Origin of the sequence: uncultured Kordia sp., from assembly GCF_947489565.1 — a bacterium.
GTDB lineage: Bacteria > Bacteroidota > Bacteroidia > Flavobacteriales > Flavobacteriaceae > Kordia.
The window spans coordinates 1-57,671 of record NZ_CANLEA010000009.1 but is presented as its reverse complement, the minus strand read 5'-3'; the positions used below and the strand labels follow the sequence as shown (position 1 = coordinate 57,671).

47 protein-coding genes and 1 other RNA gene (1 of these 48 running past the window's edge) are annotated in these 57,671 nt (G+C 33.1%); 26 read left to right on the top strand and 22 right to left on the bottom strand.

Going from position 1 to position 57,671, the window contains the following annotated elements; genetic code table 11:
* The 9 genes from Q0845_RS13525 to ssrA form a co-directional block, all read right to left on the bottom strand.
* Positions 1-288 carry the beginning of a thioredoxin domain-containing protein gene (locus Q0845_RS13525; RefSeq protein ID WP_298514065.1) on the bottom strand. 1,803 nt of this gene lie to the left of the window's left edge, so 288 of the gene's 2,091 nt are visible here — the first part of the coding sequence; it begins with the start codon at positions 286-288; the stop codon falls past the left edge of the window.
* Between the two features lie 13 nt (positions 289-301).
* Positions 302-3,907, bottom strand: coding sequence for a BspA family leucine-rich repeat surface protein (locus Q0845_RS13520; RefSeq protein WP_298514062.1), 3,606 nt, complete (start codon positions 3,905-3,907; stop codon positions 302-304).
* A 473-nt stretch (positions 3,908-4,380) separates the two neighbouring features.
* The gene (locus Q0845_RS13515; RefSeq protein ID WP_298514060.1) at positions 4,381-4,698 is read right to left on the bottom strand and encodes a hypothetical protein; all 318 of its coding nucleotides are present in this window, start codon (positions 4,696-4,698) and stop codon (positions 4,381-4,383) included.
* Positions 4,699-4,797: 99 nt separating this feature from the next.
* Positions 4,798-5,442: a response regulator transcription factor gene (locus tag Q0845_RS13510; protein WP_298514058.1), complete on the bottom strand. Its 645-nt coding sequence runs from the start codon at positions 5,440-5,442 to the stop codon at positions 4,798-4,800.
* 2 nt (positions 5,443-5,444) lie between these two features.
* On the bottom strand, positions 5,445-7,301 hold the full coding sequence (locus Q0845_RS13505) for a sensor histidine kinase (RefSeq protein WP_298514055.1): 1,857 nt from the start codon (positions 7,299-7,301) through the stop codon (positions 5,445-5,447).
* 3 nt (positions 7,302-7,304) lie between these two features.
* Complete coding sequence (locus tag Q0845_RS13500) at positions 7,305-9,329, bottom strand: sensor histidine kinase (RefSeq protein WP_298514053.1); 2,025 nt, start codon at positions 9,327-9,329, stop codon at positions 7,305-7,307.
* A gap of 4 nt (positions 9,330-9,333) precedes the next feature.
* The gene (locus Q0845_RS13495) at positions 9,334-11,352 is read right to left on the bottom strand and encodes a sensor histidine kinase (protein ID WP_298514051.1); all 2,019 of its coding nucleotides are present in this window, start codon (positions 11,350-11,352) and stop codon (positions 9,334-9,336) included.
* A gap of 68 nt (positions 11,353-11,420) precedes the next feature.
* The gene (locus Q0845_RS13490; RefSeq protein ID WP_298514049.1) at positions 11,421-13,229 is read right to left on the bottom strand and encodes a histidine kinase; all 1,809 of its coding nucleotides are present in this window, start codon (positions 13,227-13,229) and stop codon (positions 11,421-11,423) included.
* A gap of 201 nt (positions 13,230-13,430) precedes the next feature.
* Positions 13,431-13,827, bottom strand: a transfer-messenger RNA (tmRNA) gene (gene ssrA / locus Q0845_RS13485).
* Positions 13,828-13,998: 171 nt separating this feature from the next.
* Here ssrA and Q0845_RS13480 point away from each other — a divergent pair.
* The 3 genes from Q0845_RS13480 to Q0845_RS13470 all read left to right on the top strand — a co-directional run bounded on the left by Q0845_RS13480 (position 13,999) and on the right by Q0845_RS13470 (position 21,666).
* Positions 13,999-15,204: an NAD(P)-dependent oxidoreductase gene (locus Q0845_RS13480; protein ID WP_298514046.1), complete on the top strand. Its 1,206-nt coding sequence runs from the start codon at positions 13,999-14,001 to the stop codon at positions 15,202-15,204.
* A gap of 78 nt (positions 15,205-15,282) precedes the next feature.
* Positions 15,283-18,222: a Calx-beta domain-containing protein gene (locus Q0845_RS13475; RefSeq protein WP_298514044.1), complete on the top strand. Its 2,940-nt coding sequence runs from the start codon at positions 15,283-15,285 to the stop codon at positions 18,220-18,222.
* A gap of 195 nt (positions 18,223-18,417) precedes the next feature.
* A complete protein-coding gene (locus Q0845_RS13470) occupies positions 18,418-21,666 on the top strand; it encodes a Calx-beta domain-containing protein (RefSeq protein ID WP_298514041.1) in 3,249 nt (1,082 codons plus the stop codon).
* Between the two features lie 34 nt (positions 21,667-21,700).
* Here the strand turns inward: Q0845_RS13470 and Q0845_RS13465 are convergent, their stop codons facing one another.
* The 7 genes from Q0845_RS13465 to Q0845_RS13435 form a co-directional block, all read right to left on the bottom strand.
* A complete protein-coding gene (locus Q0845_RS13465) occupies positions 21,701-22,252 on the bottom strand; it encodes a DUF1361 domain-containing protein (protein WP_298514038.1) in 552 nt (183 codons plus the stop codon).
* Positions 22,253-22,359: 107 nt separating this feature from the next.
* On the bottom strand, positions 22,360-25,035 hold the full coding sequence (locus Q0845_RS13460; RefSeq protein ID WP_298514036.1) for an MSEP-CTERM sorting domain-containing protein: 2,676 nt from the start codon (positions 25,033-25,035) through the stop codon (positions 22,360-22,362).
* The gene (gene xrtK, locus Q0845_RS13455; protein WP_298514034.1) at positions 25,013-25,522 is read right to left on the bottom strand and encodes an exosortase K; all 510 of its coding nucleotides are present in this window, start codon (positions 25,520-25,522) and stop codon (positions 25,013-25,015) included. The genes Q0845_RS13460 and xrtK overlap by 23 nt, the downstream gene beginning before the upstream one ends.
* A gap of 9 nt (positions 25,523-25,531) precedes the next feature.
* Positions 25,532-25,843 carry a hypothetical protein gene (locus Q0845_RS13450; protein ID WP_298514031.1) on the bottom strand — a complete coding sequence of 104 codons (312 nt, stop codon included), beginning with the start codon at positions 25,841-25,843 and terminating at the stop codon, positions 25,532-25,534.
* A gap of 170 nt (positions 25,844-26,013) precedes the next feature.
* Entirely contained in the window at positions 26,014-27,396 is a 1,383-nt protein-coding gene (creD, locus tag Q0845_RS13445; protein WP_298514029.1) for a cell envelope integrity protein CreD, read from the bottom strand.
* 133 nt (positions 27,397-27,529) lie between these two features.
* Positions 27,530-27,826: a transcriptional regulator gene (locus Q0845_RS13440; RefSeq protein WP_298514027.1), complete on the bottom strand. Its 297-nt coding sequence runs from the start codon at positions 27,824-27,826 to the stop codon at positions 27,530-27,532.
* 2 nt (positions 27,827-27,828) lie between these two features.
* Positions 27,829-28,467: a hypothetical protein gene (locus Q0845_RS13435; RefSeq protein ID WP_298514024.1), complete on the bottom strand. Its 639-nt coding sequence runs from the start codon at positions 28,465-28,467 to the stop codon at positions 27,829-27,831.
* A gap of 352 nt (positions 28,468-28,819) precedes the next feature.
* Here Q0845_RS13435 and Q0845_RS13430 point away from each other — a divergent pair, with 352 nt between their 5' ends.
* The gene (locus Q0845_RS13430) at positions 28,820-30,115 is read left to right on the top strand and encodes an ATP-binding protein (RefSeq protein ID WP_298514022.1); all 1,296 of its coding nucleotides are present in this window, start codon (positions 28,820-28,822) and stop codon (positions 30,113-30,115) included.
* A 29-nt stretch (positions 30,116-30,144) separates the two neighbouring features.
* Positions 30,145-31,425, top strand: a complete 1,281-nt coding sequence (locus Q0845_RS13425) for an ATP-binding protein (protein ID WP_298514019.1) — start codon at positions 30,145-30,147, stop codon at positions 31,423-31,425.
* Here the strand turns inward: Q0845_RS13425 and Q0845_RS13420 are convergent, their stop codons facing one another.
* Positions 31,426-32,400 carry a transglutaminase domain-containing protein gene (locus Q0845_RS13420; protein ID WP_298514017.1) on the bottom strand — a complete coding sequence of 325 codons (975 nt, stop codon included), beginning with the start codon at positions 32,398-32,400 and terminating at the stop codon, positions 31,426-31,428.
* A gap of 232 nt (positions 32,401-32,632) precedes the next feature.
* On the opposite strand from Q0845_RS13420, the gene Q0845_RS13415 reads away from it, so the two are divergent.
* From Q0845_RS13415 to Q0845_RS13375, 9 genes are all read left to right on the top strand, one after another.
* On the top strand, positions 32,633-34,306 hold the full coding sequence (locus Q0845_RS13415) for an AraC family transcriptional regulator (protein ID WP_298514015.1): 1,674 nt from the start codon (positions 32,633-32,635) through the stop codon (positions 34,304-34,306).
* A gap of 108 nt (positions 34,307-34,414) precedes the next feature.
* The gene (locus Q0845_RS13410) at positions 34,415-34,600 is read left to right on the top strand and encodes a hypothetical protein (RefSeq protein WP_298514013.1); all 186 of its coding nucleotides are present in this window, start codon (positions 34,415-34,417) and stop codon (positions 34,598-34,600) included.
* 142 nt (positions 34,601-34,742) lie between these two features.
* A complete protein-coding gene (locus Q0845_RS13405) occupies positions 34,743-34,928 on the top strand; it encodes a hypothetical protein (protein ID WP_298514011.1) in 186 nt (61 codons plus the stop codon).
* A 34-nt stretch (positions 34,929-34,962) separates the two neighbouring features.
* A complete protein-coding gene (locus tag Q0845_RS13400; RefSeq protein ID WP_298514010.1) occupies positions 34,963-35,151 on the top strand; it encodes a hypothetical protein in 189 nt (62 codons plus the stop codon).
* A 273-nt stretch (positions 35,152-35,424) separates the two neighbouring features.
* Positions 35,425-37,161 carry an AraC family transcriptional regulator gene (locus tag Q0845_RS13395; protein WP_298514007.1) on the top strand — a complete coding sequence of 579 codons (1,737 nt, stop codon included), beginning with the start codon at positions 35,425-35,427 and terminating at the stop codon, positions 37,159-37,161.
* A 112-nt stretch (positions 37,162-37,273) separates the two neighbouring features.
* Positions 37,274-39,082, top strand: a complete 1,809-nt coding sequence (locus Q0845_RS13390; protein ID WP_298514004.1) for a helix-turn-helix domain-containing protein — start codon at positions 37,274-37,276, stop codon at positions 39,080-39,082.
* 100 nt (positions 39,083-39,182) lie between these two features.
* On the top strand, positions 39,183-39,479 hold the full coding sequence (locus tag Q0845_RS13385) for a hypothetical protein (protein ID WP_298514002.1): 297 nt from the start codon (positions 39,183-39,185) through the stop codon (positions 39,477-39,479).
* A gap of 149 nt (positions 39,480-39,628) precedes the next feature.
* Positions 39,629-40,615 carry a hypothetical protein gene (locus tag Q0845_RS13380; RefSeq protein ID WP_298513999.1) on the top strand — a complete coding sequence of 329 codons (987 nt, stop codon included), beginning with the start codon at positions 39,629-39,631 and terminating at the stop codon, positions 40,613-40,615.
* A gap of 27 nt (positions 40,616-40,642) precedes the next feature.
* On the top strand, positions 40,643-40,990 hold the full coding sequence (locus tag Q0845_RS13375; protein ID WP_298513997.1) for a DUF1801 domain-containing protein: 348 nt from the start codon (positions 40,643-40,645) through the stop codon (positions 40,988-40,990).
* A gap of 67 nt (positions 40,991-41,057) precedes the next feature.
* Here the strand turns inward: Q0845_RS13375 and kdsA are convergent, their stop codons facing one another.
* Genes kdsA through Q0845_RS13355 form a run of 4 tightly spaced genes read right to left on the bottom strand, consistent with a single transcriptional unit; the run spans position 41,058 to position 45,410 of the window.
* Positions 41,058-41,876, bottom strand: a complete 819-nt coding sequence (gene kdsA / locus Q0845_RS13370) for a 3-deoxy-8-phosphooctulonate synthase (protein ID WP_298513995.1) — start codon at positions 41,874-41,876, stop codon at positions 41,058-41,060.
* Positions 41,877-41,903: 27 nt separating this feature from the next.
* Positions 41,904-43,097, bottom strand: coding sequence for a hypothetical protein (locus Q0845_RS13365; protein WP_298513992.1), 1,194 nt, complete (start codon positions 43,095-43,097; stop codon positions 41,904-41,906).
* Positions 43,094-43,726 (bottom strand): ATP-binding cassette domain-containing protein, encoded by a 633-nt coding sequence (locus Q0845_RS13360; protein ID WP_298513989.1) that lies wholly within the window; start codon positions 43,724-43,726, stop codon positions 43,094-43,096. Before Q0845_RS13360 ends, Q0845_RS13365 begins: the two co-directional genes overlap by 4 nt.
* A 28-nt stretch (positions 43,727-43,754) precedes the next feature.
* Complete coding sequence (locus tag Q0845_RS13355; RefSeq protein ID WP_298513987.1) at positions 43,755-45,410, bottom strand: hypothetical protein; 1,656 nt, start codon at positions 45,408-45,410, stop codon at positions 43,755-43,757.
* A gap of 331 nt (positions 45,411-45,741) precedes the next feature.
* Between Q0845_RS13355 and typA the strand changes: the two genes are divergently transcribed.
* From typA to Q0845_RS13325, 6 genes are all read left to right on the top strand, one after another.
* Entirely contained in the window at positions 45,742-47,541 is a 1,800-nt protein-coding gene (typA, locus tag Q0845_RS13350; RefSeq protein ID WP_298513985.1) for a translational GTPase TypA, read from the top strand.
* Positions 47,542-47,691: 150 nt separating this feature from the next.
* Positions 47,692-47,931 (top strand): uroporphyrinogen decarboxylase, encoded by a 240-nt coding sequence (locus Q0845_RS13345; RefSeq protein ID WP_298513983.1) that lies wholly within the window; start codon positions 47,692-47,694, stop codon positions 47,929-47,931.
* A gap of 102 nt (positions 47,932-48,033) precedes the next feature.
* Positions 48,034-48,462 (top strand): hypothetical protein, encoded by a 429-nt coding sequence (locus Q0845_RS13340; RefSeq protein WP_298513981.1) that lies wholly within the window; start codon positions 48,034-48,036, stop codon positions 48,460-48,462.
* 102 nt (positions 48,463-48,564) lie between these two features.
* Entirely contained in the window at positions 48,565-48,777 is a 213-nt protein-coding gene (locus Q0845_RS13335) for a hypothetical protein (protein WP_298513978.1), read from the top strand.
* The gene (locus Q0845_RS13330) at positions 48,767-50,155 is read left to right on the top strand and encodes a class I SAM-dependent methyltransferase (RefSeq protein WP_298513975.1); all 1,389 of its coding nucleotides are present in this window, start codon (positions 48,767-48,769) and stop codon (positions 50,153-50,155) included. Before Q0845_RS13335 ends, Q0845_RS13330 begins: the two co-directional genes overlap by 11 nt.
* The gene (locus Q0845_RS13325) at positions 50,148-51,626 is read left to right on the top strand and encodes a hypothetical protein (RefSeq protein ID WP_298513972.1); all 1,479 of its coding nucleotides are present in this window, start codon (positions 50,148-50,150) and stop codon (positions 51,624-51,626) included. Before Q0845_RS13330 ends, Q0845_RS13325 begins: the two co-directional genes overlap by 8 nt.
* Positions 51,627-51,645: 19 nt before the next feature.
* Here Q0845_RS13325 and Q0845_RS13320 read toward each other — a convergent pair whose 3' ends face one another.
* Entirely contained in the window at positions 51,646-52,299 is a 654-nt protein-coding gene (locus Q0845_RS13320) for a hypothetical protein (RefSeq protein WP_298513970.1), read from the bottom strand.
* A gap of 96 nt (positions 52,300-52,395) precedes the next feature.
* Here Q0845_RS13320 and Q0845_RS13315 point away from each other — a divergent pair, with 96 nt between their 5' ends.
* The 6 genes from Q0845_RS13315 (at position 52,396) to Q0845_RS13290 (ending at position 57,349) form a co-directional block, all read left to right on the top strand.
* Positions 52,396-52,638 (top strand): type II toxin-antitoxin system ParD family antitoxin, encoded by a 243-nt coding sequence (locus tag Q0845_RS13315; RefSeq protein ID WP_298513968.1) that lies wholly within the window; start codon positions 52,396-52,398, stop codon positions 52,636-52,638.
* Positions 52,639-52,938 carry a type II toxin-antitoxin system RelE/ParE family toxin gene (locus Q0845_RS13310; protein WP_298513965.1) on the top strand — a complete coding sequence of 100 codons (300 nt, stop codon included), beginning with the start codon at positions 52,639-52,641 and terminating at the stop codon, positions 52,936-52,938.
* 191 nt (positions 52,939-53,129) lie between these two features.
* Positions 53,130-54,002, top strand: a complete 873-nt coding sequence (locus tag Q0845_RS13305) for a GNAT family N-acetyltransferase (protein ID WP_298513963.1) — start codon at positions 53,130-53,132, stop codon at positions 54,000-54,002.
* Positions 53,999-55,108 (top strand): DegT/DnrJ/EryC1/StrS aminotransferase family protein, encoded by a 1,110-nt coding sequence (locus Q0845_RS13300; protein WP_298513961.1) that lies wholly within the window; start codon positions 53,999-54,001, stop codon positions 55,106-55,108. Before Q0845_RS13305 ends, Q0845_RS13300 begins: the two co-directional genes overlap by 4 nt.
* Before the next feature lie 16 nt (positions 55,109-55,124).
* A complete protein-coding gene (locus Q0845_RS13295) occupies positions 55,125-56,612 on the top strand; it encodes an oligosaccharide flippase family protein (protein ID WP_298513959.1) in 1,488 nt (495 codons plus the stop codon).
* On the top strand, positions 56,609-57,349 hold the full coding sequence (locus tag Q0845_RS13290) for a transferase (protein ID WP_298513956.1): 741 nt from the start codon (positions 56,609-56,611) through the stop codon (positions 57,347-57,349). The genes Q0845_RS13295 and Q0845_RS13290 overlap by 4 nt, the downstream gene beginning before the upstream one ends.
* Positions 57,350-57,671: the final 322 nt, after the last annotated feature.

The window sequence follows — 57,671 nt, the reverse complement described above, 5'->3', positions numbered from 1 at the left end:
GAATTTTGCGACTGCTTCATCTTCAAAAGTTTCTTTTTCCATGACATGACACCAATGACAAGAAGCGTAGCCAATGGAAAATAAGATGAGTTTATTTTCTTTTTTCGCTTTTGCTAGAATTTTGGAGTTCCAAGGTTGCCAATTTACAGGATTGTGCGCATGTTGTAACAAATACGGACTTGACTCATTGACCAGAGCATTGGTGTATTTGTGTGTTTCTTTTGTGGTTTCTGAACAAGAAATCAGCAATAAAAAAATAGACAGAAAAAATAGTTGAAAAACGCGCATGCAAAGCTTTTTCTCAAATATAGATATAGTAGTTTATAGAAGCAAGTATTGTACTTTGAAAGTGATATTGCAGCGTATGATTAAATCTGAGGTCATAATTTTTATATCCGTTTACAGTATATGTTGTGAAATTCAAGAAGTTTCCAGCGTCATTTAATACTTCGGATAGAATTGTTGGTGAATCCGGCGTTGTCCCTGAATATTGTATTACAGTATCATTATTTACATTTCCTGCCCACATTCCCATAATACCTGCTGGCATTCCAAAAGTTGTTTGCGCGTTGGTTCCATAGGTTGGAGTAGAGCCATCCGTGAAATCAACAGTTGTAATGTTTGTAGCACTTAAGCTCATAGGAGTTGCACTCATAATGCCTAAATGATTGCGATGCTTTACAACTACATAATAATCACCATCAGGTACGCTTAGTTCAATTGTATCTAAAGTATTGTCATATATATTTCCTAATCGATCCAATAAGAAAGAGCGACTAAATACAATGTTTGTGTTGTCTGTGGCATCTCTTAATTCCATCCAAACCCAATCTACAGCAGCTTCTTCGTCATCAAAATCAGTAAATATATTAGGATCACAGGTTAACGCATCTGGATAAGGACTTGTAGTCGGAAGTATACCTGCGACTCTTAAATCGTCTCGCATTTGGTTTAAACTTCCTCCTCCATTATTTAAAGTAGCGCCCTGTAAATATACTTTAACTCTGAATGTTAAACATGCTTTCCCTTGATCATTAATAGACCAGCTATGTGTATCTATTAAATTTTGCCTTTGTGCTTCGCTATCACAATAATTACTTTTTCCTCCTCCAAATATAATATTAGAAGGAATATCGTCAATTCCGTCATTAGGAATGCCACTACTGTCTGTGTTCCAGCCGATTAATGTACTGTCATAATTCGGTCGAGAAATACTAATTCCGCTAGGACCTGAGCCAAACATGTTTCTCAATCCTGAAGATGAACTTCCAGTGTCTACAATATTGCTTAAATCCCAATTTCCAAGGTTTTGATCAAATGCGTCTGCACCTCTAAACATATCTGACATGTTTGTAACATTGCTTACGTTCCAATTCCCAATGTCTTGATTAAAAGCATTTGCACCATTGAACATAGATTCCATATCTGTTACAACGCTTACATTCCAGTTGCTGATATCTTGGTTGAATACATCAGCACCATCAAACATATTTTCCATAGTTGTTACGCTACTTACATTCCATCCAGAAATATCTTGATTGAATGCAAAAGCTCCGTCAAACAGATCTCTCATATCTTCCACATTGCTTACATTCCAAGAAGATATATTTCCATTAAATGCTTCAGCGGTATCAAACATTTCGTACATAGAAGTTACATTTGAAACATTCCAATTATTTAAATCTTGATTGAATGATTCTGTTTCAGAGAATACACCTTCCATAAGCAATACATTGTTTGTATTCCAATTGTTTAATGGTTGGTTGAACGCCAATGCTTCATAAAACATATACGATAAGTCTGTAGCACTGCTCATGTTCCAGTTTCCAATAGGTTGATTGAATGCTTCACAATAGCCAAACATTTCATTAAAATCTTGCACATTGCTTACATCCCAATTGGTGACATCACCATTAAAAGAAGTACAATCGTAGAACATGTCTTGCATATTCGTAACGTTTGATAAATCGGGAGTATCAATTGCTGGATTGGTAATGTTTAAATTGGAACAACCTTCAAAAGCACTGTCCATAGAAGACCATTCAATATCTCCCCATTGTTCAATAGTAAGTAGCTTTTCAGCATCTCCACCTCCATTAAAATACATTCTTGGGAAATCACCTGTGATTCTTACTGTGTAGGTTCCAGGTGTTGTATACGAATGGACAACGTTAGAACTTCCGACTCCATAATCGAAGTTTCCGTCACCCCAATCGACATCAAAGTTGTAACTGCCTCCAGGTACCGTAGGTAATAAGATTTGATTGTCATTAGAATCTCCTGGATTGTCTGTTTTCCAAGTGGTGATAAAAGGATCAGCATTTACAACAGTAACTGTTGCTGCGCAAGAGGCTATGCGACCTAAATCGTCTGTAAAATAGGCGTATAAGGTGTTATCGCCTAAATCAGCAGTAGTATAGGTATATTCGTCTAAATTTTGAGATGTACCTCCAAAACCGCCAGTATAGGTTGCCGTAGATAGTAATGAACTGTCATCTTGATTTATGACTGCAACTTGCATGTAATACGTAGTTCCAGCAGTTAATGCTACCTCATCGTTGTTGCTAAAAGAACCTAGATACGTTGAAGGTGCTTGATATACAAATCCATCTAAAAATCCAGGTCTGCTTGGAGCTGGAGCTGTATTAGGAGCTATGGGTTGGTCGCTTATAAAAGCAAATAATAAATCGTCTGTGGTGGAAGAATTAAAATTAAAACTTGGTAGATAGTTTCCATCTTCTGGTACAGTAAAAGTGAATGTCTCATAATATTGTGCATTGCCATCACCAAGTACATCATCAGTTGGACTATTCGTGGTCGTTGCTCCGTCAAATAAATTACTAGTTCCACCACTATTTGGATCTGTAGTAGATATATAGAATAGAGTTCCTTCGCCAATACATGCGCCGCTCATTCCATTCGTAATGTCATAAAATGTTACAGAAGCTTGTCCATTAAAACCTAAATCAACTGTGATATTCTGGCAAATAAGTTGAGGTGCTGCTGGTACGATGTTAATAGTAGCGGTACAGGTATCTTTATTTCCAGCAGCATCATACACTGTTAAAGTTACTAGATTATCTCCTGTGTCAGAGCAGAAATACGAACTGTCGTCTAATTTCATAAATGTAATTCCAACATCATCAGAAGAACCATTATTTATAAGATTCGCATCTACTGTAAAATTACCTTGATCGATTTCAAAAGTAATGTCTTGACAAACTGCTACAGGAGGAATTTCATCATACGGTTGTCCATAGGTTCCGGTTGGAAAAGGTACAGGAGCATTGCTATTCGTAATACTTACACTGGAAATAATTTCTGGACCAGGAATTCTCCAATCATTTAGTACAAAGCTTCCATTGGCTACTGTTCCTGTTTTACGATACACCCAACTATTTTTGTATGCCCATGCGGTTCCAAATCCGTTTTCATTTGGATTCCCAAAAACATCAACAAGCGTTGGTGTACTGTTTACATTTACAAATAATTCCACTGCATTATTTCCCGATGGAAGTAAGCCGTTTGTTCCACCCATATCAAAATCTGGTGCAAAACCAAAGAAGTTTTGAAATGCAGATGGATATTCTGCTAAATATATAAAATCTCCTGCTGAAGCTGAACCTGATAAATAGTATTCTGCGCCTTCTGAACCATTGTTGCCAGTCTCAACACCTACAGCATAGATACTTAAATCTGGTATATCATTGACTACATACAATTCTATAGCACCTAAAGATTCACTGTTTTTAGATATAATTCCTGTAATTATTAACGGGTAGTTTTCTAAAGATGTTTCATCATTACATTCTTTGTGTTTAGCTATTGTATTAGTATACATAGCGTGGTTTATTCCTGTCATAGATAGAAATACTATAAAAGTTTTGACAAGTAAATTTGCTTTCATGATGTTTAGTTTAAAAATCAAGTGCAAGGTACTTTGGAAGTAAAATCTAGGAAATACGAGACGATACGTAGATACTACGTAGTGGTACGTATGTTTGTTGGGTTTTGGGTTTTGGGTTTTGGGTTTTTGGTCTTGGGTTTTTGGTGTTGGGATGAAAAAACGCCACAATATCCGTATTTCTTTTTGCCCGAAAAAAAATAGTATATCGCAGCGTTTTTATCGTAAACTAAACAATCTGATAATCTTATTATGTCTTATTTTTCATGGTTGCAAGATAGGAGCGAAGCGATTTTTATAAAATACGGGATGACTCGTAGATTTTACGTAGTAGTACTTATGAAAATTAGTGTCATAAAAAAAGGTTATTCAAATAGTGAATAACCTTTCGTAAATAGTAATGTGCTTAACTAACCTACACTTACACTTTTATGTCTTCAAAAATTTTAAACACAATACTATTTGCTACCATAGCATTAAAAAGTTGTTTTGTCTAGACTAAATTCAGATTTTATTTTGGAAATGACTTTTTCAGGCGGAATATTTCTGTAAGGTTTGAGGATGATAATTTCTGGTTTTAGATGTTTGAATACAAGTGCATTTTGTATGTCAGTAGCATTTAAACCAGGCAGTGTTTCTTCAATTATTACGATATTACTTCGGGATTTGATAATATGTGATAAGGCATTAAAGCCATTAGAAAAGGCATGAATATCCGTAACTCCTTTGTTTAGGAAGAATATTTTTAACTTTTTCATGTAGTTGATATCACTATGTGCGAGTACTATTTTCATCTACAGTTCATTCATGTTTCAAAGTACTGCAAGATAACATGTGCGCAAAGCGAATCCTATAAGCACCAACTCGTAAATACTACGTGTTGGTACGTATTTTTATTGTGAAAGAATTACATTTCGATTTAACAAAGCCCAATTGGTCAATACGTTATTTCCCTTTTTGAGTCCTAACTTTTCTATGATGTTACTACGATGTTTTTCAATAGTTCGAATGGAAACCGAAAGTGTATCCGCAATTTCCTGATTGGAGATTTCTTGCGCAATGAGTTTTAGAATTTTAGTTTCGGAGAGTGTCAATAAATTCAAACGCTTCAATTCCTCACTGGCATTTTGCAAGGGTTGATCGTCAATAGATTTGCTAAAGTATATATTGCCGTTTAGGACTTCGTTGATGCAGTGTTCTATTTCAAAAAAAGTATCTTCTTTGAGCAAATAGCCATCAATTTGAAAAGCTTTTGCCTGCACAATATAATAGGATTCTTTGTGAAATGATAGAATGATAAATTTGGTTTTCGCTCCTTTTTCACGTGCCATTTTAATGACTTCAAATCCTGTTAAGACTGGCATGTCAATGTCTAATAGTGCAATGGCAGGTTGAAGTTTTAAGACAAGTTCTAAGGCTTGAATTCCATTGGTAGCTTGTCCAATCACATTATAACCATTGGTAGTGAGTTCTTCCGTTAAGCCCTTTAAAAGCATTGGATGATCGTCTGCGGTAACTATTGTAATTTTTTTGTCCATAATTATATTGGTATACTTACGGTTAGTTTTGTCCCTTTCCCTATGTTACTCTCCAAATCAATAGAAGCATTGATGATACGTGCACGTTCAAATAAGGTTTTGATTCCCAAACTGATACTTTTTCGTTTGGAGTCAATATCAAATCCTTTTCCATTGTCATTGATAGAAACGGTTACTTTTTGCTGTTCTTTTTGAATGTCTAATGTAACCGCTTTCGCTTCTGAATGTTTTACAATATTACTCAAACTTTCTTGAATTATACGATATAAATGCAGTTCTGATTCTTTGGATAATAGATTATCAACATTTTCAATATTTTCTGTGAAAAATAGATCCGTATTTGCGTTGATATCGTATACCAAAGCATTCACCGCTTCAGTAAGACCCAAACGTTCTAAGTTAGAAGGATGCAAGCCGCGTGATATTGTGCGAACTTCTTCTAAGGTTGAACTTGCCAAATTTTCCATATTTGGATTGTCTATTCTTTTGGTTTGTTTGGAAAGTAGCATCAATTTTTGTCCTATGCTATCATGTAATTCTCTGGCCAATCGTGAGCGTTCTTCTTCTTGTCCTTTGATTAAATCATGAGAGAATTGTTCTTGCAATGTTTGTTTTGAGATGGCAAATCTTCTAGAACGCACCAAGTAGATAATAGAAAATAACGCAACTAATCCCAATCCGCCAAAGAGTAGCCATTGTCGGTTGAGCTTGTTTTTTGCTTCAAGTAAATGTACGTTGGTTTCTGCAATTTCACGTTCTTTCACCAATTGCATACTGTCTTTTACTTTTTCTTTGCGAAATTCATACGTCAGTTCTAATTCTTGAATTTTCTTGACATTTTCAATATCTAAAGTTGAATCTCTATATGTATAATACAGCTCTTTGTTTAAATATGCTTCCTTATAATTTTTAAACTTTTCATAGACTTTTGCTTTTTGTAAATATGAGCTAGAAATCATTCGTATAAGTTTGCCTTCTTGCGCAGCTTTCAGCCCTTTTTCTGCAAACTCTTCTGCCTTTTTATAGTTATTCAATTTTATATAGACATTCGAAATTCTAGCGTAAGCTGAAGATATTCCTTGATCATAACCCACTTTCATTTTATTATCTAAATCTTCAAAATAGTATTTTAAAGCTTCCGCATACTTTCCGTTTTCTTCTAATATTTTAGCTATTTTACTATTGATTCTGCGCCATCCATCTTCTCTGTTTATTTTTTGAAAGAGTTGTTTCGATTTTTGATAATAGTATAGTGCTGAATCTATGTTTTCTTTTTGTTTGAAAATATCACCAATTAAACTATAATTGAACGCAAGTCCTTTTTTCTCATGGATTCGTGTATTAATTCGAATGGCTTCTCTGGCATATGCTTCACTTTTTTCATCATCTCCCATGCTGGAGTACAAAACAGCAAACAGATGATCTATTCTAGAAATATCGATAGAATCACCTACTTTTATATAAATATCTTTTGTTTTTTGATATGCTTCTAGTGCTTCTTTAAAATATCCTGAACGTCTATAAGTTATACCATAGTATCGTTGAATTGTGGCTTCTGTAATTGGTTTAAAATTGTACTTGCCCGATTGATAAATTTGGTTTGCTTCCTGTAAAACTCTTTTTGCATCATCGACATCTCTGTGCATTTGATACGCAGCAATTTCTAATAAAACATGGCATTTAATAGAATCATTTTTTGCCTTTTGATAGTTACTGTTTAATCGTAGTAAGGTTGTATCTTTATTTTTAATAGAAGAATCTTGAATGTTATGTGTGCTTGTTTTCGAAAGTACATTCACTGAAAAGAGAACGAATGTCCAAAATAGGATACAACGTATATGTACGATGATTTTATTCATTGTTTAATTTTGTATCGGGATGCTTAACTTCATGATAGTACCTTCTCCTTTTTTTCCATCCAAACTCAATACAGCATTTAATATTTTTGCACGCTCAAATAAGGTTTTTAAACCTAAACTTAGATTTTTCAATTTCGATTCAAAGTCAAACCCTTTTCCATTATCACTTACCAGTATATCAATACTGCTTTCGTTTTTCTGAATTTCCATTTTTACCGCTTTCGCTTCTGAATGTTTTACAATATTACTCAAACTTTCCTGAATGATACGATATAAATGGAGTTCTGCTTCTTTGGAAAGTATATTGTCTATATTATCAATTTCTTCTGTGAAAAATAAATCAGTACTTGCATTGATGTCATATACCAATGCATTGATGGCTGTGGTTAATCCCAAACGTTCTAGATTGGAAGGATGCAAGCCTCTTGAAATGGTACGTATTTCTTCTAAGGTTGAACTTGCCAAGTTTTCCATATTTGGATTTTCTAATTTTTTGGTTTGTTTGGAAAGCAACATGAGTTTTTGTCCAACACTATCATGTAATTCTCTTGCCAATCGAGAACGTTCTTCTTCTTGTCCTTTGATTAAGTCTTGTGAAAATTGTTCTTGTAATACTTGCTGTTTTTTTACAAATTTTTGCGAGCGCATCAAATAGATGATAATAAATGTAACAAGCAATCCTAAACTCCCAAAGATAATCCACTGTTGTTTGATTTTATTTTTTTCATCCAGCACCGTAATTTCATTTTGCTGAGAAGCTATTTTAAAGTCACGTTTTTCTGTTTCATACAAGGTTTGGTAGTACGAAAGCGCCTTTACTTTTTGAACGGTGTTTACAGAGTCTTTGAGCGCTTCATATTTGGTGAAATATGTGTACGCATTTTCGTAGTCGTTGAGTTCTTTATAACAAACAGATAGCTTTTCATACGCTTTATAAATTCCTTCGACATTCTTTGACTTTAGTCTGCTCGATAATAGTTTTTTAGAAATTTTGAGTGCTTCGTCGTAGTTTCCTATGAAGATAAAGTAGTCTGCTTTAGCCTTTAAATAATTTTCTTTAAAATACAGTGCTTCTTCATCCGTTACTTCTTGTTCAATGGCACGGTAAAGTTTGGTTGCTTGCGGTAAACTGTCTGCAGTAGTATACGCAGATAATAATGAATATTTGATGAGCGGCGCTACGCGTTGATTTTTGAGTTGTAAATCTGTAATATAACGATATGCTTCTTTCAAGATAGCCAATCGCTTATCGTATTGTTCCAATTCATGATAATTGATAGAAGAATTATACATGGTAGATAAAAGTAAACCGTATTTTTTTGAAACTTTAGCAATCTTAATAATTTCATTCATTTCTTCCTGTGCTTCTTTGGTGAAATTCACTCTACCGTACACAGTCGATAAAATCATGCGAGATTCTAATAGGTTAGTGGTATCTTTTTTTCGGGTGAAGAGATTGGCAGTTTCTTTCAATAATTTAGAGGCCGTAACTTGATCTCCATTTTCAGAATAGGCAGAAGCTTTGTAAGCTCTAGCTTGTCCATAAGTGGTACTGTCATTGTTTAAAAGTGCTAAGTTTTCCGCTTCAGTATATGTCGAAATTGCTTTTTTAATCATTCCATTAAAGAAATAACTATTTGCACCATTTAGATATAATTTGGCAAGTTTCGAAGGTTCTTTTTGTACTATATTTTTTGAAGTGAATTCTTCAAAAGTTGTTATGGCTTCTTTCGTTTTATTTCCGCTGTAGGCATAATAACGAATCAGCGAAGAAGTATTAGCTACAGCAATATTGACAGAATCTAGTTTTAGCGCATATGCAATAGTCACTTTAGCAATAGAATCGTATGCATATTCAGTTTTGTTCAATACCAAACTTGTCAAACTATCTAATGCAACCAGTTTTTGAATGCCTTCCGAAGTTGTGATTGTATTTTTTAGGGTTTTTATTTTTGTTTCTACATCATCTTGTGCAGCCATAAAATAGCCATGTAAGATAAGTGCTAAAACAAGTATTTTTTTCATCATATTTTTAAATTGGAACATTCAAACTAATTACAGTTCCTTGATTTATTTCACTTTTTAAAATTAATTTTGAACCAATTATTTTGGCACGTTCAAACAAGGTTTTTAATCCCAAACTCATGTTTTTATATTTCGATTCAAAATCAAATCCTTTTCCATTATCACTTACGAGTACATCAATACTGTTTTCTTTTTTCTGAATTTCCATTTTTACCGCTTTTGCTCCAGAATGCTTTACAATATTGCTTAAACTCTCTTGAATAATACGGTATAAATGTAGTTCTGCTTCTTTGGAAAGTGTATTGTCTATATTATCAATTTCTTCCGTAAAGAATAAATCCGTATTCGCATTAATGTCATATACTAATGCATTCACAGCTTCGGTAAGTCCCAAACGTTCTAAGTTAGAAGGATGCAAGCCTCTTGAAATGGTACGGACTTCTTCTAAGGTAGAACTTGCGAGTTGTTCTGCATTTTCATTGCCTAAGTTTTTAGTGGTTTTGCTTAGCAACATCAATTTTTGTCCAACACTATCATGTAATTCTCTTGCTAGGCGAGAACGTTCTTCTTCTTGTCCTTTGATTAAATCATGAGAGAATTGCTTTTGGAGTTTTTGTTGTTTTTTTACAAACATTTGAGCGCGTATCAAGTATGCAATTATAAAAAGAGAAAGCAATCCAAGTCCGCCTAATAATAACCATTGCGACTTTATTTTATTTTTGGTATCTAACAATGTAATTTCAGCTTCTTGATGTTGAATCGTGGCATCTCTTTTCTCCGTTTCATACAATGTTTGGTAGTAGGCGAGCGCATTAGTTTTTTTAACAGACTCAATGGAATCTTTAATTTTGGTGTATGTTTTGTAATAGTTGTAGGCTGCTTCTTTATTTCCAAGTTTCTCTTCTATGCTATGTAATATATTATTGGCTTCCATATCATCTTCATAACTAGAAGAGTTCTTCAATAAACTAAGTAACTGGATAGCCACTTCTTTGGCTTTAGTGTATTTTTTTTCTTTAAAGTGTATTCTTGCCAATGAAGCCATGTATTTTGTTTGGATACTATAATCGTTATTAGAAGCTTGTAATATCTTTTCTAATCTTAGTAACATTTGTTTCGCTTTTTGCAGACTGTCTACTTCTAAATAATTCGTAATTTGACCTAGAAGTCGAGAATCTTCCAAACTTTGAAACATCGGGTATTGCTCAATAAATTGCAATGCTTTATGATTACTTTCAATACTTTTTGCATAATTTTGTTGTCCATGATATGCGTTTGCCATGTTGCCCAGTGTTACAATTTGTGCAGGAATATTATTGGCAGCTTTTGCTAATTTTTCTATTTCATCTAGTTCTTGTAAGCATTCGTTAAAGAATTCATTTTTTCCATAAATAATTGATAAACCTCCGCGTATTCTAATGATATTAGTCGTGTCTTTCTTTTTCATGAAAAACACTAATGCCTTTTGAAATGTGGTAGAAGCAGTTGCAAAATCTCCCATTTCTGAAAGCGCATAGGCTTTGTGTCCCATAATTCTGCCATGCAAACTAGAGTCGCTGGCTTTTAATGCCATTTTCATAGCTTTATCGTACCAAACAATCGATTTTTTTTCAAATCCAGAGTTAAAGTAAGATTCAGACGCTTCTAAGTAAAGGTACGCAAGTGCAAGTGTGTCCGTTATTCGTAATTTTTTTTGGTGAAATTCCTGAAATATTTGAAGTCCTTCTTCTGGTCTTTCATATTGCTTATTAAATAAATAAAGAAGTGTCGCTAAATGTTTTGTGGCAAAATTAATAGAATCTAATTTTATAGCATGTGCGATGGTGACTTTGGAAATAGAATCATATTTATATCTAGGAACATCTATGGTAAGTCCACACAAAGTATCTAACAAAAGCATTTTTTCAAGACCTTCAGCTTTTTGAATACGTGCTGTAAATGCATCTACTTTTAATTGCAATGAATCTTTTTGCGAAAACACAGATATAGTGCTAAACATCAGCAATAGTATAACTATCTTTTTCATTGTTTCTATTTTTGAAATTATAGGGTTGAATGACTTATTTTGGTTGTAATTAGCATAGTATTAGAGAATTAATAGTCAATTTCCAAAATCAATTTTGTTCCTTGATTATGGTTACTTACTAGGTTTATATAAGCTCCAATGATTCTGGCACGTTCAAACAGAGTTTTTAATCCCAAACTCATGTTTTTATATTTTGATTCAATATCAAAGCCTTTACCATTATCACTTACTAAAATGTTGATACTATTCTCTTTTTTCTGAATCTCCATTTTCACAGCTTTTGCCTCTGAATGCTTTACAATATTGCTTAAACTCTCTTGAATAATTCGGTATAGATGGAGTTCTGCTTCCTTGGAAAGTGTATTGTCTATATTATCAATTTCTTCTGTAAAAAATAAGTCTGTATTTGCGTTAATGTCGTATACCAAGGCATTCACAGCTTCTGTAAGTCCCAAACGTTCTAAATTAGAAGGATGCAAACCACGTGAAATGGTGCGGACTTCTTCTAAGGTTGAACTTGCCAATTGTTCTGCATTTTCATTGCCTAAGTTTTTAGTGGTTTTGCTTAGCAACATCAATTTTTGTCCAACACTATCATGTAATTCTCTAGCTAGGCGAGAACGTTCTTCTTCTTGACCGTTGATCAAATCTTGCGAAAACTGTTCTTGAAGTTTCTTCTTAGAAATAGCAAATTTACGAGATCGAACTAAGTATATAATTAGAAATAAAGTTAGCAATCCTAATCCGCCAAATAGCAACCATTGATTTTTTACTTTGTTTTTTATGGACAGATTTTCGATTTCAACTTCAGCAAATTCTTTTTCTTTGGCAAAGAGCAAACTATCTTTTAATTTTTGTTTTTTAAAGGCGTACGTAAGTTCGAGTTCCTTTATTTTACGAATGTTTTTTTTATTAAATATAGAATCAGAATATATTTTGTGAAGCTTAGCACTAGCATAGGCATCTTTATAATTACCTATAGCTTCTTCAATTTCGCTTTTTTGTAAATATCCATTAAAAATCCATTGTCTATGCTGATTTTTTAATGCTAAATCTAAAGATTGTTTGCAGTATTTCAATGCATTTTTATAATCCTTAGCTTCTTTGTAAGCCCAGGCTAATTTATTAGAATAGATAATTTGATAAATAGGAATCTCATTTTTAACACCAAAATCAACACACTCTTTAAACAAAGCAATACTTTTTTTATAATCTCCTAATCCTAAATAGAATTTAGCTAACTGTGCTTTTACATTATTTAATCCTCTTTGATCGTTTAATGCAGCAAATAGTTTTTTAGATTTATCAAAATAAAAGAGCGCAGAATCAGGCTTTTTTGTCATTCCATAATCTTCACCCAAAGTATTATAATTATGCGCAAGACTAATCGTGTCTTTGTAGATCGTATTGATATGAATTGATTTGAATAAATTTTCTTTGGCAAGTTCAAAATTCCCTTGAAAGTTATGAAGAATAGCCATATTGTGATGTAGGTTGGCAATTCGGAGAGAATCGTTTGTAATATCAAATTGCTCTTTTGCTTTTATAAACTGAGTCATAGCAATAGGATAATTTCCTTGATCATTATTAATAGCGGCAAGGTATTGGTAAATTTGACCTCGCAAGCCATTATTTAGAGATGCCTCAGGCAATAAATCTACGGCTTCGTTTAAAAGGTTTTTAGCGCGCGGATTATCTCTGCCAAATAAACGTGAACCTATATTGAATAAAATATCGGCTTTTACAGTATCAATTTTAGCTTCTTTTAGTTCTCTTTCTAAATTGAGAATTACAGTATCTTTTTCTTGTTGAGCAAAAGACAACATCGTGCCAAGACAAAAGAAAAGAAGAAGTGAGAGGATTATTTTTTTTACCATAATTTAGTAGAAGTTAAATCAAAGATTTACTAAAAATACGAAATCTTAAGATGATAATTTTTTCTATTTGATCGCAAGATATAGTCAAATGAAAAATATTTCAATAAGTAGCAATACGGATGTTATACGTAGTGGTACGTATAAAATCATAACAAAAAAATCCCAACATTGCTGTCAGGATTTTTTAATAAAGAAATTACTTTGTGGAGTCGGAGAGAATCGAACTCTCGTCCAAACAAGCAATTAAAATGCTTTCTACACGCTTAGTTCTTGTTTAATTTTCGACGAATAGCTGACCAAAAACCGCCCACCATTCGCTTAGCTTCTTAGTTGTAAAAACTGTAGCGAAGCTATACAGTTTCGATGTTGACTTTTATGGTATCTCTAAATCGGTCGCCATCAACAAGGGCTACCGGGAGATATTCAGCTTTTCCGTCTAACGGAAACTGGGCTTATCCTACTATAATTCAGATTAGGCAGCTAAAGCGTAGTTATTTTCGCCATTTAAAAAGTGTGAAATATGAGATTTACGAGCTATGTCTCAGCGCTCGACGTGCTTACACTTCAATTCGACTCGCTGTCAAAACCAGTCGACCCCAATATGTTTAAGAACTTTTACTTTTAAATCGTAAAAAGGACAGCAAACATAACACAAATTTTAATAGTTTTGTGTTTTTTGTTCCAAATACTACTATTTTAGAACAAAAAATATACCAAAACAAAATCATGTCAGTAAGTCATGTTGCTGATTAAATAAAAGAAAAAGCCTATGAAATTCGCTATCATCAAAGAACGTAAAAATCCACCAGACAGACGTGTCGTATTCTCTCCAGAGAAATTAGCAGAAGCCAAATCACAATTCTCAGAAGCAACTTTTAAAGTAGAAGCTTCCGATATTCGTGTATTTTCAGATGATGCGTACGCGGAAAAAGGATTTGAAGTAACTGATGATGTAACAGATTGTGATGTAATGATTGGCGTTAAAGAAGTACCACTCGATCATTTAATTCCCAACAAAAAATACTTTTACTTTTCACATACTATCAAAAAGCAACCATACAACCGCAAACTACTACAAGCAATGTTGGCAAAAAACATTGAAATGTACGATCATGAAGTCATTACAAAAGAAAATGGCGGACGCTTGATCGGTTTTGGGCGTTATGCAGGTTTAGTAGGAGCTTACAACGGTTTTCGTGCGTTAGGATTACGAGACGGATTGTTCAATCTGCCAAAAGTAGAAACACTTGCTGATTTAGATGAAGTAAAAAAAGAATTAGATAAAATTACGATTTCAAATATGAAAATTGTGCTCTCAGGAACTGGAAAAGTAGCCTATGGAGCCAAAGAAATTCTAGATCACTTAGGAATCAAAGAAGTAACCGATGCTATCTACTTAACAACAGAATTCACGGAACCTGTATACTGTATGATTGATGTCATGGAATACAATGTACGTGTCGATGGAAAAGTAGGCGATAAGTATGAATTCTATAAAGATCCAAGTGGTTACAAAAGTAACTTTATGGCATATGCAAAAGTAACCGATTTCTTTATCGCAGGTCATTTTTATGGAGATGGCGCACCATTTTTATTCACACGAGAAGATGCCAAACATCCAGACTTCAAAATTAATTTAGTGGCCGATATTTCTTGTGATATTGATGGTCCTGTAGCAAGTACCATTCGCCCTTCAACAATTGCCGATCCGTTTTATGGATATGACGCGCAAACAGAAAAAGAAGTTTCTTTTGATGCTGAAAATGCAATCACAATGATGGCCGTAGATAATCTTCCTTGTGAGTTGCCAAAAGACGCCAGTGAAGGTTTTGGAGATATGTTTTTAAAACACGTAATTCCAGCTTTTTACAACGGAGATAAAGACGGAGTATTAGCGCGAGCACGTATGACAACAAGCGATGGAAAACTTACAGAACGTTACGCGTATTTGCAAGATTATGTAGATGGAAAATAAGAACTAGTCAAAAATATTTTTGTCGGAGTTTTATAAACTTGGTTGTTTTAGTACCAAAGACAATCAAACCGATAACTCATGAAAAAAATAATTTCACTAGTATTTAGTGTATTAGTATTAAGTTTTTTCTCTTGCGAGAATGACGACAATGCTACAACAATTCCAACTGAAAATCCAGAAGTAAATATCAATTTCGAAGAAAACTTCGGAAATGCTATCAATGCACGTTTCTTAGGACGTGTGGTAAACGAACAAAACGAACCCATTCAAGGTGCAACCATTCGTGTTGGAGGTACAGTGACAACAACAGATATTTTCGGAATATTTTCGGTATCTGATGTAAATGCTTTTGAAAAATTTGCATACATCACTGCAGAAAAAGACGGATACATCATAGGTTCCAGAGCAATGGCACCTTCTGCTACAGAAATAAATCGTGTAGAAATCATGCTACTCAAAGAAGACGTGATTGCCACGATCAATTCAGGTCAACAAGCTACTGTGAACTTACCAAACGGTACAGAAGTTACCTTCGACGGAAACTTTACAGATGCAAACGGAGCATCATACAGCGGCGATGTAAAAGTCATCCTAAAACACCTAAGTCCAGATGATGAAAACATGGAAGCAATGATGCCAGGAATGTTATTTGCTCAAGATGCAAGTGGCGATGCTGTTGCTTTAGAAACTTACGGAATGTTAGCAGTGGAACTGAAAGGTGGCGCAGATCAAGAATTGCAATTGGCAGAAGGAAGCACTTCTCAAATATCAATGCCTTTAGCAGCAAATACGACAAACCCACCGGCAACCATTCCTTTATGGCATTTTGATGAAACCGAAGGATATTGGGTGGAAGAAGGAGAAGCAACTTTACAAGGAAATAAGTATGTGGGAGAGGTAAGCCATTTTTCATTTTGGAATTATGACTATCCATATCCATCCGTATTTTTATGTATTGAATTACAAGATGAAAACGGAAATCCAATGTCGTATGCGCCTTTAGATTTATATTCCTCTTTACTAAACTCTACAGGAACGTACGGATATACCAATGGAAATGGAGTTGAATGCGGATTGGTGCCTTCAGGAGAAGAACTGACGGTAATTGTACCAGGAGTTTCATGTGCTAATGAACCATTTACAACAACGATAGGTCCGTTTACTTCAGATGCTACAGTTGTAGTCACGGTAAACTCTCAAAATCAAAATACCTCAACCATAACAGGAACATTTGTTACGTGTGATGGCGCTAATGTTACAGACGGATATATGCAACTATATATCAATGGAAACTCTGAAATTATTCCAGTATCAGATGGAACCATCAGTTATACAGCATCGTATTGCGGAACATTAGACTATTCTATCAAAGGAATAGATGTTGCAAACAATCAAGTAACAGAAATTATAACAGGAACGCTTAACGGAGATGCTACGGTAGATTTAGGAACCTTAAGTTCATGTACAGGATTCGTTGATTCAGATGGCGATGGTATTTTTGATTCGTTTGAAGATTTAAACGGAGACAATGATCTTACAAATGATGATACTGATCAAGATAGCATACCAAACTATTTAGATGAAGATGACGACGGAGACGGAATCAATACGGCTGATGAAGATTATGACGGCGATAACGATCCAACAAATGATGATACTGATGAAGATGGAATACCAAATTACTTAGATGCACAAGATGTAATCGTATACGGAACTGAAGTAGCAGGAACAGGTTGCGATCCTTTAGTATTCAATTTAGATGATATAGTTACAGCAAATTTCAACGGTCCAGGAACAGCGAATATGTCGTATGTATTTTATGAAAATGAAGCAGATGCTACTTCCGAAACCAATCCAATCACAACACCTACGTATGAAACTGATTTAGCTAGTGTACTTACAACTCCAGGAATAATCTTTATAAAGGGAACAAGTACTATTACAGGACAATCTGCTGTCGCGATGGTCTATTTATTTTATGACTTTTTAGATACGGATCAAGACGGACTAACAGATTGTGAAGAAACAACAGGTGTAGATATTCCAGGAACACCTTTAGTTCCAAATGGAACAAGTGATCCAAATGATCCAAACGATCCAAATGTACAACCAGATACAACATTAATTGTAGATAGTTTTTCAGTTTCAGAAAGTGCAGGAACCATTATGATTCCAGTATCGTTAAGCCAAACAAGCAGTCAAAATACAGTAATTAATATCGTTTCTTCTAATGGAAGCGCAGTGAGTCCAGATGATTATTTACCAGTAAATGAAACTATCACAATTCTAGCAGGACAACTAACTGCAGGATATCCAGTAGAAATAAGCATAGTTGATGATACAGATCCAGAAGCCAATGAAGTTATTGTTATTATTTCGACGGTAACTTCGGGAGCGGTTACCAATCCAACTATAGAATCATTCATAAATATAGAAGATAACGATGGAGGAACATCATATCCAGCTACAGGAACTTTGGAAGTATGTGGTGATGAAAATGGTTTAGGCGCTTTTGATTTAAATGCTATGGATCAATATTTTATGGAAGGCGGAGTTGCTGGTACAACTACGGTAACATATCATTTAACACAAGCGGATGCAGATGCTGATATGAATGCATTAGTGTCTCCATTTGTTGTAGATACTGTAAGTATTATTACAATATTTGTTCGTATTACTTCTCCAACGGGAGAGGTTCAAATATCAACATTATTATGTGTTGTAAATCCAACGCCAATAGCTCCAGATGGATTAGTCTTTACACAATGTGATGGAAACGGAGATGGTATTGCAACTTTCGATTTATCTCAAATGGATGCTAATATCATTCAAACACAAACAGAATTAATAGTTACTTATTATTTAACGGAAACAGATGCCGATAATAATACAAATCCAATTCCTAATATATATACAAACACATCAAGCCCTCAAAATATATTCTATAGAGTAGAAGATATAAATACAGGTTGTTACAATGTAGGAAATATTTTGTTAGAAGTAGATCCAAGTTGTTGATTGTGAATGTTATAACTCGAAATTGAAATAAAGCAAAAGCTGTCTAAAATATTTTAGGCAGCTTTTTTTATAGTGATTTAGGGTTTCTTAGAAAGAAAATTCTTATTCAAATCTAAATTAGAAGTAAATAATTTGTCATTGGTAGGAAAATAAGCGATTTAGTTGTTATCTTAACAAACAAACTAATCAAAACCGATGAAAAAACTACTAGTATCCCTAAGCTGTTTGCTATTGTTGTGTATGTTTTCTTGTGAAAATGATGACAATGTTATCCCACAACAAGTTGCCGAAGAAGAACAGCCCGTAACACCAATTAACTTTGAAGAAAATTTTGGTTCGTCCGTAACTGCACGTTTTATAGGACGTGTCGTCGATGAAGATAACAATCCACTTCAAGGTGTAACTATTCGTATTGGAACTACCGTAACAACCACCGATCTGTTTGGTACATTCTCTGCGTCAAGTTCAGAAGTATTTGAAAAATTTGCATATATCACCGCTGAAAAAATGGGGTATATCAAAGGTTCAAGAGCGATGGCTCCTTCTATCACTGATGTAAATCGTATCGAAATTATGTTACTGGAAGAAGAAATTATTGCAACAATTACTTCTGGAGAAACTTCCATGGTAAACCTAAGTAACGGAACAGAAGTATCTTTTACAGGAAACTATACCCGTGAAGATGGAACACCATACAATGGACAAGTAGATGTTGTACTAAAACATTTAAGTCCAGACGATGATAATATGGAGGCAATGATGCCAGGAATGTTATTTGCACAAGATGGTAATGGTGATGCCGTTACTTTAGAAACGTATGGTATGCTTGCCGTAGAACTTAAAAGTAGTGGAGGAGAAGCATTGCAATTAGCAGAAGGAAGTATGTCACAAATATCGATGCCAATACCAGCAGGTACTACAAATCCGCCAGCAACAATTCCGTTATGGCATTTTGATGAAGAACTAGGATATTGGGTAGAAGAAGGAGAAGCTACATTACAAGGAAACATGTATGTTGGAGAAGTAGGTCACTTTTCTTTTTGGAATTACGATTATCCGTATCCACCAATTTATTTATGCATTCAACTAGAAGATGAGTTAGGCAGACCATTAAGATACACACTTTTTAATGTATATTCTAGTTTGCTAAATACAGTAGGAACAGGATATACAAATGGAAATGGAGAAGATTGTAGCTATGTTCCTGCCAATGAAGAACTAACAATTACAGTGCCAAATCCATTGTGTCCAGGAGAGCCTTTTTCAACAACTGTAGGACCTTTTTCAACAGATACAACCATTACTGTTACAGTCACATCTGGTCAAAATACAACAACACTACAAGGAACATTTGTCAATTGTGATGGAGATAATGTAACCGATGGATATGTTCAATTATTCATCAATGGAAACTCAGAAATTATTCCTGTGACAGACGGGACTATCAACTATACAATTTCATATTGTGATACTATAGAATACTCTTTAAAAGGTGTTGATGTCATCAACAATCAAATCACTGAAATTATTACGGGAACTTTAGACGGAACTGAAACAATCGATTTAGGCGCATTAAGTTCATGTACAGGATTTGTAGATACAGATGGCGATGGCATTTTTGATACGTTTGAAGATGTCAATGGCGATAATGATCTTGAAAATGACGATACAGATGATGATGGAATTCCAAACTATCAAGATGCAGATGATGATGGCGATGGTGTAAACACAGCAGATGAAGATTATGATGGAGACAACGATCCTACCAATGATGATAGTGATGGCGATCAAATACCAGATTATTTAGATGCCGAAGATGTAGTAGTATTTTCAACAGATGCACTAGGAACGGGTTGCGATCCTGTAGAATTTGACTTAGATGCTATTATTACTGATAATGGAAATGATTTACATACCTACGCTTTCTATCTTACAGAAGCCGACGCAATAGCACAATCAAGTCCGCTAAGTTCTCCTTTTGGAGTATCTATAGCCGATTTAAATAACAATACGCAACAAATATATGTAGTAGCTACGAATAACAATTCTAGCCAAACTGCTATTGGAAACGTATTTTTATACTGGAGTTATGAAGATACTGATGGTGATGGACTCACTGATTGTGAAGAAATCACAGGAATCGATAATCCAAGTACTGCTTTAGTGCCAAATGGAACAAGTGATCCAAACGATCCGAACGATCCAAATACACAACCAGAAGCTACATTAAGTATCAATGATGTAACGGTAAATGAAGGAGACGGAACAGCTACAGTTCCCGTTACATTAGATGTACCAAGTGATATAGATACTGTAATTAATGTTTCTACCGGTAACGGAAGTGCTTCACAAAATTTAGACTATACGGCAACGGTACAATCATTAACCATTCCAGCAGGTCAATTATCAGTTGATTTTACAGTGCCAATCTTAGATGATGCTAACTATGAACAAACAGAAGAATTTACGGTATCTGTAGATATTGTTTCAGGAAACTTATTAAATCCACCTGGAGTAGCCATCTCAGCAGCAGTAATTATCGTAGACAATGAAATATCAAATACGTTCAGTATTGGTAATGTAACTGTCGATGAAAATGCTGGAACCGTCACCGTACCAGTAACATTAGATAATCCAGCAACAATTAATACGGAGGTTAGTATTTCTACAATAGATGAAACTGCCATACAAGCAATGGATTATACGGCAACGGTGCAAACATTAACCATTCCAGCGGGACAAATGTCCGCGAATGTTGTCGTTCCTATAATAGACGATACTACTTTTGAAACAGATGAAGTGTTCTTAGTATATGGTTCAGGTTTTACAGATAATGTTTCAAGCCATCAATCAGAAGGTGTTATTACAATTTTAGACAATGATACAGCGACTTATCCAGCTACAGGCGAGCTAGAAGTTTGTGCGGATGTTAATGGTGCTTTCATAGATTTAACAGCCATGGATACCTATTACGCTGGTGGCGATACTAATGTAATTATAAGTTATCATTTAACAGATGCAGATGCACAAGCCAATGTGGGAGCTTTAAGTTCTCCATACCAATTATTTGATACTGCAATCCTTTATGTGAGAATTGAAAACATAAATTCAGGTACTTTCCAAGTATCCACATTAAACTGTATTCTAAATCCAGCTCCAGCTGAAGTTATTGGTGTTACAATGACAGAATGTGATGGTGACGGAGACGGTTTTGCTACTTTTGATTTAAGTCAGTTAGAAGCACAAGTAGTACAAGGACAATCAGGATTAATTGTAACATATCATGAAACCGCACAAGATGCAAACAATAACGTGAATGCTATTCCTGATTCGTATACAAATATAGTCAACGATCAACAAACAATATTTGTACGTGTAGCAAGTCCAGTAACGGGTTGTTTTACAGTAGGAGATATTATTCTTTTTGTGGATTCAGGTTGTTAAAAAACACATTAAAAATATAAGTATAAAAAGCATCTCACGAACGAGATGCTTTTTTTATAGATAAAAATGTTTGTATAGTTAAAAAGGACATCCAAAGTAAACTTCCAAAACCTAGAGTAGTTCCCCAAGTACGTGTTCTGTATTCTGGATGCGAAATGCAACGCAAACAATCTTTAAATAGAATAATTGGATCACTGAACAATTCCCATGAATTCCAACGTTGAAATCTCCCCAAGTATATTCCAAATCCACATAAAAATACAATCAAAAATAAGATACGTTTCGCTACAGTTACATTCCACTTTTCAGTCAATACACAAAAAACCTGATGCATAGAAATAGCGCCCAGAAGTAAGCCTGTCCAAGCGAAAGAAAATAGCATGAAAAGATCTAGCCAAAGCATCGATGCTGCGGTATTTCGTAAATGAATTAAATCGGTGATCAAATATGGCGCATTAGGCAAAAACAACAACCAAAAGCCTAAAATGAATAACAATGGTAATCCTTGCTTTTTTATCCAATGGGTTTGTGAAAGCCATGAAGAAATCACATATGGAATTAAGGCTAAAAATAAATTCCAAATCATAAACAAATATTCAAAATTATGCGCTACATAAAACCTGAAAATTAGCAATGAGGCACAAAAAGCACAACTTAAAAACGTGATGCGATGCAGTTGAAAAAAACTTGAATTCATACTTTTAAATGGTGTTTTGAGTTATAAAATTGTCTTCCTAAAATGAAAGTGATAAAAAGTAGCAATACCCAAAAATAAGGTTCGCTCATACGGCGTGTTTCTGCTGCAACGTTTTTGGAATAATCTTTATTGATAATGGCTTCTTGTTTTTTGAGTAAACGTTCTTCCTGTTCCTTATTTTCAAGTGAAATAAACGTAGTGCTATGTGTGAGAATATTTTGAGTAAAACTCTCGCGTAAAGCAGCTAACCAATGATTTTTTGTATGTTTCGGATTCAAATCGTTTAGGTCGTGAAACAGTCGTAATTGCAGTGCATTCAAGTATGGATTTCCTGAAAAATCACGTTCAAAAGTTGCGGTTTCATTCAAGCTAATTAAAGAAGGTTTATTGTTATTTCGAATAAAATACGATTGTTCATTTCTAGAAAATTCTAACAATTCAATCGTTTCTGGTAATTCACGTTTCCAATGCGAACATTCAACCAAATTATAATAAGGAAACGCTTTTTCCATCTCCCAAGAAAAGTATTTTCCAGTATATCGATTCTCATAAGGCGCATACACAATCACATACGGAATCCGCTTCTGATCTCGATGTAAATATTGAATTTGCTTTAATGCTTTTTTATAGTTAAATCCGCTCGTTTTTGGTGGTGTCGGAGCTTCCCAATTCACATCAACATCTACATACAACACATTCACTTTTTCTTGAATCGTAGCAGGTAAACTCTTAAAATCTTGATGGAATTGTTGTCTAAATTCAGCACCTTTGGTTGTATTATCTACAACAAAATAATAATCTACTGGCGATGATACTTTGGGCAATTCGCTCTTTATTTCTGACGGAATATAAAATGAATTTTCACTCAGTTCGATCACATGTTGTGTTAAGGGTTCTACATCTATATCAATAGGTGTTTCATTGAGTGAAAAATGTACTGGCGTTCTGTGATATAACGTAAATCCGGAAGTACGCGTTTCATTTGCTGCAAACGGAAAAATCTTTAACGAAAGCACATCGTCATACAAATATTGTAAAATTCCAGGATCGCGACGTCTGGTGGTAATTTGCTCGTAAATCCAATTGGCAGCTTTCTTTTCAGCCAAAATTCCATACGTTCTTCGGTCTTCAATATCTAAATAATAATCAGTGATAAAAACATCTTTTGGCAATCTGAATTCACTGCGAAACTCACGCATATTTCGATCCTCTAAATTTGTAATAGATAAATGGATCTCTGTTTTATAAAAATCATCTTCAGGAACATAAGTTGTTTCATACGTATACGTTACATTTGAATTTGCTTTTTGTGGTGGAATATAACGGTTCCATGAAGCAATATTTTTTCCGAAAAATAAAGTCCGTATTTCATCTGTTTTTTGTCGAGAAATCTTCAAATTATCAAACACATACCAATCGTAAAAAGCAGAAAGTATAGGCAGTTGATCGTGTGAGAAACCAAAAGAACGTCTATATGTTTTGGTCTTCATTTGTTTTAAAATATATGTTAGTTTCTCAACATCATGATCTTTATAACTTCTATTAGAAGCGTCAAATTGATCGGTTTCGGCAATCACTTCGTTGAGGTAACTTCTATGATCCATACAAAAACCTACAAAACTCAACGGCAAAAATGATATGCAAATACTACTCCAGATAATTACTTTTTTTCTTCCATATTTTTGTACAATCGCAGGGAATTCTTGTCTCATAATTTTATACTGAAGAATGATCAAAACTGTGGGTGTTAACATCAATAAACCTGCGCCAACAATAAGTAAAGCAACAAATGCTAAAGGTACGTATGGTAAAAAAACAATGAAAAAGTAGAGTACAATTGGAACTCCGATAGAAGCCATTAAAAAACCAATCAGTTTTAATAAAACATTCTTGCTTAACAACAAGCCTAAACCAAGCGCATTGATGGTAATGGAAGCGTGAATCAAGGGGAAATTGAAATCGCCAAAAAAGTTAAATTCCAAACTTAAGAGCAATCCGACAAACGGGAAAATAAAAGCAAAAAGGATGAGTAATAAAGGACTGTGTTGTTGAAAGTTTTTTTTAACCAAACACCCAAGAATAAAACGGAAAAAGAAGAACAAAAAAGATGCTATTGCAATGCAAATGACAATTTTAGCGATAAAAAAATCAAGTCTAAAATAACCAATATAACCACGGTTAAATATAGGAATAATAACAATGATGAGAATGTATAAAAACAAAGGAATGACAACTGATAACGCAAAATTTTGAATGTTTTCTGCTTTAGTTCCAGAAGGTTTAAAATACTTGAAAATGATATCAATAATAGCATGAAACATCGCAGGAATTGTTAAATACAACGGAATAATTTCATAATTGAGATACGCAGAATTTAAACGTGGTATTCTATGGAATATGGACGATTCATACAAGGCAAAAAGAAATACCGCATAACAAACAAGAATGGCGACGGGAACAATCCACGGTTTGATGATTTGATGTGTTTCAAGTATAATGAATACTGAAAACAGAACGATTAATGTTCCCCAATAGATGGCAATTGTGGTATAATCGAATACATTTCCGTTCGGAGAATTGAACGCAGAATATAGAAACCAACCTAAGAGTAATTGGAACAGAATTAACGTAATAAAATATACGTAAGACTTATGTAGTTTGAATGGTAACATGTTTTGATGAGATAAAATGATTTAGAAAAAGTAAGGTGAAAATGTATAGTATGCTGCCAAGTACAAAGTGTGCAGTTTTCGGATCAATTATGGTGTGTGTCCATTCCCAATCAGCCAACTTTATAGCACTGATAATACGTGCGGTATTGGCAATAATCATGATAAAATAACTGCAGATTCCTAAGAAAATCATACGAACGAGTGTATCTGTAATTCTTTGAAACTTGCATAATTTGAAACATAAAAAAGCAAAGCAAATGATGAAAAAGTTTCCTCCTGCACACGATTTTTCAATAATAATTCCTGATGGAGCACTAAAACCGAGTTCGGGAATCCATTCAAAATTACTATAGGTAAATAACTCAATCACAGGAATCATAGGATACAAAAACCATTTCAGCATTGCTAAAGAAACAATACTATACAAAGCTTTCAACACTATGATAAGTCCTAAAACGACACTTGTTTTGATTATTATTTTTTTCATGACAAGCGTTTAAGGAAGATGATAGCTCACAATAACACCTACATAACAAAAGCCAATAGGAACATTGAGAATCATTAAAATTAAAGACCTAAGTATCTTTTTTCGTTTCACTTTACTATGCATTAGTGTAATAAAAAGTGTGAAAAACAGAATGCTATTGATCAGTATGGCAAACAACGTATAATAAATGCCAAGATTCAAAATTGCAATGGAACCTTCATTATAGAAATAAGCAATCAATAAAAAAGTACCGCCCAAAAAACTGAGAATCGCCGTGATTTTTGCAGCTTTTAATAAATTATATACGAATGGAATATTCATGTGTTTAAAACGGAATTTGAAGTTGAAATTAATTTTAAGGATGAAAACGAAACCTGAGCTTTTTAGCACTCGGATTCCAAAAAGTCAGGAATCGTTTTCTCACCAAACTAACTAACTAGATTTTTGTGTGTTATGAGATTGTGAACTATTTTTTAGGTTCTAACCAGTAACTATGCAGCAACAGGCTTTGAAGCGTCAAAATCCCAATCAATTTTACGTGATACGAACATGACAATTCCAAGGATGATAAATAAGCCAATACTTCCCACAAGCAATGCATAGTTTTCCATTTGAATAATCACAAAAATAAAGCTATACAAAGCCGTCAAAGTTGTACCAATCAGTACTGGAAATTTCCAATTCTTTAAAATGGATTTAGAATAGAGTGTAATCATCACAATAACGGCAATTCCTGCAATGAGATACGCTTTAAAGAAGCTACTGTGCTCAGAAATAGAAATAAGCAAAGTGTAAAACATCACAAGTGCAATTCCGATCATTAAATACTGAAACGGATGAATAGAAATTTTACTCAAAGTCTGAATGAGGAAAAAGACTAAAAAGGTCAATCCAATAACTAAAAAGCCATATTTGGCAGCGCGTTCACTTTGTTGGTATTCGTCAAGCGGAATGATAAAGTCAGTTCCAAATGCATACTGATCTAAATTTGGCAATACTTTAAAATATTGTTGCGAAAAAGAACGATTGGTGTGTAAAAGTTTCCAATTGGCTTCAAATCCACCATTTTCGGTAGTACGTTTGCTTTGGGTAATAAAACTTCCCGTATGTTTCGGGTGCTTCCAATCGGAAGTCATATGCACATTTGTAATCTTTCCAATCGGAATAAAACGAATACTTTTGCTACCGTTATACGTCAGTTTAAAATCAAAAGAACGTGTTGCAGTTGCAGGCAAATCTTCTGATTTCAAAAAAGAACTTTCAAGCGTATCTATATGTGAATGATCGGCAGGCAACGGTTCAAAATTATAAGTATTTCCATTCATGCTCAACTTTACTTCACTCTTCAATCCTTTTAAATTGGTGGTTTTAATAATAAGTGAAGCTTTTTCCCATACAATGTCCTCATCTGCAATAGATTTCATAGAAAAATCAGGAGTTTCAAAGCTTCCCGTAGTTACAATATCTGTCGTAAAAACAGTTGTTTCAAAGTTGTTTCGCTTCTTAGCAGTTGTTTTTACATCTGAATTAATATCGAGTGTTTTTGGAAAAAAGTAAGCGTATTTAATAGTAGCTGACTTCTTAGTCACTCTTTGCTGAGTTTCTTCTTCGTAGACTACGGTTTCATGATAGATTTTATAAGGAACTTTTAAAATAGGTCCGTATAAAAGAATTTCATTTCCCCATTTATCATTCAATTCACTTACCACGCTTTGTTGTCGTGTTTCGCGTTCTGTAATCAAATCTTGAATCAGCGAAAGCGGAATCATAAGTAATAAGGTCAATACGCCTGTCATAACAAGCTTTGCTGTGATGGATGTTTTGATCCAATTCAATAGCTTTTTGTTGTTTTTTTCTGTTTGATGTGTTTCCATTTTATTAGTATTTAAAAGTACTTTGAATTTCAAAGTAAATAGATAAAAAAATAATTGCTAGTAGTTAGGAGTGAAGCCTAACGTATTGTATTTATGTATGTAATGTAGTTTTTCATGAGTGTTTGTAGTTTCATTATTCGCTCTTTCGGATTAACTGTTCCAAAGCGTCAATATGTTTTTTAAATTCCAATTTTCCTAAAGGCGTTGCGCTATAACGTGTATTCGGTTTTCGCCCAATAAATTGTTTTTCGACTTTTATATATTCCACTTTTTCAAGGGCTTTAGTATGACTAGCCAAATTTCCATCAGTCACTGAAAGTAGCTCTTTCAGCATCTTAAAATCGGCGTATTCATTCACCATCAAAATGGACATAATACCAAGTCGAATTCGATGATCAAATGCTTTATTTATGTTATTTATTATGCTCACAATTACTTAGCTGTTCGTTCTAAGAGAATATACATCAATCCTCCGTAAATAATATGGAAAATACCAAAACCAATGGCCCAAAAATACAAACCATATCCGACAAATTGCGTTGCAATAAGTCCTAAAATGATGTTGGCATACCCTAAATACTTTATATGTCCGAGTGTATATTTACTAGCATTCACACAAGCGAGTCCGTAAAAAATAAGTGTTGCGGGCGCTACGAGTCCAATTGCTGTTTTTTGTAATAAAATCAATGTGAAAATTCCTCCAGTGACTAGTGGAATCAAAAAGTTTACCAATAGTTTCAAAGCGGTTTTATCAAAGATTTTTTCACCATTTTTTCGCGCTTTTCGTTGTGTCAAAATAATTCCTGTAACCACAGCTAAAAACACTACAATTGCTGCAATTGTAATCAGTCTGATGGTAATATCTTCGGTTGCGACATAGCTTCCGTTTTCGTATAAATTATCTCTCTTTCCATAGGCTCTAATCAACTCTCCTCGAGCAAACCAAGCGCCTATTAAGGCATAAATTCCTGCCATAATTCCCGAAAGTCCACTTAATGAAATAAATCGTGAGGATTTATTCATAAGGTTTCTAATTTCTCTGATGTCTTCTAGATAGTCTGGTGATGTCATTTTAAAAGTACTTTGAAATACAAAGTAAAATAAAAAATGTGAATTGTACAAGCAAAGTCATTTTTAATTAAATTATATCAGAAGCATTTAGACTATTTACATGATTGTTATAATGTAAAATATCATTGGCATAGACAGGTCTGTAATAGATATAATTAAAAAAGGCATAAATGAAAACGTAATGCTTAACGATTAATGTAATTTTAAAAAAACAATCATTTTATTTCTTTTTTCTGAAATCTAAAAACGATTTTTCTTTAAAAATAATTCTACTGTTATATAATTTACTCAGAATGAATGTTATTTAAAATCATTTCCATAACTTTAAAAACTTAACCTATAAATTAATTAGTTGACAAAAGTTTTAAAATATCTCAGAGATATTGGGCGACTAGAACGTTTTGAAATCAAAAACAGCGGACTCACATTTCTACTGGCAGGACCAAGTACCTACATATATGTGTTGATCATGCTGTATTATAATCCCGATCTTATCATTCCATACAGAGGCGAAATTGTATTCTCTGCGTGGTTTGTTTTGGTAGGAATTATTCCGTATTTCAAAAATGCATTCCTCGATGAAATTTACGGTTGGATTACATTTGTAAGTCTGATGATATTTCAATATTATCTCACATATACTACGGCTTTAAACGATTTTTCGCTAGACTATTTACTGGTTACGTATGTATTTATTTTTGGAGCTGTTTTATTGTTGAGCAATCGTTTATTGGTCATCATTTTTAGTGCTTCACAATTAATTCATTTATCATATCGAGTCTATCATTCTAACTTAGACAGCATGTCGGAAAGTGCAATTTTGGTATCAATGAGTACCATTTTTATCTTTTCTTTTTTGGTGATGAACGGACTGATTCGCTACAGAAAAAAATTAGAAGCTGTCAACGTAGAATTGGAAGAACGCATTCAGCAACGTACGGTAGATTTAGAAAACAGAGCCAAAGAATTACTTCGTAAAAACAAAGATTTAGAAGAGTTTGCCTATGTCGTTTCACACGATTTAAAGCGACCGTTACGAAATATTTATACACTTACCGATTGGCTTACGGACGATACGGAATATCAATTTAATGACGAAACCAATCAAAGTTTACGACTCATCAAAGAGCAAGTAACTCAAATGGATTTACTGGTAGAAGGAATTCTGAATTATTCGTTACAAATGGATAAAGAACGATCTGTAAATATTGTAGATGCGCAGATATTAGTGGACAGAATTATAAAAGTGAATGCTAGCGAAACTGTAAAAATTCATGTAGAAGAAGCACTGCCAAAAGTAACTTTTAACGAATCACAATTACTACAAGTTTTTCAAAATTTGATTCAAAATGCCATCAAGCACAATGACAAAGAATTGGTGGAAATTCATATCAAATATCAACCAATAGAAAATGGACATCAATTTGCAATACAAGATAATGGACCTGGAATTGATAAAAAATATCACAAAAAAATCTTTGAATTATTCCAAAAACTCGAAGTCAAATCAGAAATAGAATCCATTGGAATAGGACTAGCGTTGGTAAAGAAAATCATTGAACGCAATGGTGGAACTATTGCTATTGAAAGCGAAGTAGGAAAAGGAACAACCTTTGTTTTTACCGTTCTAACGGAAGTAAAACAATGATTTTGTTAAAAAGAGGGCATAATTTTAAGATGACAAAAAACGTATTTAAAAACCTTGGAGCGTTAGAACCTTTTGAGATTAGGAATAGCTATATAACGCTATGTCTTGGTGCGCCAAGTACGTTTGTTTATCTGGAAATAATGAAATATTATAATCCAGAAGTCATCGTGCCTTTTTACGGAAATATTATTTTTTCAATTCTCTTTTTAATTGTTGGACTCTCGGTATATTCTAAGTCAAAATTAATTCTAAAAAACTACGGATGGTTGGTGTTTTTTACAACCATGGCTTTTCAGCATTACTTAACGTATACAGCATATTTAAATAATTTTTCACTTGATCTTTTGTTGGTAACGTACGTGTTTATTTTTGGATCTGTATTGTTGCTCAGTAATCGGATTTTAGTCTTAATTTACAGTACTACGGAAACCTTGCATTTAGCATATCAGGTATATTTTTCGGATTTAGACACAGTTTCAAAAACTGCCATATTGCTCTCTACAACAGCTATTTTTATCTGTTCTTTTTGGATGATGAATATATTTATTCGATACCGGAAAAAGATGGAAGCTCTCAACGAAAGCCTTGAAGACACTGTAAAACAACGTACGCTTGACTTGGAACTTCGCGCGAAAGAACTATTAGACAAAAACAAAGATTTAGAAGAGTTTGCGTATGTAGTTTCTCATGATTTAAAAAGACCGTTGCGAAATATATACACTTTAACCGATTGGCTTTCTGAAGATGAAGATGAACAGTTAAATACCGAAGCCAAGAAAAGTTTACAGCAAATCAAAAATCAAGTAACACAAATGGATTTGTTGGTAGAAGGTATATTGAACTATTCGTTGCAAGCGGAGCCAAATCAAGATGCAAAAGAAATCAATGTACATACATTGGTAAAACGTATTATCAATAGTATTTCAGAAGATCATATTTCCATTTCACTGGAACGAAAATTGCCAAGACTCATTTTCAATGAATTGCAAATGCAACAGGTTTTTCTAAATTTACTACGAAATGCCATCAAGCATAATGACAAAGAAACCATAGAAATTGCTATTGATTACGAGGCAAACAAATTGCGTCATAAATTTTATATCAAAGACAATGGACCAGGAATTGACCCAAAATACCATGAAAAAATCTTTGAACTCTTTCAAAAGTTACAAGTCGATACTGACGGAGAAGCCATTGGAATTGGACTGGCTTTGGTGAAAAAAATCATTGAACGCAATGATGGAAAAATCTACTTAAAAAGTGCTATAGGCGAAGGTGCTACTTTTATATTTACCATTCCAAGAAAATAATTAACGCGTAGGAATGATACGAAAAGCAAGTATGCCTTTAGTATTTCTAAATATTTCTAATTGATCTCTTTTTGTGCCTTTAAATGGAATTTTTAAAATAAAACCGCCTTTATCTTTTTCGATTTTTACTTTGGTTGAATATTGATCTTTAGAAAACGCATAAAAATATGACTTTGTCGTGTCAATCTGTTGAAAACGCAAAGTAATAGAATCGTTTATTTTTGCTCTGATAGTTCCTTTCATCTTAGGAGCTAGCATAGCATTTGCTCTCAAAAACTCTTCATAAATAATAGGCTGATTGTAAAACTCTTTTTTACTTTTCGGCTCTTTTAACAACTGCCATTTAGGATTTTTAGGAAAATGACTTAGGATCAATTTTTCAGGAGCGATACAAAAATAAGAATCGGTAAAATCAAACGCATTCGGGTTTTCTTCTTCATTTCCTGTAGACCAAGTGGCATCAATCAAATTCCATTTCTCATTAAAAAAAACGGCATTCCAAGCATGATCGGTATCATGTGGAATTTTCCCAATATCACGTAAATCTGTCATGGCATTTCCTTCAATCACTTTGGCTTTAATGTTCATATATTCACAGGTGAAAAATAATAATTGCGAATAGCCTTCGCATACTGCTGTTTTGTATTGTAACACATAGGCAGCATACCTTTTATTGTATTTATATTCGAAGTCTTCCTGACTCACCGCATCTCGAATCACAATTTTAGGATAAGGATCTCTACCAGTACGCAAACCTTTGTGATTATAGGTTATGGTATTGGAAATCCAATAATAGGCAGCACGGACTTTATCCGCATCAGTAGTAAAATCTTTTTCAATGCGTTTGGCAAACTCTTCAACAGATTGAAATGTTGAAGGATATGTTGCGACTACCTTATCAACAGATGTATAATCTTGCGCAGATGCAAAATAATTACACACAAAAAATAAAAATATAATACAATACGTTTTCAATGCGATGGGAGTTTAAAAAGTTATAAAATAGGTATCATAGTTATAGTACTTGTTACAGAATTATTACAATGATTATACCAATATGCCATTAATTTTTTTACTTTTGAGTATTCCCACTAATGACAATCACTAACCAAACATGATAACAAAATTTCGTTTCAAACAATGGAGCACTTTCATAACGTGCTTTTGCATCTATTGTTTTACAACTTCGGTACTTTCTCAAAATCAGATGGATACAGCTGTAAATGTTTTTCAAGACTCATTGAAAAAGATGCCTTTTGAAGCTGTTGTAGATAAATATTATGACAATATAAGGTCAGATTCAACAAAAGCTGCTACGGTGATTAATTATTTGCAAAGCAACTACACAACAGCAAAAGATAAAAATGTTGTAGCCGAAGCATACATTACCATAGCGAGTTGGCAGAATAAAATCGGAAACTTAAAATCATCGGTACAAAGTTTAGATCATGGAATTGAATATGCAATGCAACAAAAGAATAATGTATTGTTATATGAAGCTTACAAGAAAAAAGGTGGATATCTATTTTATAAAGGGAAAAATGTACCTGCATTAGAAAGTTTTTTGAAAGCTTACGAATTAGCCAAAGAAGAGAATTCACAGAAATGGCAGATAGAAATGAAAAATAATATTGCACTTATTCAGCTTCAAGTGAAAGATGATATAGGTGCTTTAGATTTATTTCATGAAAACTTGCGCCAAATAGAAGCTTCAAATGATGAAAGTTTAAAAAGCAAAATAATGACAATCTATCTTAATATGTCTAAAGCGTATATTGATTTAGATAGACATAAGGAAGCTAGAAACTATGTAGAAAAAGGATATGCAATGAGTCTAGCACAAAAAAATCTAGTATTCCAAGCATATTTCAATACATTTTTAGGTGAAATTGAATCCGAGAATGGAAATCACGAAAAAGCAGAGAAACTTTTTGGAAAGGTTAAAGAATTGATTGCCAAAGCTGGTGGGAACAGAGCATTAGATATATTTTTAAAATTGTATATCGGGAGGAATTATGCTGCTCAAAACAAACATGAACTCGCTGTAAAAGAATTTCTTGAAGGAGAACAACTATTAATAGCAGATGATGTTGATTATTTAAGTATTCAAGGTATCTACATAGGTTTGGCAGATTCATATTCTGCTATTGGCGAAATTGAAAAAAGTTCTAAATACTATAAAAAATCTCATGAAATTGATGAGAGAAATGATAAAATACGTGCCATTTTAAATTCACGCATTACGCAAGAAGCATTAGGGAATTTAAAAGAACAAATTGACGATTTAGAAAAAGAATCACAACGCACTAAATATTTTTATATAATTGGAATAGGAATTCTAGTCATTATAATTTTAGGTTTGATTGTATATTACAAAAAACAACAACGAAAAAATAAAGTGCTGTTTGATAATTTGATGGCTGAATTGAAAGAAAAGCGTGAACAAGAAAAGCATCCGGAAAATACTAAAACAGCTACGGCCACAACTAAAAAAGCTCCCGCAACCACAACAGAAACGCTGGAAATTGATGATAAAACAGCAGAAATTCTCAAAAATTTAGACGAGTTTGAAGCCAAAGAATTATTCTTAAGTCAAGAAAGTACTTTGGTCGAAGTTGCTAAAAAGATTCAGACAAACACTACATACTTATCTAAAGTAATTAATACACACAAACAAAAATCATTTACAGCTTATATTACGGATTTGCGAGTAGATTATGCCATCGAAAGACTGTCCGTAGATCGTAGATTTAGATCATTTACCATTGGAGCTATTGCACAAGAAATTGGGTTCAAGCGTTCCGAATCTTTCTCCAAAGCTTTTAAGGTGAAAACAGGGTTGTATCCTTCGTATTTCATTAAAGAGCTTGAAAAACAATAGGTTATAAAATTGAATCAGTCGTTATTTATAAATCACGACTAGCTCTTTTAAAGTCAAACTTTGTTTTCTAGTTATATTTGATGTTACATAAACGAAACAAAAAATATTATGAAGAAAAAAACAAACCTAAGTCTAGAAATTAAAAAAGTAAGCATTTCAAAACTTAATAGTGTTAAAGGAGGCGATCCAGTAATGTCAGTTGACTTACCATGTATATACACTGAATATTGTTCCATAGCTGGAGTTAATTGCAAAACCTTCTTAACGGCGTCAGACAGTATTGAAAGATGCTAGTGCTTTTCATTTTGTAAAAATAATTCAAATCCAACGATTAAAAACATGGAGTTTGTCGTGATTTATAAATGACGACAAAAAAGCATTCTACCGAACTTCATTTTGTATTTATATTTGAGGGAACATAAAATCAAAATAACATATGAAAAAGAAAAAAGTAGGATTAGTTCTTAAGAAAGTATGTGTTTCTAAACTTAGAGATATACAAGGAGGAAATCCAAGAACATCATTTGATTTGCCTTGTGTTGTCACGATGATTTGCTCAAAACTGGATGAAGACTTGTGTCAAACTTTTTTAACAGCAACGGATAGTATCGAAAAATGCTAATCAAAAAAAAACAATAATTTTTAAAAAAAGTATTATGAAAAAAAAGAGAACAGTAGGATTAGAAATTAAAAAAGTAAGCATCTCTAAATTGAATGATATAAAAGGAGGCGATCCAGTAACATCATTCGATTTGCCTTGTGCATACTCAACTATTTGTACCCAAACAGATGATGATGAATGCAAAACTTTTTTAACAGCTACCGACAGTATTGAAAGATGTTAATCATGTCAATAATATTTGAAGTATAACTTCATATTAACGATTCCTCTAAAAATTTAAAACTCTTAAGAAAATTTCCTTAGGAGTTTTTTTTATAAACTTTTCTATACAAATTATTTACGGTGTTAGTAGTATAAAAAAATACTCTTATCAACATTCTATTCTGTAGTCATAAATTAAATTAGCATTGCAGATACTATCGTTGTTACAAGGAAAACCATTATTTTTGGCATTCTACCTACCATATATAATTTAAAAAACCAAACAAAGTACTGCATGTTGCTTCTGCAAAAACGTATTTCCCTTTTACTGTTTGCCTTCTTTATATGCTGTAGTCATAAAGCTGTATCTAGTACAGTTTTTCAAGATACAGTTACTCAATTTAATGCGGAAGAATTTAAAACTTCTTTACAAAAAATGGAGCCCAAAACATTTGCTCGATTATTTACGCAACAGTATCGACAAGATTCGTTGAGAGTAAACATGAGCTTGTCATTTATTGAAAATGATATGTTGCAATCTGAAGATTTATTGACTCAATTTTGGGGAAATTATTCTTTAGCGCATTGGTATAAGTATAAACTAGATTTTCAACAATCCATAATTTATGTTAATAGACTATATGAAATAGCTGAAAAATTAAATAATAATAATTTTAAACTTACAGCACTTTTGTATGCAGGTAATTTTTACTACGAATATGGAAGGTATAAGGAATCTATGGAAAGTTATCTTAAGGCTATAAAACTTGCTAAGGAATTAAAAGACTTAAGGAGACAATTAGGAATATCTCACAATATTGCATTGTTAAAAATTGAAGTTGATGACAACAAAGGAGCTGTTGAATTATTAGAAGGAACTCTGGAAATTGTAGAGAAAGGGCAGCAAAAGAAGTTCAAAGGACTAGAAGTGGGTATTTATATAGCGTTGACTAAATCATATATGCGCTTAGAAAATTATACAAAGGCTGAATACTTTGGAAATAAAGGAATAGACCTTAGTGATGAATATGGAGATGAAGATGCAAAAACATATTTTTATAATTTTTTAGGAGAAATATATCTTGCTCAACACAAATATCAAAAGGCTATTCAATTTTTAGATTTAGCATCAAACTATGCAAATACGATAAAAACTTCAAGTCCTCAACTACCTTTTATAAATTTAAACAGAGCAAAAATATTTTATTACCAAAAAGAATATCATAAATCGATTGCTATTTTAGAAAAAATAGAGGTTAACCAGCAACAGGAAAATACTAATTTCTTTAGTTTAGAAGATATGTATAAGTACTTGGGCAAATCTTATAAGGCTATAGGTAATACAGAAAAGAGTCTCTTTTATTTTGAAAAAGTAAATGAAGTATATACTGAGAATGACAAACAGCAAAGTGCTATTGGGATAGAAATCATCAAAAAATACGACCTAGCAGAACTCAAAGCAGAATTAGATAATGAACAGGTAAAATCCAAAAATAAAAGTACCTTATTATATGCATCACTTTCTTTAATACTTATATTAATTACTAGTTTTATCTTTATATACAAGCATAAGGAAACACAAAATAAAAAGAACTTTGAAAAGTTAATTTCTGGTACGGAATCTAAAAAAGAAATACTTGTTTCCAATGTCCCTAAAAATAATACAAGTGATATTTCTGATAAAATAGCTTCAGAAATACTAGAAAAACTAAAGGCTTTTGAAATCAAAGAAATGTATCTCAAAAAAGATTCAAGTTTAAATCATGTAGCTTCTAAATTAAAAACAAACCCTAAATACCTTTCTAAGACGATCAATACATTCAAAAATAAAACCTTTAGTAATTATATTAGAGACTTGCGAATAGAATATGTAATACATCGTTTAAAAAATGATAAAAAATTTAGAGCCTATACAATACAAGCAATAGCAAAAGAAATAGGTTATAAAAGTACCGAACCTTTTTCTAAAGCATTTAAAGCTAAAACGGGATTGTATCCTTCGTATTTTATAAAACAACTCAACAATACATAGAAAATATAATTTTTATAATGTTATTGAAAACATTACATTGATTGTTTGAAAACCATTATTTTTGGCATTCTACCTACCATATATAATTTAAAAAACCAAATTAAAGCCCTACATGTTGTTACTACAAAAACGCATTCCCCTTTTACTATTTGTCTTCTTTTTATGCTGCAGTCAGAAAGTTGTATCTAGTACAGTTTTTCAAGATACAGTTCCTCAATTTAATGCGGAAGAATTTAAAGCTTCTTTTCAGAAAATGTCCCCTAAAGATTTTGCTTTTTTCTTTAGACGAGAATGCCAGCAAGATTCTTTAAAAGTTAGTATATGTTTGAAACATATAGAAAATATTATGTTGCAGTCAGAAGATTTGTTGACACAGTTTTGGGGGAACTATGCAATAGCACATTGGTATAATGATAAATTAGATTTTGAACGATCAATAATTTATGCAGATAAATTATATGAGATCGCTGAAGAATTAAATAGCAGTGATTTGAAATTAACAACTTTTATTAATAAAGGTAATTTCTATTATGACTATGGAAAATATAGAGAGTCTATGGAGAGCTATCTTGAGGCTATACAATTTGCCAAGGAAGTAAAGGATTTAGGGAGACAATTGGTAATATCTCACAATATTGCACTGTTAAAAATTGATGTAGGGGATTACAAAGGAGCTGTTGAATTATTAGAAGGAACACTAAAAATTATAGAAGAACAAGAACCTAAAAGATTCAAAAGACTAGAGGTAAGTATCTATATAGCGCTTGCAAAATCATACATGCGTTTAGAAAATTATACAAAGGCTGAATATTATGGAAATATAGGTATTGAACTTAGTGATAAGTACATGGATGAAGATGCCAAAGCGTATTTGTATAATTATTTAGGAGAAATATATTTAGCACAAAAGAAATATCAGAAAACACTTCAATTGTTAAATAAGGCATCGAACTATGCTAATACAATCCAAACCTCAAGTTCTCAATTAACTTTTATAAATTTAAACATAGCAAAAACCCTTTATTATCAAAAAAAATACAATAAATCGATTGCTATTTTAGAAAAGATAGCTGTTAATCAACAACAGAAAAAAACAAATTTTTTCAGCTTAGAAGACATGTATAAGTATCTAGGAAAATCATACAAGGAAATAGGTGATACTGAAAAGAGTTTGCTGTATTTTGAAAAAGCTAATGAGGTGTATGCTTTAAATGATAAAAAACAAAATCAAATAGGGATAGAAATTATTAAAGAATACGATTTACAATCTTTAAAAACCGAATTAAATCAAGCTGAGCAACAAACATTAAAAACAAAAATCACCTTATATATTAGTATCTTTTTAGCATTATTAATTATTGTTGGTTTAATTTATGTATACAAAAGACGTGAAAAAGATAACCAGCAAAAATTTTCGGCAATCTTGCAAAGTCTGGAAGAAGAGAAAGAAAAAATGATACTTGCACAGCAAGAAATTGCTGAAAAAGCACAATCAACAGAAATCCTTACTAAGAAAGAAACTATAAAGGAAGCAGTCTTAAAAGAAGTTGAAATTATTGATGAAACCAAAGCACGATTGTTAAAGAAATTAGAAAATTTTGAAACCAAAGAATTGTACTTAAGTAAAAACAGTAGTTTGAATGAAGTGGCAAAAAAACTCAAGACCAATACTTCCTATTTGTCAAAATTGGTGAATGCACATAAAGGGAAATCTTTTTCAGCATACATTACAGATTTACGAATCAATTATGCGATTAGACGTTTAAAAGAAGATAAGAAATTTAGATCTTATACCATTGATTCTATTGCAAGAGAGATTGGTTTTAATCGCTCAGAGTCGTTTTCTAAGGCATTCAAAAATAAAACAGGCTTGTATCCGTCGTATTACATAAAAAACCTTGATAACCAAGGTATTGAGTAGATTTTGTAATGCTCGAAATTTATGAATTTCTAGATGTATTTTAATAGAAATACCTTTTCTGGATATATATTTGAGGCTAACTTATGAAACCTTAATGATTATGAAGAAAAAACAATTTACCTCAAAACTCCAATTTCAAAAAACGACTATTGTATCCTTTAAAGCTATGAGAAGTATTAATGGAGGACAGTTAGTTAATGTAGATACAATCCCTATTTCTGTAAATGGTTTGACTTGTGAAACATTATTAGCATGTAACACAAAAGACAATCAACATACTTGTGTTACATGTGATAATACAGGATGTCCTAGGCCAACTAGAACAACTGAGTCTGATCAATGCGGAACAGGAGATGTGACTAGAACTGGATGTTTTGAGACAAGACATGTTTGTTAAAAATTAAAATTTGAAGAAAACTACCATATTAAAAAAGGGCTTGCATTTGTAAGCTCTTTTTTATTTGAAAACAATTCAAAAAACATAGCTGCTAAATTGTAACAAAAATAGATACATTGGCACACATAAAGAGAATCAATACTTATACTATGAATATTAGAATCCTGCTAGTGTTACTTGTTGTTTTTGTATCTGCCTGTACTGAAAAAGGTAAGACAACAAAAAATGAAAATGAAGCGAAAGAAACAAGTGTCGCTAGTGAAGAAGAATTTACAATCAATAAAAAAACAAGTAAACATATCAATATTCCAGGAACGCGTCTTTTTATCATTCCTCCAAAAGGTTTTAAAGTATCCAAGTCAATGTCTGGCTTAGAAAAAGATGATATGGGCATTCAAGTTTTTGATCTTATAGGAGGAGATTTCTACTCAAATGGAAAAACATATAGCAAAGAAGCTTTAAAAAATAGCGGTGTAAAAGTATATGAATATAAAGAAATGAAAGCCAATAATTATCCCGCTAAATATTCAATAATAGAAGGTGATAATAATTTGAAAGTAATTAATTTAATTTTTGGAGATACTACATTTTGCACCATGGTCATGGCAGTATTTCCTGCTTCTGATAAGCATACTGGTGCTGAACTTAAAAAATCATTACAAACAATTTACTACGATAAAGATTTTACAATAAATCCATTAGAAACGGCACAGTTTACACTCGATGACAGCAGTTCTAAATTTAAGTTTGCAAAAGCAGCCGCAAGTATCATGATGTATACTATTGATGGTGTTGATAAAGAATCTTATGGAAATGAACCGATGGTAATGGTAAACACTTTACCAATTGATGGAAGCATGACGCTCAGAAGCACAGCAGAAAGGATTATAAGTGGTTTGGAAAAGAAAAGCTTGGTAGTATCAGAAATTAAAAATAAATCAACGAAAGTAGTCGATGACGTCAGAACCTACGAAATAGACGTACATGGAACTTTTAAAGGTGAAAAAATGATCATGTATGTAATGGTTGCTGCTGATTATGAAAGAATAATTACGATACAAGGAATTGTTAAGTCTGACTTTGAAGAGAATTTAAAAGAAATCAAAAAGTTAACGAGTACGCTAAAGTTAAAATAAAAAAATATCCTAACTTTATCTTCCGTTATGAATCCGGCAGAAACCTACATATTAGAACAACCAGAACCGTACAAATCAATCTTACTAGAAATACAAGTATTGATGGAACATGTGGTACCAGAAGTAGAGTTAAAGTATAAATACAGAATTCCGTTTTACTACTACAAAGGAAAACCATTTTGTTATCTCAACGCAAGCCATAAAAAGAAGTTTGTAGATGTAGGCATTGTAAAAGGTGGCGAAATACATATTCATAAAGAATATCTCGTCACAGAAAAAAGAAAAGTCATGGCTTCATTACGATACACAACAGTAAATGATATCAATGACAATATTTTCTTTGAAGTCATAAAAAAAGCCGCTAGTTTTTACTAACGGCCATATATCTAAAAGTTTGTCTAAAATTCCAACAAGTCTAATAATCTAAGAAGTCTAACAAAGTCTAAAGAGACTTAATCGTCTTACGAATCTTAACCAAATTGCTCAATAAATTCTCCAAATGATCTAAATGTAACATATTTGCACCATCACTTTTGGCATTTGCTGGATCAAAATGTGTTTCAATAAACAATCCATCTACGTTATTTACGACACCAGCACGTGCAATAGTTTCAATCATTTCAGGTCTTCCACCAGTTACACCGCTCGATTGATTAGGTTGTTGTAATGAATGCGTAACATCCAATACAGTTGGCGCAAACTGTTTCATGGTTGGAATTCCGCGAAAATCTACAATCATATCTTGGTAGCCAAACATGGTTCCTCTATCGGTAATCCAAGCATTTTCATTTCCAGCATCATGTACTTTTTTTACGGCATGTTGCATGCTTTCAGGACTCATAAATTGTCCTTTTTTCAAATTCACCACTTTTCCAGTTTTTGCAGCAGCAACGACTAAATCGGTTTGACGCACTAAAAAGGCTGGAATTTGTAATACATCTACATAAGCCGCAGCTTTTGCAGCATCAGATGCTTCATGAATGTCAGTAATTGTTGGTACGTCAAAGGTCTCAGAAACCTTTTTAAGAATCTCTAAAGCCTTTTCGTCGCCAATACCGGTAAAACTATCAATACGACTACGATTGGCTTTCTTAAAGCTTCCTTTGAATACATACGGAATTTCTAATTTATCTGTGATTGCAACAACTTTTTCAGCAATGCGCAATGCCATATCTTCGCTTTCAATAGCGCATGGACCTGCTAATAAAAAGAAATTGTCGGATGTAGTATGTTTTATTTTTGGAATAGAACTCAGTTGCATAAATTGTAAATTTGCTGCAAAGATACACTAAATTTCAGTAGTAAGTAAGCTTGTATTTACAGCAGTCATTTGTGCAATTTTCTTATTGGTATGTTTGGTGTAATACCAAGCCAGAACAACAAACAATACAATAGCAGCAATGAAAACATATATCAATGAATAAGCATTTGTTTTTACACCTAAATTATCAAAAAATGGCGCAAAAGAAAATTTACAAATCACGACAAGAATGAATGCAAAGGAAATAGAAACTGCTAAAATTTTATAAGATATTTTGTGATATACAGCAGCAATTTGCTTGCGCGAAAAGCCTAAGAAGTATAACTGACAAATGGTTTGTTTGTTCTTTAAAATAAGAAGATTGATATTGGTAATTACCAAGGTAATAGATAATATTGTGATCAAAATTCCAATCCCTAAAACAATGCTTAAAACCAATTGTAAAAAGTAGCTTATACGCGAACTTAAAAGCTCACTTTGAAAGTATTGATACTTGTTTTTTTCTAAAAAATCTAACAATTTTGGGTCAGAAGGATTGGTAACTTCCATAATAACGCGTGAAATATTCACTTCTTTATCTGGACTCAGTAAGTTATTGGTATAATCTAAGAATGACTTTGGCACCAATATCGTATTGATTTTTTCGGAAGTCGCTAGAATATAAGCGTTGTATATTCTTCTTTCGGAAGTTCCAATAAGATTGAGTTCAATAGGAATTTCTCGAATTATATTAGTGTCAATCTGTGGCAAACCTGCGCCAGGCGCAAATCCGTAATTGTATAAATCAATATAATTTTTTGGAATGATAATCGGAACCTTTCTTGAACTCGGTGTCCATTTCCAGTTCTCATTCTGAACATCAATAAAACGATCAGAAACCGATTCTAAAAACATATCCGTACTAATTCCGCCCATTCCCATTAAAGCAACACTTCCTTTCACTCTGTAAGTTCCATTGGTAAAACCACCAACTTTTTTTACAAATTCTTGTTGTTTCAGAATTTCAATTTCCTCTTTGGTAAACGCATTGTCACGGCCTATTTCTTTTGAAATAATAACGGTTTGATTACTTAATAAATCACTAGAAGAATTAAAAAGTGATTGCGTATCAATGAAAAGCTGAAAAACAACAAGTAAAATTCCCAGCCCTAAACTAGAAGTCAACGCAAAAAATAACAATTGCGAAAAGTGAATTTGTTTATGTAGCAAGTTCCCAATCACAATAGCAATGTTTTTGTATAGTCAATATTATACGAATTCCCTAAACTGGCAATGACCAAAGTAGCATTTCGTTGTGCAACTTCTTCCAAAATAAGCGAAGTGGCATTATCAATCTGAACATCGTCAATATGACTAAAAGGTTCATCTAACAATAATAATTCAAAAGGTTGACACAAAGCACGTACAATGGCAACGCGTTGTTGTTGTCCATACGATAAAGTATCTGCTTTTTTATGCGCCAATTGATCCACATCTAAGCGTTTCATATACGCTAAAATCTCCGCTTCCGTCTTATGTTGTGTCAATTGATTTTTAAGCTGAATATTCTCAAGTGCGGTCAATTCAGGAAACAAGCGCAATCCTTGAAACACAATGCTTATTTTTTCGCGTCTAAGTTGTGTCCATTCAGGTTCTGTAAGCGATGCAATATCTTTTGCATCAAATTGAATGGTGCCTGTGAATTTATTATTTAAACCGTATAAAAAATTAAAGAACGAACTTTTACCACTTCCAGAAGCAGCTTTCACTAAATACCTTGAACCAGATTCTAAAGAAAAAACTTTACTCCAGACTTCTGATGAAGCTGGAGTAAAGTATGTTGGAATTATTGATTCTATTTGTATCGTCACGCTCTAAGAAATCTTGGAAACCCAAGTATTAGTAAGAAGAAGGCATCATTTTAGACATTTCTTTAACCAATGCATCTGAATACATAATCATACGTACTAATGAATTTCCTTCACCTTTTGTGTATGAATACATTTCCATTCCATCAGTTCCCATAGTTACATGGCTATCACCAAAGTATTGCATGTAAGTATCGCTCATAGAAGCCATGTCTAAACCTCCGTTTCCATATCTTGCATAAGGATTTAATCCATCAAGCATACCGCTGTACGCTTTGTAAAAATCAGACTTCATGTACATGTACATAGAGTTGCTCATTTTTGATTTGTGCTCGAAACCAGAAAGATTTGATGCTAATTTTCCACTATTATAAACTTCATCTGCTTTAGCACCATTATTTGTGAAGAAAAGCTTCCCATCTTTAATTACTAAAAAGGCATCTTTTTCTAACTGAAAATAATTCTTTCCTTTAGTTTCCATTGGCGCCTCTTTTTTCATGATCATGTTTAATATATTATCAAACTTTGCTTGATCTTTAATAGAAAGGGCAACATACATATATGGCATTTCTCTTTCGTACACTTCATATTCTGGACCGTCGTAGTTATAAGTATATACACTATCTTTAACTTTAACACCTTTGGTCATTCCCATCATCATTGTTCCTTCAAAAATACCAGCAACTTCTTCCATGGTCATTCCAATTTCACGCTTCATTTCACGATTCATTTGACGAAGTCCCATTTTTAACTGTCCTTTAGCCATTTCTGGAAATACTTTACTGTCTTGAAGTCCTTCAAAATGCTTGTACATTGCTGTTGGATCAACAGAAAACTTCATGACCATTGAAGCGTCATTAGGCATCATATTTAATAAAGAAGCATCGTAATCTGTAGACATCCATTTCTCATAACCTGAAACCTCCTTAAAGTCATCATTCATTTTTAATTTTGCTTCCGTAAGTACACGATCTTCTTCGAACGTACTATAGTATACAAAATCATTATTCTTTAAATCCATATTTACGCCAGATCCCATTAAGAAAGGAGCTGCTAATCTGCTTAAAGGAGTAGATGAAATATGAAGTCCCATATCTTTTCCTTTATCTAAAAAGCTACTGAAATAATTAGCTGAATTGATGCTTTCATCAGAACTTAAATTCGTTAAATCGATTAACTCTTGTCCTGCAAAATTTTGTGCTCCAATAATTAAGGCAGTTGTATTGTCCCAACCAATGGCCATTTCTCTATTTGAATATACTGTAAATCCACTACCTTTTCCAACACCTTCTTGTTTTTCAATTCCTGGTGCTTGATCTAACATTGGCTTTATCATTTTCTCAAAAGAAGCAGCATCTTTAATAGGCAAAATTAATCCTCCCATTGGCGTCATTTGATTCACTGACATAAATCCTAAAACAAGTTCTTTACGGAATGTAGCATTGATGTTTTCAGCAGTCATATGCTCATCCATGAATTGTTTCATTTCTTTTGGAGCATTTTCCTCTATCATTTTATGAATGCTCAAACTCTTAAAATCTACATCACTACTCTTCTTTGAAAGTGATTCTAGATTAATGTACATAACTCCAATCGCATTTTTAGGAATAAAATACGATTCAGAACTCTTCTGTCCACAACTAACAACCAAAATGGCGATTGCGAATAGGTATAAAATTTTTTTCATATTAAATGAAGTCTTAAAGGTTTACAATAGTTTATTATTATCATTAATCAGTGGAGGAATGCAAATTTAACAATATCTATATGTTTTGAAATAAAAACACGATAAAAATATTAATATTTACGTTGGCTACCTTACATAAGACTGCAACCAAGCAAAAATGTTACAGTTATAAGTAGATATCATCAAAAAAATATTCAAAATCAAGTCAAAAACCAATTCATGAAACTAATGTCTAAAATGTTAATTAATAGTAAATTAACCTAAAAAGTGAGTAAAATTCTTTTCTCTAGTAAATAAACAGTACATTTGCACGCTTAAAAATAGAGGCAACATGACTTCAATTAAAAATATTGCAATAATTGCGCACGTAGATCACGGGAAAACAACGTTGGTTGATAAAATAATGTATCACTGTCAATTATTTCGTGAAAATGAAAATACAGGAGATTTAATTCTTGACAACAACGACTTAGAACGTGAACGTGGAATTACGATTACCTCTAAAAATGTATCTGTAAACTATAAAGGAACTAAAATCAATATCATTGATACACCTGGTCACGCCGATTTCGGTGGAGAAGTAGAGCGTGTATTGAATATGGCTGATGGAGTTTTATTATTAGTTGATGCTTTTGAAGGTCCAATGCCACAAACGCGTTTTGTATTACAAAAAGCAATTGATTTAGGATTGAAACCTTGTGTGGTTATTAATAAGGTTGACAAAGAAAACTGTACGCCTGATGAAGTACATGAAAAAGTATTTGATCTAATGTTCGAATTAGGAGCAGAAGAATGGCAGTTAGATTTTCCAGCAGTATATGGTTCTGCTAAAAACAACTGGATGTCTGACGATTGGAAAAATGAAACTGAAAACATTGAGCCTTTGTTAGATATGGTAATGGAACACATTCCATCACCAGAATTTGAAGAAGGAAGCACGCAAATGTTGATTACATCTTTAGATTATTCTTCTTTTACAGGACGTATCGCTATTGGTCGTTTACAAAGAGGATCATTAAAAGAAGGAATGCAAGTTGCTCTAGTAAAGCGCGATAAATCAATCATCAAATCAAAAATCAAAGAATTGCACACATTTGAAGGCTTGGGAAGAAAGAAAGTTTCTGAAATCCAAGTGGGAGATATTTGTGCAATAGTTGGTTTGGAAGGTTTTGAAATTGGAGATACAATTGCTGACTTAGAAAATCCGGAAGGATTAAAAACAATTGCTATTGACGAGCCAACAATGAGTATGTTGTTCACAATTAACGATTCACCTTTCTTTGGAAAAGATGGAAAGTTTGTAACATCACGTCACATCAAAGATCGTTTAATGAAAGAGCTAGAAAAAAACTTAGCTTTACGTGTAAACGAAACTGATAGCGCAGATAAATTTATTGTATTTGGTAGAGGTGTATTACACTTATCAGTACTAATTGAAACGATGCGTAGAGAAGGATACGAATTGCAAATTGGTCAGCCACAAGTAATTATCAAAGAAATTGATGGTGTAAAATGTGAGCCAATTGAAGAGTTAACCATCGATTTACCAGAACATGTATCTGGAAAAGCTATCGAAATGGTAACACTTCGTAAAGGTGAAATGCTAAGTATGGAAGCAAAAGGAGAGCGTATGGTATGCGAATTCTTAATTCCATCAAGAGGAATCATCGGATTGCGTAACCAATTGTTAACAGCAACTGCTGGAGAAGCAATCATGGCACACAGATATAAAGAATACCAACCATTACGTGGTGGAATTCCAGAACGTCAAAATGGTTCGTTAGTATCTATGGAAAAAGGAACTGCAATTCCATATTCTATTGACAAATTACAAGATAGAGGAAAGTTCTTTGTAGATCCAGGAGAAGATATTTACGAAGGTCAGGTAATTGGCGAAAACTCTCGTAGAGATGATATGACAGTAAACGTTACGAAAACGAAAAAACTTTCAAACGTACGTTCTTCTGGAGCAGATGACAAAGCAAAAATTGTTCCTGCAATCAAATTTTCATTAGAAGAAGCGTTAGAATATATTCAAAAAGATGAATATGTAGAAGTAACGCCAAACTTCTTACGTTTACGAAAAGTATTCTTAACGGAAGTAGAAAGAAAGCGTAACAAAACAATCTAATAAACAAGATTTACAATATTAAAAAGGTTTCATTACGCTATGTAGTGAAACCTTTTTTGCTGTTTGGTTTTGAAGGTGTCATGACAAAAGCCAAATCGACAAAAAAACAAAAAGGAGCAAAGCGACAAACAAATAAACAAAAAGAAAAACATGGAAATACTAGGAATAACAACATTAGAATGGGTAGGATATTTAGCGTCACTCGCAGTATTAATTTCATTCACTATGAAAGATTTAAGAAAACTACGAATGATCAACGGAGTTGGATGTTTGCTATTTGTATTATATGGATTTATGATACCTAGTTTAAGAGTAGGTTTGCCTATTATCATTACTAATTTAGCAATCTTCGGAATCAATATTTATCATTTGACACGAAAAAAAGCGTAACCTTTTACAGTTTTTGTACTGTGTTAATTCCTTGTTATTTATTTGATTTAACAAAAATAGTATCATAGCTTTAGCGATAATTATCAAAAAACACACAATGCTATGAATCTTAAAAAACTATTCTTTTTAGTTCTTATTTGTAATTTTCTATTTGGCTTTACACATTCTGATAACCTGCAAAAAACAACAATATATATTGTGAAAAGCTCTGAACGTTTAAGCAAAACTAATTTTGAGTTAAAAGAAGGAACAGTAATGTTGAACACTAAAAAGGACTATAAATTTTATGTTGAAATAACAGCAAAAGAGACTAGCGGTCATTTAATGAATCGTGATTTTTCAAAAACGCCCGTAGATGGAATTCAATACAAAGTAACTTATACCTACGAGCATTTACCTTCAGGCAAGAAAAACTATTATAAGGACAAATATATTGTTTGGGAAAGTGGTGCAGTTATCAATTTAAAACCTGCTCAAAAAATCAACATTGGGAAAATAACACTGCGAACAAAAACTGGGAAACAACATTAATTTCGGAGCACAATCAAGGGTATTCAATTCTCTTAATCTAGTTTACATAAAGGAATCGTTACTAAAAAGTAAATTTTTATATCTTTACGGAAATACTAAGCTATGGAATTTCTTTATTTTGATGCAGGATTAGGAGCGATGTTGGTACAAGCACTGGTTGCTGCTGTCGCTGGAATTGCACTATTTTACAAAAGCATTACGCATAAAATAAAAACCATTTTCGGATTGAATAAAAATACTTCCGATAGTGAAGTGTTTGACGATATCAATATAGACGATTCTACGATAGAAAACGCGTCGCAAGATGACAAATAATTCCCGACATGCTTCCTCATATCGTGATCCAAGTGGACATGTATATGTTGAAAATGGTATGATAAAACGAATCATATTTCCAAGTTATTTTCCACAATACGAAAAACTAAAAACTTCTGGATTCTTTCAAAAAGCGTTTCAACACAAATTGTTGATTCCACATGAAGAAATTGAAAACTCAGCAACTCAAATTTGTATTCAGCCTGAGCAAATTCCGTTCATAACCTATCCGTACGAATGGAGTTTTCAGCAATACAAAGAAGCCGCTTTACACACGCTAAAACTGCAAAAATATGCGCTGCAACACAACTTTTCATTAAAAGATGCAACGGCATATAATATTGCATTTCACAAAGGAAACGCTGTGTTTATTGACACGCTTTCGCTCGATTTTTATACCGAAAACACACCTTGGCGTGCATACAAGCAATTCATTACACACTTTTTAGGTCCGTTGATTGTTGCAAAATATCACGGCGCTGAATTCCTAAAAACAATGTCAAACTTCATGGATGGAATTCCATTAAAACTGATCGCTTCGTTATTGCCAGGAAAGACAAAATTAAATCCGTTTTTATACACCAACATTCACTTATTGGCAAAATATGAAAACAAGCATCAAGAGGAAAGTGTAAAAGAAAGCAAGCAAGCTTCACTGTCTAAAAAAGGACTGTTCAACATCATAGACAGTTTATACAATTATATCAAAAAACTGCAACTCAAAGAACAATCGGAATGGGGAAATTACTATCAGAAAACGAATTATTCTGATACGGCTTTTCAGCAAAAATCAACTATTATCAACGATTGGATGCAAGAACTACAAGCAAAAACAGTTATTGATGTCGGTGGAAATGATGGAACATTTGTCCGTCAAATTACAAATGATATTGAAGTAGCGTTAGTTGGTGATATTGATAACAATGCTGTAGATCAAAACCATTTTCAAGTCAAAAAGAACAAAGAACAAAACATGCTGCCTTTTGTTATCGATTTGCTCAATCCGTCAGCAGCTATTGGTTTTCAAAATACAGAACGTTTCTCGTTTGTACAGCGCGTTCAAGAATTTCAACCCGATGCAACATTAGCATTAGCATTAATTCATCATTTATCCTTGACGGGAAATGTCCCTTTTGAAAACTCTGCAGCATTTTTTGCAGCGTTTTCTAAAAACCTCATCATTGAATTCCCAAAACGAGCCGATTCGTATGCAACACGTTTGCTCAATGCAAAAGCGGAATTCAAAGATCAGTTTGGACATTACAATCTGGAGAATTTTGAAAATACCTATTCAGAACATTTTGAAATTATAGCGAAAAAAGAAATCGCAGATTCCGAACGTGTTTTATATTTATGTAAGAACAAGAATCGTGGATAAACTCAAAAAATACATAGCAAACTTCGTTGCAAGCAACAAAGAATATCCAATCGTTTTTGCGGTGGCAGCAGGTTTGTATTCGTTTATCTATGTATATCATTCCAACTTTATGTTGGTCAATTCGGCGTTTCAATTTCTAGTCATTTTCTGTGCGTATCTTGTACTTCCTGTGGTTGTTTTTACAATTTCTTGGGAAGCTACAAAACGACTCAAATTCCTTAGCAAATTCCAGCAATATCTATTGCCAGTATTAAACGCAATGTTTTTTGGATTTTACTTTGTGGGAAGGATATACAGCTTTCAACAACGGAAAATCATCTTGGCAGTTGTCATAGTTTGTGCGTTGCTCGCGATTCTGCTCAGAAAGCAATACAAAAAGATTGTGGTGTTGCAATTCATCATGGCATTTGTAGCTTTCATAACGTTATTGCCAACGCTTTATGATGCAGTATTTAACTCCAAAGAATGGCGAAATGCACCTGAAGAAATTGTACAAACAAAGTTCAATCAATTTCCAAATATATATGTCATTCAGCCAGATGGTTATGTGAATTTTAGGGAATTGGCGAAAGATCCGTATAACTTTCAGAATGATACATTTGAATCGTATCTAAAAAACAGCGGATTCCAATTATACAATAATTTCCGAAGCAATTATACGTCTACGGTATTGTCAAACAGTTCTATGTTTGCGATGAAACATCATTACAAAGGCAAACAGTTATTTGGCGCAAGAGAAGTCATTATGGGCGATAATCCCGTGATTGAAACCTTAAAAAACAATCAATACGAGACGTTTCTCTTCATGGAAAATCCGTATTTATTATTAAACCGACCAGAAGTTAAATACGATTTTTGTAACTACACAATGGAGGAAGTTCCTTGGTTTGGAATTGGCGCGTTTGGAATTCATAAAAAAATGATTCAACCCTTAGCGGAAACGATCAAAAAACAACAAGGAAAGCGTAGTTTTTATTTCATTGAAAAAATTCTCCCAGGACATATTTCAACGTTTAAAAATGCTTCCAAAGGAGTTGCAACAGAACGCGAAAACTATCTCGCGCAAGTAGAAGCAGCAAACCAATGGCTCAAAGAAATCACGGAAACCATCGTAAAAAATGATCCTAACAGTCTCATCATCATTGCGGCCGATCATGGTGGTTATGTAGGATTCAATTACACCAAAGAACTCTTTCAAAAACAAACCGATGAAAAGCTAGTCTATTCTGCTTTTTCAGCTGCTTTAGCGATCAAATGGCCAAACAGACGCGGTTCTAATTATGATACACAACTCAAAACGCCTGTCAATTTGTTCCGAACGGTTTTCGCGCATCTATCCGACAACGAAGCATTATTACAAAATAGGGAAGAAGACACGAGTCATTCTATCATTACCAATGGATTCTTTGGTGATGTGTACGAGTATATCGATTCGGATGGAAATGTGGTTTTTGAGAAGGTTGAAAAGTAAAATGTTATTTCTTTCTTGATTAAATGATTTCTTTAAATATGTCTTTAATTTCTTCCGCAGTTCCACTACTTAATTTAACACCATCATAATCAACAATTGTAAAAATTGGAATCTCTTTTTCTTGAGATGAAACCCAAATACTAGGAAAATTACCTGTTTTGAATTTCCTATCTAAAGTAAAACATAATCTTGTATGACTCCAATAAGGATTTAATTTTTTAGCTTTTGCAATCGACTCAATTGCTTTAGCAAATTCTCTAAGAATTATATGTTCTTTTGGACCCAAATGATCATATTGTGAAGGCTGAAGAAAATTAAACCATGATAATTCAAGTAAAATTTCTTTATCGTTAGCAAGATTCGAAATGTCTATAGGTGATTTAATATAATTGCCAAAAAAATCATTAAGACTAATTTTTAACTCTAAAAATTCAAAAACAATCTTGGTTATTTTTTCTATATCTGAAGAATTGAGACTTGGCAGCGAAACACTTTGATATCGAAAAGAAACCCAAATTTCTTTTTCCTTGGGAAAACGAATGATTTCGATAGATCGATCTTCAATATTTTCGTAAGCAATTTGCTCACCAATTTCATTTGATTCTTTATCAAAACTTAATGTAGAACCAATCTTGGATAATTTTTTATTTAATACATCGGTTATATGTATCATACGTTTTGTAAATAAGCTGCAATATAAAAATTGTATGTTTCATGTTCTAATTTGTAAAAGATACCAATTATTGGTATTTTTATATAAAACTAAATAATGAGTAAAAATACATCCATATTGCTTGGGAACTATTTTGACGATTTTGTAAAAGCACAAGTTTCTGAAGGACGATACAAAAACGTTAGTGAAGTCATTAGAGCTGGACTTCGTTTATTAGAAAACGAAGAAAATAAAGTTGCAGCTTTACGAAATGCAATTCAAGAAGGTATAAATAGTCCAATTGTTGAAAATTTTGATTTTGATAAACATCTAAAAAAACTAAAATCAGAAAAAAAGTAAATGGCTAAAATTGTGTTTCGGCAAAAAGCCATTGACGACTTATCAGATATTTGGAATTATACAGTACAAGAATGGTCTGAAAAGCAAGCAGATCATTATTATAAATTGATTCAATTTGGATGTAATAAAATTGCTCAAAATACTGCTGCTGGAAAAAAATATGAAAATATAAATGATGCGTTATTTGGTTTAAAATCGGGGAAACATATTATTTTTTATCAGAAAATTTCAAAAGATTTAATTGAGATCGTTAGAATTTTACACGAGCGGATGGATTTGGAAAATAGAATAAATGAATAAAAAATAGTTTTCTAACCTTATTTCACACACTACATCTGCAAATCTCACGTTTAAATTAGTAAATTCACTTTTTCTAAATAAACCAAACCTAAATTTACACACTAACCAAATATACAAGTGAATCGAAATTGCGCTGGGATACCTTTGTCTCGGAAGCAAAGAATAGTACGTTTTTGTTCTATCGAGACTTTATGGACTATCATCAAGATCGTTTCAAAGATCATTCACTATTACTTTATAAAAAAGACAAGTTAGTAGCACTATTTCCTGCAAATCAACACGAAAATGTTTTGTATTCGCATCAAGGATTAACGTACGGCGGATTGATCATTCATAAAGATTTAAAACTGCGTGATGTGAAGGAATGTTTGCAGCTGATTTTAGAGCATTTGAAAGAAAACAATCTTCAAAAGTTGCACGTAAAATTATTGCCGTCCATGTACAGTCCGTTTCCATATGACGAACTCAACTATTTGTTTTTTATTTTGGAAGCGAAATTAGTACGAAGAGATGCACTTTCGGTAGTGAATATGCAGCACAGACCAAAAATGTCAAAAGACAGAATCGCAGGAAATAAAAGAGCAATCAAACATGGTTTGGTGATCAAAGAAGTCCATACGTTTGATGCATTCTGGAATCAAATATTAATTCCAAACTTAGCACAAAAACACGCTGCAAAACCAGTACATTCGTTAGCTGAAATTCAACAATTAAAAGCAGCGTTTCCAAAGGATATCAGACAATTTAATGTGTATAAAGATGATGTTATTGTTGCAGGAACGACTATTTTTGAAACCGAATATGTGGCACATTCGCAATACATTTCTGGAAACGAAGATAAAAACACGTTGGGAAGTCTAGACTTTTTACATGTGTATTTGCTCAATGAAATATTTCAAGACAAAATGTACTTTGACTTTGGCATATCAAACGAAAACCAAGGGAAAAATATCAACGAAGGTTTGCACTATTGGAAAGAAGGTTTTGGTGCGCGAACTATGACGCAGGATTTCTATGAAATAGACGTGCAAAACAGTCACAAATTGGAAACGATTTTTATATGATAAAATTTCTAGACTTACATAAACTCAATGCGCGATTTGAAGCAGAATTTCAACAAGAATTCAATAAATTTCTGGATTCAGGATATTATGTATTGGGGAATAATGTAAGATCATTTGAAAAAGAATATGCTGCGTATTGCGGAACGAAACATTGTATTGGAGTCAGCAACGGATTAGACGCTTTAATTTTAATCTTAGAAGCGTATAAAATACTAGGAAAACTTCAAGAAGGTGACGAAATTATCGTGCCTGCAAATACTTATATTGCTAGTATTTTAGGAATCACAAAAGCAGGATTAAAACCTGTATTGGTTGAACCAAATACGGAAACATTCAACATAGAAGCTTCAGCAATAGAAGCTGCCATTACCTGGAAAACAAGAGCTATTCTAGTAGTACATTTGTACGGGCAATTGGCAGATATGAGTGACATCCAAAGCATTGCAAAGAAACAGAATTTATTAGTCATGGAAGATGCAGCACAAGCACATGGAGCCATGAATTCAGAAGGAAAAAGAGCAGGAAATATAAGTGATGCCGCAGGATTTAGTTTCTATCCAACCAAAAACTTAGGTGCGTTGGGTGAAGCTGGTGCCGTAACAACCAACGATTCAGAATTGGCTGAAATTATTGCAAAATTGCGCAACTATGGAAGTTCGTCAAAATATGTAAATCAGTACAAAGGTGTAAACAATCGTTTGGATGAAGTGCAAGCAGCTTTTTTGAGGGTGAAATTACCACATTTAGATGCTGATAATGAAACGAGAAGGCAAATTGCATTGAGATATTTAAACGAAATAAAAAATCCGTTGATTACATTGCCAAACTATCAACAAGATGCTTCTCATGTATTTCATCAATTTGTCATACGCACAAAAGATAGAGCTGGATTGCAAACATATTTACAAGAAAATGGGATTGGAACTTTAATTCATTACGAAATTCCGCCACACAAGCAAGAAGCATACAAAGAATGGAATCATTTGCACTTTCCGATCACAGAAAAGATTCATGCAGAATGTGTGAGTTTGCCCATAAGTCCAATTTTAGAAACCGAAGAAGTAACACAAATCATTTCAGTACTCAATAACTATAAACCCGAATAATTAGTTCCATGCATTTATGGCAGAAAAGCAGCAGTTTTCATACACGCATATCTTAAAAGCGACATCGTTATTTGGCGGAGTTCAGGTATTTAAGATTCTGATTTCGATCATTCGTGTAAAAATTGTTGCGATTTTATTGGGCGGAGTCGGAATGGGAATTATTGGTCTTTTCAATAGTACAATTCAGGTTGTAAGCGAAATTGCCAAGTTAGGATTGGATACAAGTGCCGTAAAAGAATTGGCGCATGTTCATGCTTCTAAAGATGAAAAATCGGTTGTAGAAACGGTAAGTATTCTGCAAAAATTCATCGCAATTACAGCAATTATTGGCGCAATTTTCACGATTGTATTTTCGGCTTTATTAAGTCAACTTACGTTTGGGAATACGGACTATACTTTTGAATTCATTTGGTTGGCCATCGCTATCTTTTTCATGCAACTGACCAATGGAAAAATCGCCATTCTGCAAGGAACGCAAGCACTCAAAAAACTGGCGGTTGCCAATATATTTGGAAGCACTGTAGGTTTAATTGTCTCAGTTCCGTTGTATTATATCTACGGATTAGAAGCTATTGTGCCTACCATTATTATTACAGCCATAATAATCTTTTTATTCTTTTGGTATTTTGAAAACACACTGAAAATTCAACGCATTTCTCTCGGAATCAAAGAAGCATACACCAAGGGAAAAGAGATGTTGCACTTAGGTTTTGTGTTGAGTATTACCGGAATTGTCATTTTTATGACAACATATCTCTTGCAAATTTACATTCGATACATGGGCGGCTTGGATGAAGTTGGATATTACACCGCAGGATTTTTAATCATAAACTCGTATGTGGGAATGGTTTTTAATGCGATGGGAACTGACTATTTTCCAAGATTATCCTCAATTCATACAGACAATGCGCAGGTGCAAATTGCAGTTCGAAATCAAGCTACAATTGCTATTTTATTGATTACACCAATTATAACCACATTCTTTATTGCTGCACCATTAGTGGTGAAAATTCTATACTCAAAAGAATTTTTAGTCATTGTAGGATTAATTTCTTGGGGCGTTTTAGGAATGGCATTTAAAGCCGTTTCTTGGTCTGTTGGATATGTGATTTTAGCCAAAGGTGATTCTAAAATATTTGTAAAAACCGCTATCGGATTCAGTTTGTTAATGCTGGCAATGAATTGTGCAGGCTATTATTTTGGCGGATTGACAGGTTTGGGAATTAGTGTCTTGGCTTATTATATCATTCACTTTGTAGGATTGCTTATCATCACAAAAATAAGTTACGGTTTACACTTTAAAAGTTCATTTTACAAACTATTTATACAATGTGTATTGTTGTGCGGATTGGCATTTGCCTGTACGTTTTTAGAAAGTAATTACCTGAAATATGGCGGAATAATTGTCATAATGTTACTTTCTTATATCTTTACATATTCGCAATTGCAGAAAAAAATGAACATCAAACAATTGATAAAAAATAAGCTTTCAAAACGCTCATGAGACGGATTTTTAATAAAATACGAAGTATCTGGAAGTTTTATTTTGCCGTAAATTGGATTAAAACAATCTATTTCAATTTCAAAAAATTTCCATTTCATATTGCGAAAAAGTTACCGATATTCTTCTATGGCTCCGTAAAGTTCTCCGATATCAGTGGTGAAATTGTACTCGATGTTCCCGAAATAAAAAAAGGAATGATTGGTTTTGGTCAAAAATTTGAATTACCAACACGTTCCAAAAGAATTGCAGAACTATCGGTTCAAGGAAAACTAGTATTCAAAGGAAATGCACATATCGGAATTGATTGTTTTGTACATGTTGGAGAAGGTGCTTACTGCGAATTTGGATTCATGTCTTGCTTAGGTTCCAACGTAAAACTGATCTGTAAGGAAGAAGTCATTTTAAGCGATTGGGTTGGAATTGGCTACGAATCGCAACTCACAGATTCAAACTTTCATCCGATGATGAATACGGAAACAGGTGAATATTATCCTATGACAAATCCGGTACATTTGGCAAAATACAATGCATTTTCGAATAGAATTTCCATCATGCCAGGCACCAAAACTCCAGAAAACTGCGTGATAGCTTCCAATTCAGTGGTAAACAAAGATTACAGAGATTTAGGAAGTAATATCTTAATCGGAGGCGTTCCTGCAAAACTCATCAAAAAGAACTACAATCGCGATTGGGAAGGCGAAAAGGAAATGCTGAAAAAGTATAAGATTATTTGGTAATTTTTAGTTTATGGGTTTAGGAGTTGGGAAGTTTATTCAAGCTAAAAACAATTCTACATTTAAAATTCAGTAAAACGATTGTTTCATAGGAGATCTCGATACAAAAAATGTGTTTACATTTTTCACTCGATCAGACGAATCGTTTTCTTATAGTTTATGAGTTTATAAGTTGAAGAGTTTAACTGCGAAGTAATTTAAAATTCAACATTTGTCATTTAAAACAACAAATTTCCGCAAAACGTCACTTCGATTTCTATGACAAAATCAAACGATTTTGATAAAAATTTTGATTTTTAATTAGAGCAAAAACAATGTGTATCAT

Coding starts and splice junctions, on each gene's coding strand:
- Q0845_RS13355 (WP_298513987.1), bottom strand. CDS start 45,410: ATGAAAAAAATTTTATACCTATTCGCAATCGCCATTTTGGTTGTTAGT.
- Q0845_RS13315 (WP_298513968.1), top strand. CDS start 52,396: ATGAGTAAAAATACATCCATATTGCTTGGGAACTATTTTGACGATTTT.
- Q0845_RS13340 (WP_298513981.1), top strand. CDS start 48,034: ATGAATCTTAAAAAACTATTCTTTTTAGTTCTTATTTGTAATTTTCTA.
- Q0845_RS13465 (WP_298514038.1), bottom strand. CDS start 22,252: ATGATTTGGAATTTATTTTTAGCCTTAATTCCATATGTGATTTCTTCA.
- Q0845_RS13385 (WP_298514002.1), top strand. CDS start 39,183: ATGAAGAAAAAACAATTTACCTCAAAACTCCAATTTCAAAAAACGACT.
- Q0845_RS13515 (WP_298514060.1), bottom strand. CDS start 4,698: ATGAAAATAGTACTCGCACATAGTGATATCAACTACATGAAAAAGTTA.
- Q0845_RS13490 (WP_298514049.1), bottom strand. CDS start 13,229: ATGGTAAAAAAAATAATCCTCTCACTTCTTCTTTTCTTTTGTCTTGGC.
- Q0845_RS13345 (WP_298513983.1), top strand. CDS start 47,692: ATGGAAATACTAGGAATAACAACATTAGAATGGGTAGGATATTTAGCG.
- Q0845_RS13330 (WP_298513975.1), top strand. CDS start 48,767: ATGACAAATAATTCCCGACATGCTTCCTCATATCGTGATCCAAGTGGA.
- Q0845_RS13470 (WP_298514041.1), top strand. CDS start 18,418: ATGAAAAAACTACTAGTATCCCTAAGCTGTTTGCTATTGTTGTGTATG.
- Q0845_RS13495 (WP_298514051.1), bottom strand. CDS start 11,352: ATGAAAAAGATAGTTATACTATTGCTGATGTTTAGCACTATATCTGTG.
- creD (WP_298514029.1), bottom strand. CDS start 27,396: ATGGAAACACATCAAACAGAAAAAAACAACAAAAAGCTATTGAATTGG.
- typA (WP_298513985.1), top strand. CDS start 45,742: ATGACTTCAATTAAAAATATTGCAATAATTGCGCACGTAGATCACGGG.
- Q0845_RS13335 (WP_298513978.1), top strand. CDS start 48,565: ATGGAATTTCTTTATTTTGATGCAGGATTAGGAGCGATGTTGGTACAA.
- xrtK (WP_298514034.1), bottom strand. CDS start 25,522: ATGAAAAAAATAATAATCAAAACAAGTGTCGTTTTAGGACTTATCATA.
- Q0845_RS13510 (WP_298514058.1), bottom strand. CDS start 5,442: ATGGACAAAAAAATTACAATAGTTACCGCAGACGATCATCCAATGCTT.
- Q0845_RS13425 (WP_298514019.1), top strand. CDS start 30,145: ATGACAAAAAACGTATTTAAAAACCTTGGAGCGTTAGAACCTTTTGAG.
- Q0845_RS13450 (WP_298514031.1), bottom strand. CDS start 25,843: ATGAATATTCCATTCGTATATAATTTATTAAAAGCTGCAAAAATCACG.
- Q0845_RS13305 (WP_298513963.1), top strand. CDS start 53,130: ATGGACTATCATCAAGATCGTTTCAAAGATCATTCACTATTACTTTAT.
- Q0845_RS13375 (WP_298513997.1), top strand. CDS start 40,643: ATGAATCCGGCAGAAACCTACATATTAGAACAACCAGAACCGTACAAA.
- kdsA (WP_298513995.1), bottom strand. CDS start 41,876: ATGCAACTGAGTTCTATTCCAAAAATAAAACATACTACATCCGACAAT.
- Q0845_RS13415 (WP_298514015.1), top strand. CDS start 32,633: ATGGATACAGCTGTAAATGTTTTTCAAGACTCATTGAAAAAGATGCCT.
- Q0845_RS13520 (WP_298514062.1), bottom strand. CDS start 3,907: ATGAAAGCAAATTTACTTGTCAAAACTTTTATAGTATTTCTATCTATG.
- Q0845_RS13380 (WP_298513999.1), top strand. CDS start 39,629: ATGAATATTAGAATCCTGCTAGTGTTACTTGTTGTTTTTGTATCTGCC.
- Q0845_RS13500 (WP_298514053.1), bottom strand. CDS start 9,329: ATGATGAAAAAAATACTTGTTTTAGCACTTATCTTACATGGCTATTTT.
- Q0845_RS13310 (WP_298513965.1), top strand. CDS start 52,639: ATGGCTAAAATTGTGTTTCGGCAAAAAGCCATTGACGACTTATCAGAT.
- Q0845_RS13435 (WP_298514024.1), bottom strand. CDS start 28,467: ATGACATCACCAGACTATCTAGAAGACATCAGAGAAATTAGAAACCTT.
- Q0845_RS13290 (WP_298513956.1), top strand. CDS start 56,609: ATGAGACGGATTTTTAATAAAATACGAAGTATCTGGAAGTTTTATTTT.
- Q0845_RS13320 (WP_298513970.1), bottom strand. CDS start 52,299: ATGATACATATAACCGATGTATTAAATAAAAAATTATCCAAGATTGGT.
- Q0845_RS13410 (WP_298514013.1), top strand. CDS start 34,415: ATGAAGAAAAAAACAAACCTAAGTCTAGAAATTAAAAAAGTAAGCATT.
- Q0845_RS13475 (WP_298514044.1), top strand. CDS start 15,283: ATGAAAAAAATAATTTCACTAGTATTTAGTGTATTAGTATTAAGTTTT.
- Q0845_RS13505 (WP_298514055.1), bottom strand. CDS start 7,301: ATGAATAAAATCATCGTACATATACGTTGTATCCTATTTTGGACATTC.
- Q0845_RS13295 (WP_298513959.1), top strand. CDS start 55,125: ATGGCAGAAAAGCAGCAGTTTTCATACACGCATATCTTAAAAGCGACA.
- Q0845_RS13405 (WP_298514011.1), top strand. CDS start 34,743: ATGAAAAAGAAAAAAGTAGGATTAGTTCTTAAGAAAGTATGTGTTTCT.
- Q0845_RS13395 (WP_298514007.1), top strand. CDS start 35,425: ATGTTGCTTCTGCAAAAACGTATTTCCCTTTTACTGTTTGCCTTCTTT.
- Q0845_RS13460 (WP_298514036.1), bottom strand. CDS start 25,035: ATGTTACCATTCAAACTACATAAGTCTTACGTATATTTTATTACGTTA.
- Q0845_RS13400 (WP_298514010.1), top strand. CDS start 34,963: ATGAAAAAAAAGAGAACAGTAGGATTAGAAATTAAAAAAGTAAGCATC.
- Q0845_RS13480 (WP_298514046.1), top strand. CDS start 13,999: ATGAAATTCGCTATCATCAAAGAACGTAAAAATCCACCAGACAGACGT.
- Q0845_RS13390 (WP_298514004.1), top strand. CDS start 37,274: ATGTTGTTACTACAAAAACGCATTCCCCTTTTACTATTTGTCTTCTTT.
- Q0845_RS13300 (WP_298513961.1), top strand. CDS start 53,999: ATGATAAAATTTCTAGACTTACATAAACTCAATGCGCGATTTGAAGCA.